The sequence below is a fragment of the Bacillus sp. ISL-46 genome, assembly GCF_018613205.1.
On record NZ_JAGGQR010000049.1, the window covers coordinates 1 to 57,671 of the forward strand.

Consider the following 57,671-nt stretch of genomic DNA (forward strand, 5'->3'; position numbering starts at 1 on the left):
GGATTTGTCGACAGTCTGAACCTTCCTTTTTAGGAAAGTCTTAGAGATTTATTTAATTAATGAATGCTTAAATGCATAAATGACCGCTTGCGTTCTATCTTGGACGTTCAACTTACTCAAAATATTACTGACATGGGTTTTGACGGTTTTGAGGGCAATAAATAACTCATCAGCAATGTCTTGATTGGTTTTGCCTTCTGCCATTAATAATAATATTTCAATTTCACGGGTGGTAAGGTCTTCGTGTGGCATATGTGTATTTTTTTGGCGCATTTTTACCATCATTTTTCCGGTTACTTCCGGTTCAAGGACTGATTGTCCATGGTATGTAGCACGGACTGCATTCGCAATTTCACCCGCTTTAGAGGTCTTCAGCATGTAGCTGGTTGCCCCTGCTTCAAGTGCAGGATAAACTTTTTCATCGTCCAAAAAGCTTGTCACGATAATGACCTTTGCTTCCGGCCACTGTTCAATGATTTGCTTTGTGGCTTCAATCCCGTCCATTTCCTTCATTACTAAATCCATTAGAATGATATCAGGGCGAAGTTCGAGGGCAAGCTCCACACCTTTTTTTCCATCGTCAGCTTCTCCAACTACCTCAATGTCTGGCTGCGCTGATAAATAAGAAGAAACTCCGATTCTAACCATTTCATGATCATCAACAAATACGACTCTAATCATTGGCACCATCTCCATTAATCATCACCGGAACCTTCACTTCCAGCCTTGTTCCTTGATTTTTTACACTAACCACTTTTAACGTGCCGCCTACTTCTACTGCACGCTCATGCATATTTTGCATTCCATAGGAACCTGCTTTCATCTCGTTTACATCAAAACCTATTCCGTCATCAATAATCCTTAAGATGACTAGATCATCCCGTTTTACCATCAGAACTTCGAGTTTATTGGCTTTCGAATGTCTTAACGTATTTGAGATCGACTCTTGGAGTATACGGAAAAGATGATCCTCTACTCCTTTATCTAACGGAAAAACCTCTGTCTTCCATTTAATATTCATCTCAACCTTTTGTGATAATTCGATTAATAGCTCTTCAATTCCTTCTTGAAGTGTTTTATTTTTTAAGGCAACGGGCCGTAAATGTAAAAGCAGGGCACGCATTTCCAACTGTGATTGGTGAATCATTTCTTCGACTAATTTCAATTGTTTCGCTTCGCGGTCATTTTCTACTGGTGATTGCTGTTTAGTTTCGTTGATTGCTGACATCATCATCGAAGCAGCAAATAATTGCTGACTGACAGAATCATGCAGTTCACGGGCCAAACGGTTCCGTTCCTGTTCAATAATTTCTTGGATTCTTCCTTCTAGGTCTTCCACTTTTTCAGTGGCTAATCGCTGCGAAAGCTTCGCTTGTTCGGACATTTGTTTGCCGATTTTCTCAATTCGGTTTGCAATGAGCTGCATTTCTGAGATAGCAGGTTTCTCCTTAACTACTTCTATTTGTTTTCCTTCCTCTAATAGATGCAAGGAGTGTTCAATGGATAGAAACTGCCTTCTCCAAAACACCCCAGAGACGGCACCTAAGAGAATCCCAACGGCAATGCTAAAGGCAGGGATAAAGATTACAAACGGAACATTCATGAAATGTTTACTCCACAATTCCGCCCAACTGCTTAGTGGGAAAACGAAGATAAAAATGGCACTGACAATAATCGCAAGGAAAAAGGAAAAGCCAACACTCCAGAAAATTTTTCGCTGGGTTGTGCTCATATCCGGCTCACCTCTAAATTTCCAACCATGAGCGAGGTGAAAATTTTCACTTTGTGTTCAGCTGTCTCATATCCTGCTGTTTTTAGGTGTAATACTCGATTGAAAAGTTTAGAGTCGTGGTGCTCGAAAACAGTCGTTGAACCCATGATGCATGAATGCTGGACACTAACATCAATATCATAAGGAACAAGGATTTGAATATTCCCAATCAGATTGCGAATAAAGATAACCGTTTCCCCTTTAGGCAGCATCGTAAAGCTCAGATCAATAATGGTATCACCGATCCCTGCCTGGATATTTACATCATTCCATTCGTAGGCACCCGGGGGGGTTTTTTGCTGGCCAAGGACGATATTTTCAAACAAAGGTTCTGACTTTATGACTGTTTCTTCATGGGAGGTTGGTTCGATTCCCGTGATTTCAGGTGAGATTTTCTTAGGTTTCTTTTTGGCATTTAAAAATTGAATAAAAAAGTGCAGTAATATCGCGACTAGTAAAAACTTAAACGTCATCATATTTAAGAGACTAAGGACTAAGAAAATAATCCCGCCGATAAAAAGTATTTTCCCCTTCTTTTTCCCCGCTCGTTTGCGGCCGAGGTAAATCATGCCTCCAGAGATAAAAAGAGAGAAAATTAGCCCACTGTTAAAAAATAGTATTTCCATGACTAAAATGATCGCACCGATAATGACCAGCCAGCCTATATAATCATTTTTAGTATTTTTAAACATGGTCCACCCTCCCTTATAACCATCTGGATAACTCTTTTATAGTTTGTATTATTATTGTTTATGGCCAAAAGGCGCAGAAATCCTACGCCTTTAGTGTCTAGCTCCAGCGCCTAGGGGCGCTTCCGCTTTTTTATTTAGCATATCATGTTTTGTATTTAAATGGACTTGCTTTCTTCCAATTTCATTTCTTTTTCTAGTTGTGCGACACGAGCATCGATTGTATTACGGTAGTATGAGCTATTCACTTGATGCTCTAAGCGGTCAAGATAGTTTTCAATATCTTTAAACTTCGAGTAGGATTTATCTGAATACGTATTAGAATCAAGCACCTGGTTGATTTGGAGGTTCGCTCGTGTTACATTTTCACGGCCCATTAATTCCATCCGTCTTAGGTGCATATCTTTTAGCTTGTGCTTCATTTCTTCATACTTTCTTTCTAATTCTACTAGTTGACTCTTTACTTGTTCAAGTGATGCACTCAAGCGGCTTGCACGGTCTGCATATTGCTGATGCTCTGCTGAAGCAAACTGATAAAGTTCTGATTCGCCTGCTTTAGAAGCAATTTCAGCTTGATACTTTCTTTTTTCAGCTAACTGGGAAGCTTGCTGATATTCTCTTGTAAATTCATCTTTCAGTGTGTATTGACGTTCTAATAGCTTTCTAACTTTCTCTGTTTCTTGCTCACACTGGCGTAGGTATTGATTTAATAAAGCAATTGGATTTTGTTTATCTTTTTGATCAAGTGCCTGGTGTAAATCTGCTGTAATCGTGTTTTTAATTCTTGTGAATAAGTTTGTCATGTTCATTCTCTCCTTTATTTCTTAATAATTTTTCAATTCATTCCACTGTTTTTCAAAATTAACAAATGGGTCATTTTCTTCCTTCACGGTTGTGTGCTTTTTCTCATTCCATTTTTTATAAACAAGGTATAACACATAAGCTGCTGCAACCCCTATAATTGCTGGAGCGTTATGAATCGATGCGATGAGGACAATGAATCCAATGATCCCAAGCCCAATTTTTCCTCCTGTCGATTCAGCTTTTAAGAACTGTTTGAATATGAAGTATAGGAGTGCTAAGCTGACGAGTAACCCCACCATTGGACCAATTGTGGAAAGCAAGATCATCGCTGCAATTCCACCTGATAACAGTAAACCAAATTTTTTCATTTTGTTTTGCTCCTTTCTTTATCTTGATTTCATCTTACCTCTTTTCATTGTTTATCATAATTGCGCTTGAGCTTGATTTTCATATCGGTCCTAAGACGTAGAAAGGGTCAGCCCCTAAGCGAAATGCTTAAGAAACTGACCCTTTTGTCTTACTTAGAAATAAACATCTGTACCCAATAGTGTCTTTGTGAGCCACCCTGTGCGTAGCCAACCCCAATATAGGTAGATCTCGTGCTTAAAATATTTGCCCTGTGACCGGAGCTATTCATCCAAGCTTGAACGACTGAAGCCGGCGTCGTTTGCCCTGCAGCAATGTTTTCAGCAGCTGAACGGTAGGAAATCCCAAAGCTTTTCATCATAGCAAACGGACTGCCATAGGTCGGACTGGTATGACTGAAATAGTTTTTATCTCTCATGTCATTGGCTTTATAACGAGCGACCCTTGAGAGCTCCCAATCAGGTGTTAATGCCTTCAAACCATTTTTTGCACGCTCCTGATTGGTTAACTGGATTACCTGGCTTTCAGTACTTTTTACAGCATCGAAACTCGGGATGGTTACCTTTTGACCAGGATAAATCAAATTTGGATTCGAAAATTGCCGGTTTGCCGAAATAATTTCGGAAATTCCAACTTGATACCTAACTGCGATTTTCCAAAGTGTGTCCCCCGGCTGAACGGTGTAAATTTGCTGGGCAAAAGACACACTTGGAATACAGAATAGTGATAATAAAAACAGAAAACTAAACCAAAAAGATTTTTTCATTTTTTCGCCTCCTCCGAATATATAATTTTGATTTCAGGCTCAAAATATACAGGGAAATGAAAAATAAAATGGAGCTGTCCATTAGGGAGAGACCAAGTGGATTTTGGAGGATTGAAGACGTGGAAGATATATCATGGATGACCTATATCATGTTAATTCTAGCTAGCTACCGTTTAACTCATTTAATTGTCTTTGATAAAATTACTGAATTTATCCGTAAACCTTTTGTTAAGAAAATAAAAGTAGAAACGGCCGATGGAGTGGAAACCAAGGAAGTTCCAACATCGATGTTTGGTTATTTATTGAAATGTTATTGGTGTGCTGGTGTTTGGAGCGCTGTTTTACTTGGGGGAGCCTATTTGCTCTTTCCGCGTATTACCTTTGTGGTTATTTTAATTCTCTCGATTGCCGGCGGTCAGTCGATTATCGAAACCTTTGTCGGCGTCAATATCAAAAAAGTTGACTACTATGCCGCACTTAAGAAAAAAGACTAAAACAAAATAGTATATTTCCCTCTGTGATTCATTGGAAAAATCCTCCCCCCTTATGCATATATTTTTAGTAAAGCTTAAGAAGTTAATACTTAAGCTAGACAAAGGGGGAATACAATGTCTGCTATTTGGTGGGTCACAACGATTGGTTTTGTCTTATTTCTCGGCTGTATTGGAGGAACATTTTTCCATTTCGTCAGAAGCGCCTTAAATACTGAAGACTCTACCCGTATTGATCCATTAAAAATTGATAAAGAGGAATGATTCTTTCTTATTCAGTCAAAGCCAAGTTTAAGGTTTGTCATATGCGTCGGCATCTTGCTAAGTTAATTCAGATTCTGTAGACCACGGGATCGTCATTATTAAACCTCTTAATATATAACGGGAAGAACCATGCATAAAGCAAGGTTCTTTTTTTGCGACTAAGGAAATATTTCCATACCTACATTAATTTTATCACTTTTGGAAAAATTAAATTTGATGTCATTTTTTTAGGCTGGAGGAGTATATATGAGTTCTTCTGAAAAAATCCCAAAATTCCCAAAAACGTATTGGCGTGAAATAGAATTACCTCCTTTTAATTCATTAGAACAAGATCTTTCTGTGGATGTTGCGATTGTTGGTGCCGGGATATCTGGAATTACCGCTGCCTATTTGCTGTCAAAGGAAGGCTTAAAGGTGGCCCTCTTAGAAGCAGGTGGTGTCTTGAATGGGACTACTGGCCACACAACTGCAAAATTAACGGCACAGCATAGCATTATTTATGATGAATTAATAAATCATTTTGGAATAGAAAAAGCAAGGCTTTATTATGAATCACATATGAATGCCATTCGATTTGTCGAAAGCTGCGTGGAGGAAAAAGGAATTGATTGTGATTTCAGTAAGCAAGACGCCTATGTTTATGCAACGACGGATGAGTATGTCGACAAGCTTAAAACGGAATGGGAAGCGTATAAAAGTCTAGAAATCGATGGGGCTTTAAAGGATACGATCCCCTTTAATATTCCTGCAAAAGGCGCTCTCATGATGCGCAATCAAGCGCAATATCATCCGCTTAAATTTCTAAAAGCACTATTAGATGATGCGGTTAAGGCGGGCTGTTCTGTTTATGAGAATACAGTCGCTTCAGACATTGAGGACGATGATACGGAACCAAAAGTTGTTACTAAGTCTGGACAAAGAGTATCATGCAAGCATGTGATTATTGCCTCCCATTTCCCTTTTTATGATAAACCAGGGCTTTACTTTGCGAGAATGTATGCGAGCAGGTCTTACGCAATCGGGATAAAAACAGATAAGGACTACCCTGGTGGCATGTATATCAGCGCCGATAACCCACCTCGATCGATTCGTTATACACCGCTTAATGGGGAAAAGGAAAAGTTATTGATCATCGGTGGTGAAAATCATAAAACGGGGCAAGGAATGGACACGCTGAAGCATTATGAAGCACTCGAAACGTTTGCTGAAGAGGTTTTTGGGATTAAGGAGTACGATTATCGCTGGTCTGCCCAGGATATGGTTACACTAGACAAACTTCCATATATTGGACATTATACTGAAGGCCGTGAGAATGTTTTAGTGGCCACGGGTTATAAAAAATGGGGGATGACAACAGGGATTCTCGCGGGTCACTTGTTGACCGATTATGTTATGGAAAGGGACAACCCATATATGAAGCTCTATTCACCGTCCCGATTCCAAGCTGATCCCGACTTAAAGAGTGTCATCACAACCAATGCAGATGTGGCTAAACATCTAATTAAAGGCAAACTTGAGTATACGGATAAGTCCGCAGATGATTTACAGGTGGGTGAAGGCTCCGTTGTCATGTATAACGGAAAAAGGGCCGGCGGTTATAAGGATGAAAACGGTAAACTATATGTTGTCGACACCACCTGCACCCATCTTGGCTGTGAGTGTGAATGGAATCATGCTGAAAAATCTTGGGATTGCCCGTGCCACGGTTCACGTTATGCTTATTCAGGCGATGTTATTGAGGGCCCCGCTAAAAAAGCACTTAAATTACTTGCAGAAGAGTGATTTTCGTCGTGTTTAACAAGATATCTATAAATGTGATGATTTCCCATAAAAAAATGCGCCTCCCTATTCAAGAAGGAGGCGCATTTTGTTATTTACTATTTGGACGGTTATGTTTTAGTGCTTCTCCAGTTGTAAATTCAACCAGTTCTTCACTATCTCTCATTGGTTTTTTGCGATTATTATTACGCTGAGCATTTTGATTACCAAGCTTCTGTCTTCCCACACTACCATCTCCTTTTTCGAGAAATACATTGATAGTATGAGTGAAAATAATTAGTCTTATTCTTTTTTGAGGACTGGAGCTTTTTCTAAATTTAGTCATTTGCTCATAATACTAGTTCTTTGGATGTAAGTTCGCCATTTCCAAACTTTTCCTGAATCTCGATGATGGCAGCTTCTTCAAGCCACCATACATTATCTCCGTATTTTCTGGTCTCTTTGTCCTTCTTCAGAAATCAGACCTTTGTAAAACACTCTTTTATGCAACGGAACGTTTAACTCACGGCAATACTGTTTCAATTCTCTTTCTTCCCTTTCGGTAACAAGCGAGATTACAATCCCATTTGCACCCATTCTTCCTGTTCTTCCAGCTCTGTGCACATATTGCGATATATCCTTCGGAGAATCAATATTGACCACATGGGTAACCCCTTGGATATCAAGTCCTCTCGCCGCCACATCTGTAGCAATTAGCATGTTCATTTTGCCATCACGGAAAGACTTTAATGCAGCCTGCCTTTCGAGCTTTTTCATGTCGCTATGCAAGATTCCGATCGATAAATCTTTAAAATGTAATTTTTCCTTAAATACTTCAATTTCACCAATATCATTAATAAACGCAAGCGATCTACTATTTTCTAAGCGCGTGATTTTTTCGAGGAGCTTGATTTTATCTCTTGGATCACATGAAAAATAAATATGCTCGACTTCTCCAGACGAAGCAAGTTCATCCTTTTCGATGCGAAGAACTTCCGGGTCCTTCGTCATTTCTTTTGCCAATTTCTCTGTTGCCGGTTTCATTGTAGCAGAAAACAAAACAACTTGGCGGTCACTCATGGTTGATTTCACAATGTTTTGGACTGTATTAAGATGCTCGTGAATAAGTAATTGATCACCCTCATCGAGAACAACCAATTTTACTTCATGCATTTTCACCTTTTTCTGTTTGATCAGTTCAAATAGACGACCAGGTGTTGCAAAAATAACATGCGGGCGTTTCTTTAATTTTTCAAGCTGGCGTTTCATATTGGCTCCGCCGATAATTGAAGTGCCCCTTATTCCGCTGCCTTCCGACCATTTTTGAAATTCTTGATAGACCTGCATCACCAGCTCCTGCGAAGAAGCTAACACAACCGCTTGGAGAGATTGTAAACTTGGGTCCATTTTATCTAACAATGGCAGCAAATATGCTAGCGTTTTTCCAGTACCTGTCGGTGACTCGGCAATTAAATTCTTGCCTTCAAGAATCATTGGAATAGCGGCAACTTGAATGGAAGTCGGTTGTTGAAATCCTGACTTTTCCCAGGCTTCCTGCAAGTATGGTTTTAGGGTATTTAACATATTGAACTCCTTTATATAAAAATCATTTTTCTTATTATTTGTCTTTCCATATCGTATTGATACTAACTGAATAACCTTGGAGTGTCTAGTTGGGAATAGAGGAAAAGTCATGATGCAGTATTAAAGTAGAGGACAATCCACACCATATGATAAACCAAGACGGAGAGATAAAGAACACAGGTGGAAACCAAAAGAGTCCGAATCCACCCTTTTAGTGGTCGCAAGTAGAACAAACCAAGCAACAAGAGGGGCAGAAAGATTTTTATGATGTAAAAATAGGACCAGCTTTTTTCAATTACAAGCTTCATCATTGGATTTCCCTCTTCAACAATACCTGAAACAATTCCAAAATGGGTTAGAACAGCATCCAACAGTCCAGCAACTAGTAAAAAGAAACAGAGTCTCATTATTTCCACCTCAAATGAATTAGTTCAATTAGTCTCCATTATTTCTAATGATATTTATGCTGATACCTAAAGAGTTTTTCTTTTGTTCTTAAAAACGAACGAGAAAGTGATATGAAAGAGCTGCATGAGTCAACAGCCCTAGTTTCTTCAGAAATTACTAATTCACATATTTCCCACTGTCAGGCCGGCCAATTTCAGCAAAATGCTCCACTAAATAATTTAGATTTTCTGCTAGGTCCTCCCCACTCATCGGAAGTCCATGACCAGTCACTGCTACTTGCGGCTTGAGTGCCTCTAACTTTTTTACAGATTCAAAAGCAGCATCCCAGTCAGTTGTATAATATTTTGGGGGACCGCTAATCTCTTGTGTTTGCGTCATTACCTTATAAAGGGATTCTTGTTTTACCGTCACAAATGCATCTCCGGCAATCAGTGTCCGGTCTTGTTCACGGAATAAGGAGATATGTCCCGGCGTATGCCCGGGTGTATGTACCCACTTCCAATTAGGCATATTTGGAACGGTTCCATCTGCAGGAAGCATATGAACATGCGCACTAATATCAATTCCATGGTTGGGGAACATCGGCGACATTTTTGCAACAAGTCCACAATCAACATTAGGGTCACCCGGCGGATAATCTAACTTTCCAGTCAAATAAGGAATTTCCAGCTCATGTGCATAAACCGGAATCTCCCATTCCTCCAACAATTCAGCCACAGATCCAACATGGTCAAAATGTCCATGCGTTAATACGATTGCTTTAGGAAGGACACCCTCACCAAAACGTTCTTCAACCATTTCCATTATTTCATTTGCTGACTTTGGCATGCCCGTGTCAATTAAAACAAAATCCTCCGACTCATTCGGGTTGCCTACAACTACTAGGTTCACGATTTTGTCGGTGTAACAATAAATATCAGGCAAAATTGCCATTCCAACTCCACTGCCGATTGAGGTCACTGGAAGAAAGGTTTCTTCAAATTTACTATCCTGATTGCGCTCCAAAAAAAAATCCCTCCCTTTTTGTTTATTATTTATCTGTAAGGGAAAATTATTACAACCTCTTATCCTTGGTTCTTTAACGTTAATATTATAACGAATTTTCCGTTCTTAATATAGTTTTTATTTTCAAAAAAAAACTGCCCACAAGGAGCAGCCTTTAATCAAATGTTCGCAAAGTCATTTTATACAGATTACGATTAATTTCCTCCGAATGAATAATATTTTCATTGAAGCTTATTTTGATTTTTCCACTACCGGACATGATCTTTACTTTTTCAATCCCATTGGTTCTTTGCATCTCTCTTTTAATCTTCCCGATACATCCTGAGCATGCGACCTCATTCAATGCCAATTCCATGATACTCATTCGAATCAATCACCTCTTGTTTTTTTTATTGTAATGCGAATCGTTCTCATTAACATTGATCTATATCAAGAAAAGCAGAATTGATGTAAATCACTACAAGGATTGATCAAAACAGATACTATCAAGTTAATAGAAATGTGGAGGAGTGACTTAAGAATGTGTTGTAACCATTGCTGCTCTCAGGAATCATCGTGCATTACATCCGTACCTGTTTTTAAAGGAATGAAGGAAGCGGATCGTCAACAGCTGCAAAAGGTAACAAGAAGCAGAAGCTTTGTGAAAGGAGAATTTATTTTTCGAGAAGGAGAACATTCTGAAACATTATTCGTTGTCAATGAAGGACTGATCAAGTTAACAAAAATGTCCCCAGAAGGGAAAGAACAAATTGTTAGATTGCTGTTCCCTGGGGACTTCTTTGGGTTATTTTCATTATTAAAAAATGAAAAACACTATATGAATGCAGAAGCCGTGGGATCTTAAACGGTTATTTGTTATATCGAAAAAAAGGACTTTCTTAAAACAATGGAAAATAACGCGGAGTTGTCTTACCAATTCTTACTGGCCGTAAACGACAGGCTATTTGAAGCAGATGAGTCGGTTGGTTTCCTAAGTTTACTAGAGGTTGAACAACGGCTTGCAAGAGCACTTATTCTCTTTCATGATAAAATGATTGCTAAGAACGGGACCTTTTCCTTGCCAATCACAAAAAAGGATTTAGCTAGTTATATTGGAACAACTCCAGAATCGGTAAGCAGAAAGTTGTTGTCGTTCATGTCGCAAAAGCTGATTAGCATGGTCGGACGCCGCCAAATACAGATTCTAGAGTTGCACCGGCTTAAGCAGATCGCAGGTATTAGTTAATTTCATCTAACTTTATTGCCATTAGTCTAAAATGCATGGGTTCAATTTCGTTGACAATTACATTCATACCTAATGATTGTAAACTGCCAATAAGCGGTTCACCACGATGTGGCAAATGAATTTCAAATAAGGTTCCTACAGGTGCAGCTTTCACAAAATTTATTATTTCTCGTCGCGGATGTTCCCCCTTTGCAATGCGCTCGCGGATATCCATGACTGCTTTTTTATCAACTATTTCAAACATAGTTCTCGCTCCCCTTTGTTAAGAGTTTAAGTTTATGCTTCAGTTTATCACCATTCTTCTTTAATGAAATTGATTTATATCAAGTTTGAGTTTGGAATAAGTACGATAAATACGGCTCAATACACTGTGTATTCCTATTATGTTATTCCTGTTTTGGTCGGTTTATTTTTTATCTTCGGACTGGGGAGTTACTGGCTAGTATTTCGTAGAAAACATACTTAGGACGAAGAGACTTTGGAGGTTTTTCCTTTTAGATTGATGTGTTATTTCTTAAACCAAACAAATCTGATTGTGGCCTTTAACAGAAGAAGCGTGAATCCAGTTGAGATTCACGCTTCTTTTTTATCCATAATGGTGCCTGACACCATTTCATTTCTGACGCAGGACTGCGCGAACTGGACTCCCGTCTCCTTCGACTAATGGGAGCGGCAGGGCAATGAGTTCGTAATCTCCTGGTTCGATTTCATCGAGCATTAGTGACTCTAGGATGTGAATGCCATGTTCATTCAAACTATGATGGGCAGGCAGCTCTTTACTGTCGATTGGATCAACAGATGGAATATCCAAGCCGATAAGCTGAATCCCTTTCCTTCCTAAGAAAGGAGCTAAGTTTGGCTCAATATGTGGGATCTTTTCAGGGAATTGATTGGGATTTTCCCACGCAAGGGTTCTGAACAACACCCGTTTGCACCCATCAAGATCCATCTCTCTTAAATCAGCTGCACCAATGCTTTCCTTTCCAATCATATCAATAACTTTCGCTGGACCGATGTATAGATTAAGGTCCAACTCAATGATTTTTTTTCCCGCGTTATCAAAATGAAACGGAGCATCCACATGTGTTCCCGTGTGGGTACTTAATTCGAGTCTGCCAACATTAACAGAGCCGCTTTCCTCCATTGGCCATGAGACCTCGTATTTAAAGGCGGTATCACCCGGCCAAACTGGCATCCCGTTTATTAGCTTTCTAGAAACATCAAAAATCTTCATTCCAATACACTCCCCTAGACACTATTCTTGACTGTATCACCATTATTTCATTCTTTTTCATTAGAATCCATGAAAAAAAGACAGGTTTGATTCCTGCCTTTATTAATGAAACGATTTCCAAAATTCGCTGTTAGCATTAATGATATTCTTTAGGTCCTCAAAAGGGATGGTAAAGGTAGGAAAACCAGCTGCAAAAGCGGCGATTTCATATGGATTAAAGTAGATATTCAAGCCCGCCTCACTAATAAAAAATGGCTGATCAGCTTGGATTCCATGGTACTCATCAGGAAATAAGTAAGATGAATATTTTTCATTACTTTTTATTTGATCACCAATCAAATCACTGATAACTTTCACATACGGGCTGCCAGACTTAAAGAGGTCTTTTAATTGATAGATCGAGCCTGTTTTTAGGTTAATATGAGTATATTTTTCCACTGGCATACCGTGAGCGGCACAAAACGGGTAGTCATACCCTGTTATCTTAATGACCAGTAAATTTTTCTCGTAAAGGGTAACCTCAAAATCCCCCGTATAATTCGATTCCAATTGTGTGTGTGCCGGCATGGGTTTTACCCCCGCTAGCTCCTTTAAAGCATGATTTACATTTTCATGATGAATTTTCATACCTTCAATCTGCGGGAAATAGACTAAATAATCCTTATTCGGCTTATATTTTTGCTCGACAATTGAGTAGTTATTATTTAGCGGAACAATCGTGGCTTGCTTCCAGAGTAACTCACCATTTCGATTAAAATAGTGCAGGCGCTCGTCAACATCACCTTTGATTAACGTTTTCTCAAAACTAAGCGAGCCGCTGCCCCTTACCATTGGCAGCTGTTCGATTCTCTTTCCAAGTTTGTCAATAAAGTAAGTATGCTGAGCATCGGAGACAGAGGCAAGGCCGTCCTGAAATTTGGTGATTCCATTAAAGATAAATCCTGTAAGGATATGACCACCCGAATCTGCTAAGGCGTAAATAAACCTCCTACAGGGTAGTTTCGGATCCATCTCTTTCCCGATGGCAAAGCGTCCCTCATCTAGATATAAGATTTGGTTATAGTTTGGCTTAATCACATAATGGCCAGTTCGATCAATAACGCCATACTGTTCCCTATTATTATCTGACAAACTAACAATGGCACGCCCGTCTATAAATGAATCTGCAGATGAAAATTTAGGCTCTATGACGATTTTCCCCTGTTCATCGATATATCCAATCTTCCCATCGTTGTTTTCCTTAAATGCAAGCAAACCTTGGCCATAATTACTGACATAAGCATAAGGGTACGATTGTAATGTCTTTCCGGTAAGGTCGATTAATTGAAAACTGCCATCTTTTGTTTTTACAATTGCTTTCCCCTGATCAAAATCACTTGCGGTTTCAAAGGTTATCGGAATAACCACTTTCCCTCGTTTATTCAAATAACCGTATAAATACTGCCCATGCTCATCTATTTCAACAGCACGTACGCGCCCCTCTTTATACTCTCCGACAATAATCGAATAAGGCCGATCCGTGATTTCTTTGCCACTTTCATCAATCACCTTGAATCCTTGAGGGTCGTTGACAACGGCCCGGCCTTCTGAAAAAGGATTAATTGTATCGTATTTGGGCTGCACAATAAAATACCCTTGGGCATTAATAATTCCTGATTTGTCCATTAAACCAACAATAGCTAAACCATTCTCCTGAAAATCCTCGGCATGTTCATAGCTGTTAGGAAGAATCTGTTTCCCTTTCGCATCGATATAGCCCCACTTCTTTCCGCCAATTTCTTTCTTCACCACTGGGAAAAGGTAGACGGCTCTTGTATCTCGAAAAATTGAAAGCACTCGGACCGCCTTTTTCTCTACCTCAGGAGGCATGGGATAATAATATATAAAATGACCAAAGTAATTTTTCAGAACAAATAAATAGGGCTTTCGGTTAAGACGATACACCCCAAATATTTCACATAGGCCATCCCCATCTATATCCATATATTTGAGCATCGCTTGTGAATCTCGATATTCCAATTCTGCTCCAGCTGGGAGGTATGGCACTATCCAAGTTATTAATTCTCTGTTAGATCCAAACATCATAACTCACCCATTTTAGTTTTCTATATTTATATGATGAAATGTGGGCTATGTGTTTAACACTCATACGGGAAAACACCGCTAATTATTTTATGTTTTTGGCTTCTGGGATTAGTTGTTTCCATTCTTCATAGGAGATGATTGAATCCCAGTGACCTGTTATTTTTGCAAAAGTAATAATAACGAAAAACAGCACGAAGAAGGTAACTGGTACAAACCATTTATTCACCTTTTTACGCGCAACCGTCATGTTGAGTGTGTCTTTTACGGGGCATGCCTCTACACAGGACATACATGCTGAACAATTAAGAGAATTTACAGTCTCCACCTTGTGTACCTTTAATCGTTGCGGACAAACCTTTGTACACATTTCGCAGTTTGTACAAGTATCTTCATTCCGCTCAATTTTTGTAATCCTAAAGATACTTCCAAGACCAATTAATGCACCGTACGGACAGAGGAAGCGGCACCAAAAGTTTCTAAAGAATAATGACAAGATGAAGATCACAATAATAAACTTCAAGGCAAAGCCGCCAAGATTGGTGAATAAAAGAAGCATTTTCACATCAGAGACCTTATTATACGGCTCCTCGAGAAAGCTTTTAGCAGTAAAAGCAGGCATTTGAACAACCATTAGGACAAAAAAGAGCATCAATAAGTATTTAATAGGTGCTAAAAGCCAAGTTACCCATCGTGGAATTTCAAAATTTCTTTTAAACATCTTTCTGCCAAACCAGCCAATCATTTCACTAAATGTTCCAACAGGACATATCCAGCTGCAGAACGACTTACGAAGAATAATTCCTGCACCCACAAAAAATGCTAGTAAAACCAGACCCGCAGGATGAATCACATCAAACTCTCCACTCGTCAGCCATACCTTTAAGGCGACCAAGCCGCTGATTGGCAAAAACCCTTCGACCGCAGATGGCCGTTCAACGAAAGGAGTTTTTCCGAGGGTTTCAAAATGCAGATAAAATTGATAAAACTGCAGACCAACATATAGTAAAAACAGCAGAAACAAGCCCTGAACAGTATATCTTGTAATTTGCACAGGCTTACGTTTCAGCTGTTTCTTATACCACGCTTTTGACTTCATAAGGGTTTCCTCCAATCCTGTTACATCAACTATAAAGAACATACAATGCATGGAATGTGATAAAAGTCATTGAGAATATTGAATTCATAAAGAGTTCACATAACCATTCTTTAAAACGTCAATTAAGTTCATTACCATTGAAGAAAACCCCATAAGACAAGGCCAGAGGATGTATCCCCTGGCCTGTTTTTGTTTCTATTTTTCTGAAGCAAATAAAATATTATTCTGTTTCCGTGCTTCTTCTGTGATTCGAAGGACAATTTCGCTCCAACTTTTTAATTGCTGATATTCTTGATCATTTTCGGTTTCAATAATCCTGGCAATATTCTTACATTCATAAACCATATTTTGTTCATCTAGATCGACACTCAAGGTCTCGCTCTCTAATCCACGGTTGTCAACGAAGGTTATTTTTGAAATCGGGGCCGCATCTTCGAGGACAAAGGTTCCCTTTTCACCATGTATTTCACAAGGTAATTCCGAATGAGATATTTTCGAACATAGGATTGTACAAACAAAATCGTCATACGTTAACACAAGTGTTCCACTTCCATCCACACCGCTGCGGAGGAGGACCGGGTGATAGGTTACCTGCTTGGGCTCACCAAACAACCCGACGGCTAAATAGAGTGGATAAACACCTAAATCAACAAGCGCGCCACCAGAATAGGTAGCAGAAAAAATATTTGGTTCCTCCCCTTGTAAAAATAAATCATAACGGGAGGAATATTTCATGTATGGTAACATGGTACTTCGCAACTCCCCGACCATAGGGAGCTTGTCCTTTAATATTTTGAAATTAGGGGTATGCACATTTCGAATTGCTTCAAATAAATAAACCCCATTTTCCGCCGCTGTCTGGTATGCCTTCGCCAACTCTGCACTATTTGAAAATATCGGTTTTTCGCAGATCACGTGTTTCTTATTTTTCAAAAACATTAGTGTCTGGTCAAAATGGACTGAATTTGGCGATGCTATGTATACAGCTTCTATTTCAGAACTTGACGCCATCTCCTCTAGATCTGTATAAAAATTAGGAATGTTATATGTATCTGCAAATTGTTTCGCTTTATCCTCTGTTCTGGAATAGACACTAGTTAATTGCCATTGACCGCTAAGTTGTGCTGCTTGGATAAATGATTCAGTAATCCACCCTGTTCCGACTGTACCAAAGTTAATCATTGTACTTCCCCTTCCTTTATATATCTTCAAGAAACCATTGTAGTCTTTTTCAACCTCACTTGCCAATTCCGAATTTCAAAAAAATGAGCAAACATTCCATTTTATGTGTGTTTTTCACATGAATTGTAGGGAACAATGGAAAAATATCAGTATTTATGTTATTTATAAAGTAGTAGTTAAGAATGAAAGAGGTTGAAAAGGGTGGAAAATCATACATCAAATTTTATTAAAGATATTATGATAAAAGATTTGGAGTCCGGAAAGCACAACAAAATCGTCACTCGGTTCCCGCCAGAGCCAAACGGTTATTTACATATCGGACATGCAAAATCGATTGTAATCAACTTCGGCTTGGCAGATGAATTTAACGGGCTTACCAATTTACGCTTTGACGATACGAATCCGTTAAAAGAAGATATCGAATATGTAAATTCGATCAAAGAAGATGTAAAATGGTTAGGCTTTGAATGGGATAACTTATTATTTGCATCGAATTATTTTGAAGAAATGTTTAGGAGAGCGGTTCTTTTAATTAAAAAAGGATTAGCCTATGTTGATGACCTGTCAGCGGATGAAATTCGTGAATACCGTGGAACACTTACCGCGCCCGGCAAAAATAGCCCCTATCGCGATCGCTCCATAGAAGAAAACCTTGAATTATTTGAAAATATGCGAAATGGTATGTACGACAACGGTCAAAAGGTCCTGCGGGCAAAGATTGATATGTCATCACCAAATATTAATTTACGTGATCCAGTTATTTACCGAATTGCACATGCGACGCACCACAACACGGGTGATAAATGGTGCATTTATCCAATGTACGCATTTGCTCATCCACTCGAAGATGCGATTGAAGGGGTAACTCATTCGATCTGTACGATTGAATTTGAGGACCAACGCCCCCTTTATAATTGGATTGTTGAAAACTGTGAAATGGAAAGCATCCCACAACAAATTGAATTTGGCCGCTTAAATGTAACCAATACTGTGATGAGTAAACGAAAGTTGAAGCAATTGGTTGACGAGGGATTTGTTGATGGCTGGGATGATCCTCGTATGCCGACGATTTCCGGGATGAGAAGAAAAGGATTTACACCAGAATCGATTCGTGCTTTTGTCAGTGAAACTGGCGTTCATAAGGGTTCAGGTGCAGTTGATTCACAAATGCTTGAACATTTTGTCCGTGAAGATTTGAAATTAAAAGCACCTCGTACCATGGGTGTAATCAACCCATTAAAGGTAGTCATCACGAATTATCCAGAAGGACAAATTGAATTGCTTGATGCCGAAGTCAATTCAGAAAATCCTGAGATGGGATCAAGGAAAATTCCATTCTCTCGTGAAATCTATATTGAACAAGACGACTTCATGGAGGAACCACCTAAGAAGTATTTCCGTCTATTCCCTGGCAATGAGGTCCGCCTTAAAAACGCTTATTTCATTAAATGTGAAGAAGTTGTCAAAGATCCAAATGGTAAGGTCGTCGAACTGCGCTGTACCTATGACCCTGAAACAAAAAGTGGTACAGGTTTTACAGGCAGAAAAGTAAAAGGAACCATTCATTGGGTGGAAGCAGCCCATGCAGTTCCTGCTGAATTCCGACTTTATGAGCCGCTTATTTTGGATACAGCTGATGAAGCTGACGGGGCTGAAAAATCCTTCCTTGATAACGTTAATCCACATTCACTTGAGGTGTTACAAGGTTTTGTAGAACCAAACATGAAGGAAAGCAGACCGCAGGAAAAATTCCAATTCTTTAGACACGGTTACTTCAACGTCGATCCCAAAGAAACGACAGTCGATAAGTTAGTATTTAACAGGATTGTTTCCTTAAAAAGTTCTTTTAAAATATAACAGTAAAGAACCAGGCGCAAAACATTGCCTGGTTCTTTTTCTATTCTATAATAGTGATGGGTACTTCTAAGATAATTTTGGTTCCCATCCCAGGGGAAGAACTAATAAATAGTTCTCCTCCGACAGAGCGAGCACGCTCATCCATACTAAACAAACCTACACCCACGGATTGATTTTTAATCTCAAAACCCTTTCCTTTATCCTCAACCATAACCCGGACGATATCATCCAGCTCTCTAACAGTAACTGTTGCTTCGGTAACTTCTGCATATTTTCGGATATTTGTTAGCGCCTCCTGAATAATCCGGTAAATCGTAAGTTCAATGCTGATGTTCAGGCGGCGATTTAGCACGCATTCAAAATAAACATCAATACTATAATGGTCAGAGTAACGTGATAGAAATGAGCGAATGGCTGGTACTAAACCTAGGTCATCTAATACCGACGGCCGCAGCTCCCATGAGATTTCGCGGATTTCTTCGATTAACTGGGTTGCTTCTGTTTGCATCTGCGAAAGAAGCGGATGATCCATTTCAGCAAGGAGTCGATTTATCGTTATTAAATGACTATAAAGATTTTGACCTATGCCATCGTGTAAATTTCGCGACAAACGCTTACGTTCTTCTTCTTGAACATTGATGATGGTTGTCATCATGTTTTGAAGTTCTCGTTCGACTCGCTTTCGCTCAGTGATCTCATAACGAATCGCTAAGTATTGATAAGGCTTTCCTTTTTCATTTAAAAAAGGGACAATCGTGGTATCCATCCAATAATTTGTACCATCTTTTGCCCTGTTACAAATTTCACCTTTCCAGACTTCACCGGAACCAATTGTTTTCCACATTTTTTTAAAAAATTCTTTTGAATGGTACCTGGAATTCACAATTCGATGATCTTGACCCAGCAGTTCTTCTCTGGAATATTTCGAGATATGACAAAATTGATCATTTACATATGTAATCATCCCCCGAGAATCTGTGATGGCAACAATAGAAGATTCATCGAGCGCAAATTTTATATCTACCAATTCTTGCATCGATCTTTTTAATTCTATCTCAAGGTCTGCGAGATTATTTGCAGGCTGGTCCATTTTCTTGTTCATTAACATCCCCCTGCATCTTTCATAGTATCTGCTCCTTTAATATCTGTTCCAAGGCTTGAGCGGATTCTCTTACATACTGCTGATCTTGTTCAGTAAACGTTGAGGCTCTCCTATTACCAATGAGCAAAACTCCTTTTGGTACAGCATTAAAAAATAAAGGGACGGCAAAGGAGGAAACAAGTTTTTCAGCAAGCATAATTGGATAATCTGTTACTTTTCCGATAACTCCATTCGGAAAATCTGTTATCATCATCGGACTGCCGCTTGAGATTATTTTTCCCGCGATCCCTTTACCGAAACGGACGGTTATTCTTTTGTATTTATCATTTAAATTGGCGGATGCATAATGCCACCTAACATCCGGGCCCACTTCATTTTGCAACGCCAAGGCTACAAATTCGCAGCCTACCACAGCCATAAGACTGTCGCAAACCTTGATAACCTCTTGCAGTTCCATAATCTCTTTCATCCCAAGTAACTCTCCTTAAATACCATAACCTAATAAACCTTTCCTAACTGCGTATTCCACTAACTCAGGTCTGGTTTTCATCTGAAGTTTCTCCATCAAGTTACCTTTATGGGTTTCGACCGTTTTTACACTGATTACCAGCTGTTCAGCAATTTCCTTATTGGAATACCCTTTAGCAATAAGTGTTAGAACTTCTTTCTCCCGCTCGGATAAAAGATTATATGTATCATTCCCATCTTGTTTTACGCTGCTCAAATATTCTTCCATCAATCGCTTCTGTGCAGATGGATGTAAATAGGCATCCCCGACTGCAACTGATTCGATTGCTGACATTAGTTCATCATGTGGGGCGCTTTTTAAAATACAGCCTGAAGCTCCCCCTTGAATTGCTCGAAAAAGGTATTCTTCATCATCATGCATCGTGAGGATCAAAATATTTATTTCCGGCTTTAGCTTTTTTAATTCGGTCGTTGCCGACAAGCCGTCTTTTCCATGTGGCATACTTAAATCCATGACTACGACATCCGGTTTTAACTTCAAGGCTTTTTTGATTCCTTCATTGCCTTCTGATGCTTCACCAATTACTTCCATTTCAGGATTTGTGTTCAAAAGCATTTTTAAACCCATGCTAACTACGGCATGATCATCAACCAACAGAATCTTTATCACTCTTAACTCCCCTTTAATCCCTATTTACTAACGGAAGGGCTAGCACTATGGATGTTCCTTCTCCTATTTTAGAAGAAATGGTACACTGTCCGCCAGTCAGAAGCATTCGTTCTTTCATGGCCGCAATACCTGATGAAGGATTAATGAAATCGTTTTCGTCCTGTTGAAACCCTCTGCCGAAATCATAAATGGAAATTTTCAGCTCTTGCTCTGACCAAATAAAATTCATTTTTACATTGGATGTATCTGCATACTTGGCAATATTGGCAAGTGCCTCCTGGCATACACGAAATACCGTGATCCTATTTTTTTCAGATATCCACTTTTCTTCACCCGTTGAATCTAAATCCACTAGGATCCCAAACGTGGATGTATATAACTTAATATAGCTCTTCATGGCTGGTAGTAAACCAAGAGTAGTTAGGGTAGGCGGATGCAATTCAACCGAAAGAAGCCTAATTTCTTGAATGGTCTTTTCAATCAACTGCGACATTTCGCGGACATAACTTTTCATATGCGGCTCTTTTGCACCTGATTCAATAAACTGCAAGCCTGTTAAAATACTATATAGATTTTGTCCAACACCTTCGTGCAGCTCTAAGGCAATCCGTTTTATTTCTTCCTCTTGGGAATGAATAATATAAGAGCTAATCTGCTGTTTTGAATTTAATACATCCATCCCGCACCTCCGGTTATAAAAAAAAGGCAGGTTCTTTTTTAAAAGACCTGTACCTTTTTTACAGTATACGTTAAGCCGCTCTCCGAATCAGAAGCTGACCATTGTCCATCCATCTGACTTACTCGACAAGAAATCGGTACCGCAAGAAAATAAAAATCATCAAAATAAAAGCGGATATGGGTTCCATCAGGACAGAACTGCACCTTTTTTATGGTTTTCTTCACAGCTGGCGCCTGATCTCCACCATCCGCATCTTGAATCGCAATTGTTACCGGCACACCCACAAATATGTTCAAATCATCTAATTTAATGAGTTCCACAGCTGTTACATCCTCTCTTCACAGGATAGATGAACATCTTAAAGCCCTGCAAATACTCCCAAAACTTCTCATCGGCATTTTTCTCGATGAATTGAATCGTTTCTTCTTCAGAACCCCAGTCACTCATTCCTTTTATTTCAGCAATAACCATCTCTGCCCCATCGAGTGTTTTTTCTTCAAGATACCAATTTAGGCGTTTTTTCGAAAAAGTGTTCTTCAATAACTCATCAATTTCATGGCTAAAGCCGCCTGCTTCTGGCCGGACAAAACAAAAATCAATATAGGTTTCACTAGTCATTGATATTCACACCTTTTTTATAAATAAGGAATGCGACTGGAAATAAAATAACGTTAATGACTGCGGCAATTATTGTATTAGTATAGTTTTCATAGAAGTATTGATGAACCATATATTGTGTAAAGATAATGTTTAACATCAACACCGCAAGTAGTAGGGCAACTGGCAAATAGCTACGCTTCATAACGCTTCACCCCCACGGCATAAACCACTCCGTTTTCTACTTTTACATAAATTTCAGGAAGTGGACGTCTCGGTGGACCCGCAATCGGCGCACCTGTTTCGACATCAAATTTCCCATGATGGCAAGGGCAAAGCATTTCTCCCTCATCCTTTTTCCAAAACACAGGGCATCTTAAGTGGGTGCACGCATTTTGGTAGGCTACATATTTATTTTCGGAGAGTCTAATTAAAATAGCACTATCATGTTCACCAGGAAAAGCAAAGTCTACTGCATCTCCGATAGGCAGAGATTTAACATCGGTAATTTTTTGCTTTGGATATTTTTTATCGCCCAATCCTGTTAATTCTTTTGCAGCCAAGGCTCCCCAAGGAAGTGAAGAAACAGCGAAAACACCTGCCGCACCAACTAGTGTTTTCATAAATCCGCGTCGGTCGAGCTTTCTTTCATTATTGCGGTTTATATTATGTGTATAATTATCTTCTTTGAACGGGATTTTATTATTTTTATCTGTCATGCGAATCCCTCCTAAAACAATTTAGTGACGCCCTGCAGAATACCAGGAAGATTCACTTTTACATTTGTTTCGCCTTCTAAATAGGGCATACTTGTTACCCATTTACCATTATCTAAGTTAAATTGCTTTTGTTTCGCTTCAATTTCTTCATCTGACAGCCATTGTAATGTATTAGACGGGCAAACACTTGCACACATTGGCGGGATGCCATCCTTTGTACGGTCGATACAAAGATCGCACTTGTACATTAAATTTTGCTCTGTATCAAACTTCGGTATTCCATACGGGCAAGCAATTGTACAGTTTTGGCAGCCAATGCACTTTTCCACTAGAGCCGAAAGAACGGCTCCTGTTTCATGGATTTGGATCGCCTGCGCTGGACAGCTTCTTGCACAAGCTGGATTCACACAGTGAAGGCACATCAGAGGCATCGTTTGACGGTTAACAAGCGGATTCACATCGTAAACATAGTTACGGTTACGTTCCTCATGCCCTCCGCACTGCGTACAAGCCGCCAAACACGAGCGGCACCCTATACAGTTTTCAAGTTCGAGATATAGCCTCTTTTTCATTTACTGCACCTTCTTCATTTCTAGTTTTTCAATCTGAGCGGCACACGCTTTGAATTCCGGCATCCGTGACATAGGATCAAGCGCTGCAATCGTTAATAGATTAATAGATTTATCGTGACCAAAATGGTAGGGAACAAATACGGTATCTTTTCGAATGGCTTCAGTGATTTTCACTTTATATTCCGCTTCACCTCTACGAGTAAAGAGGCGAACAAATTCTTCGTGTTCAATGTTATATTTAGCAGCTGTTTCTGGATGTACTTCTACATACGGCTCTGGGCACATATCGCGCAAAAATTGGATCCGGCGGGTTTGGTTTCCAGATAGATAATGGTAGACGACACGTCCTGTGGTTAAGCGTAATGGATATACTTCATCAGGCTCTTCAGCCGGTGGACGATAGGGCAGGGCACAGATTTTTGCCTTTCCATCTGGATGATAGAACTTTTTATCTAAGAACATGTGGGGTGTTCCTGGATCATTTTCATCTTTACATGGCCAAAAGACACCATCTTGCTTTTCGATTTTATCCCATGTGATACCATAGTAGTCGGCATAGCCGCCTTTAGAAGCTAAACGGAATTCATCCCCAACATCGCTTGCTGTTTTTAAATGTGAGAAGTATTTTCCTCTGCCTAGACGCTCACATAATTCCACTTGGATTTGCCAATCTGGTTTCGATTCTCCCAGCGGTTCTTGTGCCTTGTTAATTTTAATACAACGTCCTTCAAGGTTGGTTACTGTTCCTTCGTCTTCAGACCAAGTTGTGGTTGGAAGAATGACATCCGCAAACTCAGCTGATTCCGATAAGTAAAAGTCTGCACACACCATAAAGTCCAGATTTTTCATTTGTTCACGTACATAATTTAGATTTGGAGCCGATACGGCTGGATTGGAGCAAAGCAGGTACAAACCTCTAATTGTTTTTTGCTCCATTAATTCGAACATTTCATAAGCAGAAACACCTGGTTCCGGCATTTCTTCAGGAGTAATCCCCCACACTTTACAAACTTCCTCAACATGTTTTGGGTTCGTAAGCTTACGATAGCCTGGAAGTAAATCTGATTTCTGACCGTGTTCACGGCCGCCTTGACCGTTCCCTTGACCAGTAAATGTAGCAACTCCTGCTTTAGGGCGGCCAATTTTCCCTGTGACTAAGGCCATGTTTGTGTATGCTGATACGTTATCAACACCTTTATGCTGTTGCTCAATTCCACGGGCAAACATGACAATGGCATTTGGTGCTTTACCGTAGATTTCTGCTGCACGTATGATTTTTTCTGGTGCAACCCCAGTAAGCTCACTCGTATATTCAGGTGTAAATTCTTTTACCAATTCTTTTGTTTCTTCAAAGCCATTTGTATTGTTATTTACGAATTCTTCGTCCGCATAGCCATTTTGAATAAGTAAGTTTAGAATTCCATTGGCAAGGGCTAAGTCTGTTCCAGGTCTTAAATCTAAGTGAACATCTGCTCTCCTGGCAATGGGTGTCTCACGCGGGTCTGCTACAATTAAGTAGCCTCCTCTTTCCTGGACTGCCCACACTCGGAACATCGAAGTTGGGTGACATTCTGCTGTATTGCTTCCTGCAATAAACAAGCAATCCGTTTCATGAAGATCTGTCCAGGGCAGGGTTGATCCTCGGTCGACTCCAAAGGATCTCAGAAAGCCACCTGCGGCACTTGCCATACAGAATCGGCCGTTGTAATCAATGTAACGAGTCTGTAAGCCGACACGGGCAAACTTTCCTGATAAATAACATTTTTCGTTTGTCATCGATACACCGCTATAGACACTAAGCGAATCCATACCATAATTTTTTTGAAGCTCTTGAAAATTTTTCACGATTAAATCATAGGCTTCATCCCAGGTTGCCTCACGAAAGCCATCTTTTGTTCCCTTTAGTGATGCATCATCACGAATTAGTGGTTTTAAAATACGATCATCATGGTTGGTTTGCTGGTAAGCAGTAACCCCTTTGGGACACATTTTTCCGACCGTTACTGGCCAGTCATATCGAGGCTCCACCCCAATTATTTTATTTGTTTTTGTATTTACCCGTAAATTCATCCCGCATTGCATCCCGCAATAACTGCAATGAGTTTTTACAAACGTTTCATTCGGATGACGAACATTTTCGACTTCTTTAAAAAATTTATCTCTTGGGTTCCGAAAATTATCCTTTTGCATTCTGGTTTGCCTCCTTGACCTTTACTTGATGAGTTGCGAAGCCTGAGAATCTTGAAATTCTATATTTTCTACGACATGGCAGACATAGTTCAGCTAGATTAAAGCCATCTTGCATATTGAAGTCGATCTCGTTAGCGCCTAATACTTGAATAACATCACGAGATTGTTCCACTGATACAAAATGATCGCTGCACACTTTACATATCTTCATTTGCTGCTCAGCATAATGTTCACGGTAATTTCTTGCGAATACACTCATTGGACGGAATGGAATATGCGCTAACTTCCCAAACGGTAGATAAATTAACGTGACGATTACGGAAAATTGGTGAATCAGTGACATTTGCGGCTGCATCCAGCCATGCATGACAATGTTTTGAAAGGTTAGTAAAAGCCCGGTTACAGATATAAATAACAATAGATAAAGAGGTAAAAAATCATACATGAATTTTTGTTCTGCTCTCGCCTGCATGTTACCTAAGCGACGGTAAAGCGCCATGCACACACCTGCAGTCACCATGATAGCTGCAATATTCAGTGCATTATAGGAGAACCATGCAATAATTCCTTCGGCTTTAACCTGCATGACGTTCATTCCAAATAACACGATCGTATAGTAGCCATTGTCTTCCATCGTAAAATACATCCAGCTGAATACGAGCGGAAAGGTCACCAAGCACGCAAGGACACAGCCCCAACCGATTAAAATATGCTGTACCCATCGGTAAATCCCGCGATTTCGGATAAAATCGTAAATGGCTAAATGATTAACAGCCGTTTTCGGAGTACTTTTTCGAAATAAAAGATTTAAGCCTTTTTTAATAAAAATCTTGGTCGGTGGTCTCTCGCCCCAAGCAATAAAGCGGTAGAAAAATCCGCCGATAAAGACGATTGTTCCGACCATATATCCATAAAGATTCAAGTCAACGTGCGTGAACATTCTTGTGCCAATAAACATTAAAATGGCCAGTCCGGCAATAGTTAAAAACATTGATTTAGCAAAATGTGAAGCAAAGGCATCATTGACCGAGCTTCCTGTTTTTTTATTTGTAGCAATATTTGATTGCATCCTCTAGTCCCTCCTAAAAAAAAATAACACCACCGTTTTTCTTACTCTTATTGTAAGAAAAACGGTGGTGTTATAAATATCAGGGAGTTCCCCTATCATGGAAGGGAAAAACCCTTAGAAATATTATTTTAGACAAATGTTTGTCACATCTAGTATTAAGATCTATCTTTGAGTGTACTTTTTTCGCCAGGAATATAGAAGAAGTAATAAACCAATTAGTATTTGCAAGGTAAAAAGTATTGCATCCCAGAATGGAAGCGAGGACGGTCCTTGAGAAAAACCAGGAAGAATTCTTTTCCATGCAAATAATAATTGGGGGACATAAAAAAATGTATATATGCTAACTGTCAGTATGACTCCGACAAAATAAAAGATTGAATATAAAAAAACTACCTTTTTTTCTCCCTCAAAAACAACCTCTTGTATTGATGGTGAGTTGAGAAATGAAAGCTTCTTCCTTATCGCTTGCTGAGCATTTTCCATTAAGTTATAGCAGCCCGATACATTTTCAATCACGTAATATAAATCGGTTTTCATATAAATGAAGCCTTGGTAAACCATTCGAATAAATGTATCCAAGACTACTACATTCATAACACCCAGGAAAATCTCTGACCCATTTGTAAAAATTAGATGGCTAATTAATGCGCATGAAAGAATAAGTGTATCAAAGCAAAGGCCCGCCAGAAATAAAACATTCCGCTTATTAGAAGGTAGTTTCCAAACCGATAACATATCAGTCTCAAGGACAACAAGTATTAATCGATGCCCGACCTCCAGCTTAGTCGGAAGATTTTGAGCCCTCATCGCTAATATGTGGCCAAACTCATGAATAAAGACAAGGATAATCGTAATTCCCATCCAAGTCGGGATATTCAAAATCATTAAATCAAAAACAAACAAATCCTTATAGTGCGGAAATAAACTTGGATGGGATAGAAGGATAAACACATTAACTAGCAATAAAGTGAAATAAACAAGGTATGCAGCCCTATTAAAGAAAAACTCCCCGATCTTTGGTGAAATCCATAAAAGGCCTAGGTCTTTCTTTTTCTTTTCCTTCAATTCAACTTTTACACCATCAACTTCACCTATCAAGCCCATAATTAGTAATTGTTCGGCAAAATCGAGCATATCTACTTCATCATTAGGATATTTATCTTTAAGCACCCGTTCAATTTCCTCTATCGACCCACCATTGTTGATTAAATGGATTGCATCAATACAAACCCTCGGCATCTCATAAAACTCGCCTAATGCAATATCTTCAACGATATAATGTTTTTTATCCTTGCGAATATTGACTGGGACCAACAAAAGACGTGAATGAAGTGTTAGGTTCATATTAACACCCTTTATCTCATATATTATCATTAAGAAAGGATGCTTAGCTTTTCGCTAGCATCCTTTTTTTAACCTTTCCAACCAGGAACAAATTGACACCACCAGCAAGTTGTTTTTACCTTTTTCAGCTTTCGGATTTTCATAAATCCACCTCCTTAGGAAATTCCCATTCTTTTAACCACGGATATTTTTCATGAAATTTAATCCATGCTGGATATACCTTTTTGAATTCTTCCACTAACATAGGATCAAATTGGGAACCTTTTCCGTCAATGATGCGTTGATAGGCTATTTCAACTGGCATTGCTGCTCGATAAGATCGAGAAGATGTCATTGCATCAAAAGCATCTGCAACTGCAGCCACTCTAGCAAGGAAGGGGATTTCTTCTTCTTTTAATTGATCAGGATACCCTTTACCATCCCAACGTTCATGATGCGAACGAATGACAGAAAGACTACCTTTAATCCCCTCGACATTATCAACTGCTTCAGCACCAACAACTGGATGTGATTTTATTATCTCAAATTCATCGTTTGTCAACTTCCCTGGTTTCATTAGAATTCGGTCAGGGATATGAACTTTTCCTATATCATGTAATAAACATGCATAATAAAAAGATTTTTGCTCATCTTTGGAAAGCTTACCTATTTCCTTTGCTAACAACAAAGCATAACTGGCTACTCTTTCACTATGTCCCTTAGTATAAGGATCCTTTAACTCCAGAGTAGCAATAACACCTTTTACAATTCCTTCTAATTGTTTGTCGTATGAAGTACTTATCGCTTTTACGTATCCCTGAAAACGAACTAATAAAAAAAATGCCATGATAGACAGTACAGCTATTAAAATAATTGGGATTATTACATAAGAAGTCTTTAATATAATACCAACGAATAAATATCTTGCCGTAACACCTAAACTTACTAGCCAAAAATATCTTCTACTAAGGAAAAGAGGTAGTGATAAAAGTAAAAACACTTCTATTAAATTCCCACTTTTGTAAGACGCTCCCCTTCCATAGAAGGATAAGATATCCACAATAAAAGTAACCAATAGATAGCTTATAAAAAATACGTATTTTATTGAAGCTTGCTTATTCCGCTTATTTAAATAATATGCTATTGGAATTAATATTATTAAAAGGATATAGGTTAAATAAAAAAATTTACTAGGCGGGCCCACTTCTTCATGTTCAATGAAGGCTGGGAAAAGATAGTAATAAAAAAAATCATAACCTACAAGAATTATATAAAAAAATAAAAGAAACCATTTAACAGTTCTTATTTCTTCATTAGGTAACATAAACTCCTCCATGTATCTATCCCATTGTACTTTCCATAAAATCCTCATAGAAATGCTAATATAAAATATTTTTACTTTTTTCAATCTATAATAGAAAATTACAAAATCTATTAATGTTCAGTATTCCTCTACATTATATATCATTGATAATACCCTTGAAACACTTTATTTTGATGAATTTTGTATAATTGTAGAACTATTTATCTATTTGTAGTATCGGTAAAGTTACAATTACTCGTGTTCCTTTATCAATAATACTTTTTATTTTCATCGCACCCCTGTGATCCTTAATTAATTGATTTGTAACCATTAAGCCTAAGCCTGTTCCATCCGTTTTCGTTGTAAAAAATGGTTCTCCAAGATTTAGGATATTCTCATCAGCAATTCCACACCCCTCATCTTGAATTGAAACGGACAGTTTGTGTTTTTCTAATACTTTAACACGTATTTCTATCCTACCGCCCTCAGGCATTGCTTCGATCGCATTTTTTATCAAATTAATAAATACTTGTTTTAATTGTTTATCATCACAATCAAGAGGTGGTAAGGGGCCAGCCATTATTGTTTCAACAATTACTCCTTGTCTTTCGGCTTGTTGTTGCGTAATGGATAATGTATAAGCAATTATTTCTTCGATACTTGCCTTTTCAAATTTGATTACTCTTGGTTTGCCAATGTACATCAAATCATTAACAATGGAATTAATCCGATCGATTTCCTGAATCATAATTGGATAATAATCGTTTGTGTTTGGGTACCGTTCCTGCTGCACTTGTGTAAAGCCCTTTAATGATGAAAGGGGATTACGTATTTCATGGCCGATTGCCGCAGCCATTTGACCAATAACAGCCAGCTTTTCTTTTTGTCGTAGTTCTTCGTAAACGGTTGTCAAGGTTTGAATATAGGAATTAAAGCGTATCACTAAAATATAGGCTATCACTGATAAGATGACATAGATAACTGTTGGAATTAATACGTTTAAATCTTGTAAAATTATTCCTAACAATAATTCCTTCCCTATCATCCCCAACGAAACAACCCAGAAGTATTTTTTATTTACAAAAATAGGACTAAATAGAACAAATAATACTTCCACGATATTTCCTGCAGCATAAGAAGCTGTCGTTCCTAAAATTTCTAAAAGGGTGTCCAAAATATCAATACCAATATAGCTAATGATGTAGATATATTTAACAATGTAAGGATTTCCCTTTTTAATAAAGTAAATAGCAATCGGCAACAAAGCAAGGATTAATATATATAACCAAATTCCCAGACCAACTCTCTCTGTATCAAATTGACTTTCCTGGTCATTTAAGTAAGGTCTAATATAATTATAGAAAATATCAAACGAATAAAACATAAAGTAAAATAACCATAAAAACAGTGTTATTGCCTTTCTCTCTTCAAATAAAAGCTTCGGATTGTTGACGCCTTCTTTCATGCTAGTTTCTCCTCAATCTGATCATCTTGTATTAAATTAGATAAAAAACCTGCTCCTATTTTATCATCTTTCTTATGTTTAAATTACATTATTTTTGTAAAAGCGATGAATTTCGACATTTTTCGATAAAACCAAACAAAAAAAAGGACTTACCTAGAGTAAGCCCCTTCTTTGTTTGATCCAATTAGCTAACTTTATTTAACTGATCCACTGTTTTATTCAAGGTTGAATGTTTACGTCCATACCCGAAATAAACGAATAGTCCGATCACAAGCCAAACTCCGAAGCTAATCCAAGTTGTTTTTGGTAACTGAATAATTAAATACCCGCAGAACACAAAAGCAAGAATTGGAATATAAGGTACAAATGGAACCCGGAAGCCTGTTTTAGGTGCTTGTTTATTTTTTCGAAGATATAAAATCCCCACTGAAACCGTCATAAAGGCAAAGAGAGTTCCGATATTTGTTAGTTCTGCAAGTTTGTTTAATGGAACTAAACCTGCAAAAATCGATACTAGCAAACAAATAATCCATGAATTCACCATTGGTGTCTGCTTGTTCTTATCTACTTTTGAAAATACTTTTGGCAATAGGCCATCACGGCTAATCGCATAAAATAAACGAGATTGTCCATAAAGTAAAACCAATAATACTGTTGTGATACCTGCAATCGCACCAAGCGAAATAAAACCAGCTACCCAATCCTGATGGATATAATTAAGAGCAAATGCAACTGGGTTTTTCACGCCTAACTCTTGGTAAGGAACGATTCCAGTAAGAATGGCAGAGACAATAATATATAACACCGTACATACTAGTAAAGATGCGATAATACCAATTGGCATATTCTTTTGAGGATTTTTCACTTCTTCAGCTGCAGTTGATACGGCATCAAAGCCAATATAAGCAAAGAACACAGTTGCAGCTCCAGCTGTAATACCTGAAAATCCAAACGGCATAAATGGCGTCCAGTTTGAGGGCTTTACATACCAAGCGCCCACACCGATAAATAACAAAACAACGACTAACTTTATAATTACCATAATCGTGTTAAATCGAGCAGATTTCTTAACACCTTGTGTTAATAGCAACGTGATGATTACTATGATAAGAATTGCCGGAACATCGATAAATGTGCCGTTTGCTGGATCATATGCACTTGTGATTGCTTTAGGAAAATGAATACCAAAGCCAGCTAGAAGCCCTTGTAAATACCCTGACCAACCACTAGCAACAGCAGATGATGCGAACCCATATTCAAGGATTAAATCCCAGCCCAAAATCCAAGCAATTATTTCACCAAAGGTAGCGTAGCTATACGTATACGCACTCCCTGAAACCGGTACAGTGGATGCAAATTCCGCATAACATAGGGCAGCAAATACGCACGCTAATCCAGATAAAACAAAAGATAAAATAAGTGCAGGTCCTGCATGTTCTGCTGCTGCAACACCAGTTAATACAAATATTCCAGTACCTATAATAGCTCCAATTCCAAGCATGGATAAATCAAAGGCACCTAAATCTTTCTTTAAAATTACATCTTTTTGCCCAGCTTCTTGTATAAGATCCTTTATTGATTTTTTTCTAAATAAATTCATTGGTTTACCTCCACGAAATGATGGCGGAATGTTCTGAAAAAACAGTTCGCTAAAAATGTATATCGAAATAATATAATCATTTTAGGGAAAAAGCAATATTTTTTGAAAAATAAAACTATTTGAAGATTATTCCATGGAAATTCAAGTGATGGAAATGCTCCACCTTAATCTTTTATTAATTAGTATTAAGCTTTTCTCAAGGGTTAATACTTTCCTAATATAATTAATATAATTTCCATTTTTAATGAATATTTATTTCCTATATAACAAAAAAAACAGATTCCTCGAAGAAATTGCCTTCCGAAGTAATCTGTTTCGTTTTTTTAAGCTACATTTCTTTCAAGCTTAATCCGCGGTGAATTCCACATAGTGATCCATTTTCTAATAGCAGTCACCATAATAATCATACAAAGCGCTAACATAATGATGGATAAAACCCCATTTAAGACACTATAGCCTGCTGCTTCGGAATTTAGATAAACATTTTTCACCATCCAGTAGCCCGCATAGTTTACAGTTACAAAGAGATAAGCGAGCGGTACCAAGCATGTAAGCATATATCGACGTTTATCAGCAATGCTTAGTATTACTGTTGCACCGATAATTAGACCGATGGAAGCCATTAGTTGATTGGAAACACCAAACAGCGCCCAGACGGAGCCAATATCACCCGAGAAGAGTAGGTAACCCCACATAAAACATGCTAATGCACTAGCAAAAATAGAACCAGGAAGCCAATCTGTTTTCTTCAATGGCTTATAGAATTCACCGAAAAAGTCTTGGATTAAATAGCGAGCAACACGTGTTCCAGAATCAATGGCTGTTAAAATAAATACAGCTTCGAACATAATAACAAACTGGAAGAAGTAAGATGATAATTTCGCAAACCATGGAATGGCTGTGAAGACATAGGTCATACCTACTGCTAATGTCACCGCACCACCGGTTCTACCTTCAAGATTAATGCCAATTTCATTGGCAAGTTTCGGTAGCTCCTGCACTTGCATGCCAAGTGTTTTAAAGACTTCAGGTGTTGAGTTAATCGCAAAATAGTCTGCAGGCTGAAGGGCTGTTGCCGCAATCAATGCCATGATTCCAACCACACATTCTACAAGCATGGCGCCAAAACCAACCACTTTTATATCAGACCAACGATCAAGCATTTTAGGAGTCGTACCTGAACCTACGAAAGCATGGAAACCGGAGATCGCTCCACAGGCAATCGTAATTGAGATAAATGGCCATACAGGACCACCTAATACCGGTCCACCACCAGATGTGAATTTTGTGAAAGCAGGCATCTCAATTGCAGGATTGATAATGAATACTCCGATGATAAGTGCAATAAATACGCCAATTTTCATAAAGCTGCTCAAGTAATCACGTGGTGCAAGTAAAAGCCATACTGGCAACGCTGCTGCAAAGAAAGCGTAAATTGGTAGTATAATAGCTAATGTTTTTGTATCTAATGTCAGCCAATCACCTAATACCGTATTTTGAATGGACGGACCAACAAACACTCCGACCATAACGAGAATAAAACCTATAGTCGATGTTAATTTTAAATTGCCGGTTTTCTTATAAGCGATTCCAACAAGCATCGCGATTGGAATCGTAATTCCCACTGAAAAGGTTCCCCATGGATTGTGTTCAAGTGCATGAAGAACAACCATTGAAAGACCTGCCATTGTGATGGTAATAATGAACAACATGGCAAGTCCCGTACAAAAACCAGCAACAGGTCCTAGTTCATCTTTCGCTACTTCTGATAAGGACTTTCCTTTTTTTCTCATCGATGCAAATAGTACCACCGCATCATGAACTGCCCCACCAATAACAGCCCCAATTAACAGCCAGAGCAGACCTGGCAAGTAACCAAATTGTGCTGCAAGGATTGGACCCACAAGCGGGCCTGCTGCAGCGATTGCTGCAAAGTGGTGACCGAATGTAACCCATTTATTTGTTGGTACATAGTCCTTTCCATCGTTAAATTCATGTGCCGGTGTCTGCTTTGAATCATCTAATTTTAAAACCTTTGCTGCCATGAATGTTCCATATAAACGATAAGCAATCATTAAAATACAGATCGAACCAATTACAATTGAAACCGCATTCATATTATTCTAACCTCCTATATTCATACTTCACTTGTCTCTATCTTAGCGGAAGAAAACGCCAACATTGGGTTTTCAAGCTAAAATGCAAGGATTAGACGATGAATAACAAGAATAATAGAATGAAATGCAAAAAACAGCTTCTTAAAAACCAAGAAGCTGTTTTAGCTCTTTTGTATAGGTTCTGCTTACTGGAACCTTTTCTCCATCCTTCATAATTAAGTTGTAGGTAGAATTAAACCAAGGCTCTATCTCAACAATGGCATCGACATTAACTAAATAAGCGCGGTGGACACGAATGATCGACGAATGATGCAGCTTCCTTTCGAAAGTGATTAGCGTATCACTGACAGAGTACTTTGAGTTCCCTGTCGCAATGACTGTTTTCCCTTCATTTGTACCGATATAGAGTATGTCACTTATGTTTACGATAACAATTTTTTCATCGATTGTTATCGCAAGCTTTTCAGACCTCTCGTTAACAAAATTATTTTTCTGAATTGAAAAAGGAATAGCTTGTTTTTTATATTCGATAAGTTTATAAAGCTTCTCAATTGTTTGTAAGACTCTTTTTTCGTCAAAAGGTTTTAAGATGTAATCAACGGCATTTAATTCAAAAGCCTTAAGGGCATATTCATCAAACGCTGTCGCAAATACAATTAATGGAGGATGATCAAGTTTATTAACAAGAGCTGCAATTTCGATTCCACTTTCATCAGCGAGCTGGATATCTAAAAAAACAACATCAAGTTCTAGCCTGCTTATTTTTTCAAATGAGCTTTCCACACTATCAGATTCCCCCACTATTTCAATCTGTTTGCTTCGTTTAAGAAGATAGGTCAGCTCATCTCTGGCTAACGGCTCATCATCCACAATAAAAGCCTTTAACAACATCCTCACCCCACTTTTGTTGTGTTAACGGTAGTGTAATCGATACTTTCGTTCCTTTATTAAGGCTACTTTCAATTTGAAAAGAAGCATTTTGACCATAAATTTCTTCAATCCTTTTTTTGATATTCCAGAGCGCTGTTCCTGTCCCTCCAGATGAATCCACTGTTTGGTTTCCCAGTGTTCCAAGCAGCTCCGCTGAGATACCCTTTCCATCATCTTCAGTTAAAAGGACCATTTTCTCCCCTTCCTGGAAGGCACAGACTTTTACGGTTCCATGTTTCGCCTTTGGAAAAGCATAACGAATTGCATTTTCAACAAGCGGCTGCAATGTAAAAGGCGGAACTAGTACCCTTTCTAGCGGTGGTGAAATATCCAATTCCACATGATAACGGTTTGGAAAGCGTGCTTGCTCAATGGTTAGGTAAGCCTCAATATGTTCGAGTTCTTTTTCAAGCGGTATTAACATTTGCCTTGCTCCCTGTAGATTACTTCGGAAGAAGGTACTTAGTTTGATTAATAGACTCCTAGCTTTATCGGCATCTGTTCGAATAAGACTTGAAATCGTGTTAATAGCATTGAATAAGAAATGTGGATGGACTTGGGCTTGCAAAGCCTTAATCTCCGCATCTTTTAATAATCTTCTTTGCATTTCCAGCTCCGCCATTTCTAATTGGACCGAAAATAAGTTGCTTAAACCTTCTGCCAACTCTTGTTCAACCCTGTCTAGTTTACTAGTATCAGTGAAATACAGCTTCAGTGTCCCCACTGTTTTTGCATGGACCTGTAAAGGTAATACAATGGCTGCTTTCAGAGGGCAGTTTGGGTTAAAACATTGAATTTCATGAACCGATTTTGCAATTGTGATCTTCCCTTGTTCCAGCACCTTTTTCGTTAATTCCGTCGCCATGTTTCCTGACGGAATATGATGGTCTGAACCTGTACCTACATGGGCAAGAACATGGGATTGATCTGTAATCGAAATGGCATCCGCATTGGTCCAATGGAGAATAATCTCCGCTGCTTTTGTACAAGATTCCACATTTAAACCTTGGCGAAAAAAAGGGAGAGTCTGGTTGGCGATGTATAAGGCTTTATGTGTTTGAAGTGCTCTCATCCGCTCTTGTTCTTGCAGAATTTCCTGAATTATCAATACAAAAAGAAGTGTCCCAAACCCATTAATCGCAATCATCGGGAAAGCAATTACCTCTACAAGATGCAGAGCCTCATTAAATGGTCTGGCTTGTAAAAGAATAATCCCCATCTGGGCACATTCCATTAATATCCCCATGACAACAGCCTTCCAAGGCGAATTCCCCTCTTGAATCTTAAAGCGCTTACTTAAGATTCCTGTGACAACTCCAGCCATAATCGTTGACAGGGCACAAGCAGAAGCTGTAAAACCACCTAGGGTCAATCGGTGTATACCGGCAATTAAACCGACCCCAATTCCAACAATGGGTCCGCCAAGTAAACCACCTATCGTTACACCCATAATTCTAGTATTAGCGATCGCACTTTCACTGTCCATATTTGTCAACCAGTCCTGGGAGGTAATTGTTCCATGTCCAATCTCTACACCAGTATAATTGCTGATGACCCCGAAAGCCCCGAAAATTGCAATCATAGCTACCTTAGCTCTAATGCCATGTTCATTATGAATTATTTGACGGAATGATTTCATCCTCGAGAGAAGAAACGCTACAATGATAAGAATACCTACACGTTCAAGCATGAGAGGCAATAATTCGAGCATGGTATCTCACCTTTCGTCTTTACTTTTCCCTACTACTATATCAAAAAAATAACTAACCATCCTAACAATCGGTTAGCCTTGATTATTAAAAATTTACCAATGCTGTTTTTTGGCTGCCAGGAAGGACCATTCTTACCTCCGTCCCAACTCCCGGCTTGCTCTTGTAAAAGACTTTTCCGTTCATTGTTTCAATAATTCTTAAGGAAACGGATGTACCTAGCCCTGTTCCCTTATCTTTAGTTGTATAAAACAAGGTTCCAATCCGTGCTAATTGCTCTGGTGTCATTCCCTTACCAGTATCCATAATTAATATAGACGCTTTATTATTATCGGATTTGTTATGTATTGTTACTTTCCCACCATCAGGGGTTGCTTCAATTGCATTTTTAATTAGGTTAACCAGCGCCTGTTTTAATTGGTTTCGATCAGTGACGAGTGTGAACCCGGTTGAGTCAAGTTCGCTTTCAAGCCGCACTCCTTGTTTGGCAGCCAGTGGCTCCAAAAGCATGACAACTTCTGCTAAGACTTCTTTTAACGGAAACTCTTCTACTTTTTCAAATTTCGGCTTTGCAAAATTTAAATAGTCATTAATAATCGACTCTGCCCTACCTAATTCGCTCAAAACAAGTGAAAGATATTGATAATTTTTCCCCTTTTCTTCCTGCTGCATTAATTGAAGGAATCCCTTCACCACTGTTAATGGATTTCGAACCTCATGAGCAATGGATGCCGCAATTTCCCCTAGCGTATTTAGCTTTTCAGCCCGCTGAATCTCTTTCTTCATTCGACTTCGTTCGATAATCCCCTCAACAAGCTTTGCCTCCAGGGCAATTGCCACTGTTTGAATGAGGGCAACAAGGAGGAGGTCAGGAATATTAAAATCTAGTTTTAAGAAATTCCCCTCAAAATAGCGAAACGTGATAAGCGAAATATAACAAAGGAGCAGGGACCATCCACATAATAAAGTTGTGAGAACTAACCTTTTATTTGGGGAATAACCAAAAAACCTTTTGTTTAAGAGGAACGGGACAAGAGCCGTTAAAAGAGTATTTACTAGGCCAAAAATAACCGTTTCGCCCCCCATTAAGATGCGTGCGCCAAGTAGGGTCGTTACAACCATCCCTCCCGCAACTGGACCTGCGTAAAGAAAGGCTAGTATAAGAGGAACATAGCGGAGGTCCCAATCAAATCCATAGTTCGAATACGAAAAAATCATACAAGTAAGTGCAGCAATGCTTTGAAGCAAACCACATAAGATTGGATAATTAATTTTGCGCTTATTTTCAATTAGTATGCTTAAAAGTAGGACAGGTGCTAATGAAATTAATACATTCAAAAGAAGTTTTTCTGCAAGCATCGTTATTCCTCCAGGACAATACATCTATATCCCTAAAAATACGACAAAAATCGTCTTTTTCCTTTAAAAAATCACAGGTTTTTTCTTTTTTAGTGTACATTCCTTCCGTACCCTATTTGTAAAATAGCACACGTTATTGTGTGCTATTCACATCTATCGAGTTTTCCCCGTGAAACTCCCATAATAAACATAACATTTTCGGTCTTCGTCAATTTCCCTTGAATCAAGGGCGAATTCTAGGAACCTTCCGTCTTTCTGAATGTAAATAATATCGGAGTGAAGGACAACCAAAACTTCTTCATGATTCCAAACATCTTTTTTCTCGATCAGGACGGACCTGTTTCTCTGAAGCTCTCTAACTTCAAAACCAATATGGGAATACTGTTCTTCAGTTATGTCGTCATAGGATGACTTTTCCTTTTTCACGTAAAGGACAGCCGTCCCGTCTGGATCTTTGGCTGTGGCCGTTACCACATACGTTTCGGATTCTTTGACGAAGTATTCACATGTCATTCTTGCTACTGCCTCACTAACTGTTAAATCTAAATAGCTCCAAAGGGCAGGAAACCTTTGATATTTATCATCCAATCGATATTCCAACCTCAAATTTCATCCCTCTTTCATTTTTTCTTTCATTTTACCATTGTTTTCCTTAGGTTTACTTTTATAATTAAAATATAAATTCAATAAGGAGCGTGAAACGGTGAAGAAAACCCAATGGTTAGTGACTGGTGTTATCACTTCCCTCATAGCCGGAACACTTTCTGCCTGTTCAGACGACCGCCCCCCAAAGCCCGATGACAGCAGGTGCCGAGACTGGGACTGGGATGATGACCAAGGGGTATGGCAATGTGATGATACCCACTCGTCTCATTATGGTCATTTTTTTTACGGGGGAAGCTATTATGGAAATAAATCATCACTCTTGAAATCCTCCTCTTACAAGTCATACAAATCCTCTTCAAGCTTTAAAGGAGGATTCGGCAGTGGTTCAAAGGGTGGATTTGGAGGTTAGAAATGTCGAATTATTCAACGAATCGAAAGGTGTTTTATTCGCAATTCCCAACCTTTTGGTCAGATTTATACGAGAGCGAATATAGTCTTTACCAAGTTTATTCGATAACGGAACATACATCCTGCCTTTTAAAAGAAGCAACAGAACGCATGGGTCACATTTTTTTCAAAACCGCCCGCCTGTTACGGAGTCTTACTGATGAACAACTCCTTGAACTTGGGTATCCACCTGTAAGTCTTCCATTTTTAAGGTTGAAAAACTTCTCCCCTGAAACCATTATCGCTCGGTTCGATTTTGTGTTGACCGCGGATGGATTCAAATTAATTGAATTCAATAGTGATACACCGACTTTTATTGTGGAATGTTTTCATATGAACGGAATGGTTTGTTCTGAGTTTGGTTACTTGGATCCAAATGAAGGAGGGGAACTCCTGCTTTCTTCCGGTATTACACGCGCAGTAATCGAAGCATCAAAAGGAAAAAGGAAGGCTAACATTGTGTTCACAGCCCACTCTGATCATATCGAAGACTGGAATACCATTAAATATTTAAGCAAGTTATGTCAGGTTCAAAATCGGATCGTTCCATTGTCCACTCTTCGGATTATAGACGGTACTCTTGTCGACGATGAGGGTATACCTATTGATGTGTTGTACCGCCAAACCTATCCTCTTGAACATTTGGTTGACGATCAGGATCCTATAACAGGTGACCCGGTTGGAATCGAATTATTGCAACTAGTCAAAGAAGGCCAACTCTCTATTTTAAATCCTGTCTCAGCCTTTTTGTTGCAGCCGAAATCCATTCAATGTTTAATTTGGGGATTAGCAGAACAGGGAGCATTTTATACAAAAGAAGAGCAAGGGTGGATTATGAAATATATGCTGCCTACCTATCTTGAAGCAGATGCATTTAAGGGACAGCTTGACTATGTTCAAAAACCATCCTTCGGCAGAGAAGGAGATACGGTGACAATTTGGGATCAACACTCCAATATTACCGCTCAAAATTCCTTTCAAACCTATAAAGAGGAAGTTTCGGTCTTTCAACAGTACGTCCCTCTCCCTACTGTTTCATTGGAAACAGAAAAGGGAATCGAGGTACTTTCATTAGTATTCGGATCTTTTCTCATTGCCGGAAAGGCCGGAGGTATCGGCATTCGGGCAGGTGGAAAAATCACTGGCAACGATTCTTATTTCTTACCAGTGGGTATAAAAAACAAGGGGGAATGGAAATGACGAATTTCTTATTATATTTAGCAGTTTCACTTGGTCTTTTATTCGTAGGACTGTTTCTTATGGAAGTAACAACAAAGGTCAAAGAGTTTTCCTTAATGGCAAAAGGAAATAAGGCAGCAAGCTATGTCCTTGGGGGAAGGCTTCTAGGTCTTGCCATTGTTTTGTATTCTACTGCTGCCAATTCTATTTCTCTTACGGATATGGCCATATGGGGTGCAATCGGAATTGTGGCTCAAATTGTGGTTTTTTACCTGGCTGAATGGCTTACACCTCGTTTTAACGTCAGTCAAAGCATCGAGGAAGATAACCAGGCAGTCGGCCTTTTTCTAATGCTGCTGTCGGTTTCCATCGGTATCGTCATTGCTGGGTGTTTAACATATTAAAAAAAGCGCAAGCGCCTTGCACAGGGGCTTATGACCCCGAGCCCCTAGGCGCTGGAGCTAGATTGAAAAAAACGCATCTCGAGATGCGTTTTTTTATAATGATTTATATGTATTTTTATCGCATATCACAAACAATCGAGCCTCTTTCGATAGAGGTTCATTCCACTTTTTCAATATATTTAGATCACTCCGGTCCGCAATGAGCTGGGCCCCTTTTTTCTTTAAGTGCTCGTAAGCATCTCCGTATGTTTTCCAGTCGGATTTAACTTCAACTTCCCATAAATCACTGCCCCCGTCTCCATCCTTTCGGCTTAATAACTGAGTAAAAAGATGACTTGCCCCTTTTGTCTGCGCCGATTTTGCCATCAGGTTGGACACCGATTCATGAGAAAGGATAAATTCATCAATTTTGACATGTTTAAAATTGCCGACATGCTTTTCATTTAGAATTTCTGCAATCGTATAAATATTTTTTTCCGTACCTTCATCATAGCGCTCGATGGAGGAAGCGGTTAATAGCGTTTTACCATCTGCTAAATCTGGGTTGTCGATCCCATCTGGGGCAAAGAGCAAGACTGCTTTTGATCTTTCAATTTTTGCTCTTTTCAATGTTTCTTCATCTGTGGGGCTCCCCTGGATATATAAAAACCGCTCATGTTCATATGGTGTCTTCTCTAATTCATCAATTAGTACGATTTCTGTTTTTTCATCTCCAATAAACAGCTCTTTTATCGTGTTTTTGCTTTTGGCAGTCCAGCCGATAATAACGTAATGATTTTCTCCTTTAAAAGACATTCTTCCTTCCTCCTTCATCCGTTTGTAGCGTGACACAGCATCGACGATCATCCCTATAACCGTACCAAAAAGCCCGATGCCAGCAGTATAGACGATTACCATCGCCCAAACTCTCCCCAACATTGTCGTCGGATACACATCTCCGTAGCCAACCGTGGTCATCGTGGTAAGAATCCACCAAATAGCGTGGAAAGTATTTCCAAATGTTTCAGGCTCTAGTATTCTCATAACCTCAGCGTTTATAAAAATATAAAATGTCGTAAATAACAGCACCGTACGATACCGATACTTAGCTGCTGTAAGAAACAACCTTCGAAAAAGTATCATGGATAAACCTCCATTCTCTCACTCCCGTTATAAGAGTTTATAGAATAATATTTCTGCTATATCTTTGGTTATTCCTCTAAAGAAAATAGTTTTATTATTATTGTTGACAAATAGGCACCAGTCCTGTAATATTAATATTTGTGCTTCACATTTAATTGTAACTTGTAAAAGATAAGATAACGCAAAGTAAGAATTTTTCTGGCATTCTGCTTATGTTTTAAAATTAAAACTTATTCACACTGGATCGGCTTCGGAGCCGTTAGGATGTAAGAGAGGTAGGGCTTACGTCGTTTAGGTATAAAACCTACAGGTGGAAAAATAACCGCGGCAAACTTGTTTTTATAAACAATGATTATTATATAAGTTTTTACCTTGCGATTGCTAACAAGAAGTACAACCAATCACAAGTTACGATACGTATTCATTAAATGAATAAAACTAAGAAGGCAGAGGGATATTTCATTCCTCTGCCTTCGCCCATTTTAGAACATATTTACTAATTTTACTTCCAAAAAGTCCAAAACAAAAGGCCTGAATCGGTATCAGGCCTTTTTCATTTTATTTTTCGATAACAATCGCTTGTTTACCCATCTGCTCCCAAGCTTTAATAAAACTGGCGCGATTTAATTTCTGATTCTTTTCACCGTAAGGATTGTTAATATAAATATAATTTTCATCGTATCCTGTAATCGCTACACTATGTTCACTAAAGGTAATTTTGATTTGTCCTTGCGGGGTGTTCCACGTTTGAAAAACAGAAACTGGAGCAAAGCTGGACGTGGTAATGACCCAAACAGGAAGTCCTTGACCTACTTTTTCTAATACATCATCAAACGAATGATTTGTTAAATTAACTGCTTTATCACCGACATATTTTTGGGCGAGTTCTAATACGGGACCGTTATAAACTCCTAGTCCTGGTCCATGTGCCATATCGCCGACAAATCCGGCATTCGGATTACCCTTTTTACCGTTACTATAGTTTAACGGAACTGTTTTAATCTTTTCTGCTAACTCATTTTTAGTCACTTTTACACCGTGATAATTAAGAATCATCGCAAGGCTTGTTACCTCACAGCCGTTGTAAAGTATGGGTTGATCCATTTGATTTATTAATGGTACATCTAGGATGATACTATCTGGAATACTCGGTGCCTCTTTTGCGAGAAGTGCCACTATCCGGGTTTTTAATGGAGCGGCTTCGGTGACTTGTATCGCTTCTTGACGATCAAACTTTACAGCTAAAATCGTTTTAGCACTAATAAATAGTAGTAAGACAACTAGAATTGCAATTAGTATTTTTTTCATATATGAATATACCATTCCTTGTAATAGACTTTGCTGAATGACAATTGGTAATAGTAATATACTACTATATTACCTTACTAAAAAACAATAAAGGAAAGAATTTTCCAATTAATGATAATCTTTAAAGCTTAAGTTTTCCTTAAAAAATTCCCTTTAGTGGTTTGCACTAAAGGGAATAGGTTAAATTCGTACCTTATTATGGTTAATTTTTCGAATTACTTGATTGATTACTTCTGAAAAAACTAAGCCAAAGGCGATGGATCCTGCCAGCATGAGGACTTTTGCCGCCAATGCTATCGCTGAATTATAATCGTTCTCAACAAAATTCCGCATCGCATCATAGGCCAGACCTCCAGGCACAAGCGGAATAATTCCAGCTACACTAAAAATAATCACTGGCGTTTTATAGAACTTTGCTAATTGTTGACTGATGACAGCAATAAAAATGGTCGCAGCTAATGTTGCTAAAATGGCGTTATTTGAGTAGTCTTCTAGCAGGAAATAAATTAACCAGCCACCCATTCCTATCAGTCCGCACTTCACTAAGGATTCTTTCGGTGCATTAAATAGAATTCCAAAGGCACCTGTTGCAATTAAGCTTGTTAGTGCCTGAGCAAGAACAGCCACAATAAATACACCTCACTTCACATAAAAGATAATACGACCGCAATCCCTGTCCCAATCGCAAAGGCGGTTAGAAAAGCTTCCGCACCCTTTGATAACCCCGATACTAAGTGTCCCGCCATTAAATCTCTAATCGCATTGGTCACTAAGAGTCCAGGAACTAATGTCATCACCGAGCCAATAATAATTTTATCTAATTGCTGACCGACTCCAATTTTCACAAATAAAAATGAAAGCAATCCAATTACGAACGATGCTAAAAACTCCGAGAAAAACTTGATTGGGACAAAGCGATGAAAATATACAAAGCTTAGATAACCCATTCCGCCTGAAATCATCGCTGGAATAAAATCATTCCAGCCTCCCTCAAACATAATCATAAAACAACCGCTGGCGAGTGACGCAGCGGCCACTTGGAACCTAAAGGGAAACGTTAAATTAAGGGAGTCGATTTCCTTTAGATCTTCCATAGCTTCTTTTAGATTGACTTCTCCACCTGTAATTTTCCTTGAAATGCTATTCACCATAGAGACTTTTTTCAAGTCTGTTGACCGCTCCGATATTCTAATAAGCTTGGTCTTCGTTGGCTCTGTTCCTTCTGCTGAAAAAATAATTCCGGTTGGAGTTACGTAGCTATGAGTACTTTCTATGCCAAAGGCCGCGGCAATACGCATCATCGTATCTTCTACCCGATAGGTCTCCCCGCCGCTTTGAAGCATGATTTTCCCCGCTAATAAGCAGACCTCCATAACTTCATATGTTTGTTCCACTTGTTTTTCCATTTATTTCACCACACACAATTCTCCATTTTTACTTAGTTTAAATTAAAACAAACGTTTAATCAAAGTTGACTTGTAGTTTGCATGATTTCCTTTTAACGGAATAGGAAAAAATCCAATATTTTATAAATATGATAAATGTTATCAATTATTTCTATACAACATATGTAAACTTGTTATATAATATTATATAATGATCTATTGTATCGAAAGGAATTTTGTCGATGAAATTAAACAATTCAATTTCAACACCTTTATATGACCAATTAAAACAAATACTGAAGGAGTCCATTGATCAAGGAGTTTATAAATCAGGGGAAAGACTTCCGAATGAAACGGAATTATGTGAGTTATATGGCGTTAGCCGAATAACCGTAAGACGGGCGATTCAGGATTTAGCAGATGAGGGTTTTTTAGAGCGAAAGCAAGGGAAGGGAACTTTTGTAACGCGAACCAAAATTGCCCGAGAATTGGTTTCTATAGATGGATTCTCAGATTTTAGTAAACAAATTGGCAAAAATCCTTCTAAGCGTATTCTTGCCTGTGAAGAAATGAAAGCTACTCCGGAAATTGCCGAAGCACTTCAAATTGCCATTGATTCACCTGTCTTAAAGTTGGTCCGGATCATGTCAATCGATCAACAGCCTTTTACACTAGATATCGCCCATTACTCGTTAGAACGCTTTCCCGATTTGACTGCACGATTCACAGAACATGCATCAACCTATGAAGTTTTGAAAAATATTTACCACATCAATATCAATTCTGGAAAAAGCAAAAAAATAATTACAGTTACTCCTGCTTCAAAATTTGAAGCGGAACATTTGGACTGCGAAATTGGTGAAACACTTTTTAATATTGATAAAACCGTTTACGATGAAACAGGTGTTCCAATTCATATTTCAAATTTCAAAACACAAACCCAATTGATTGCCCTTACCATAACAACTTAAAAATAAAAGGAATGAATGGGTATCCCTTTCATTCCTTTTTATCTTAGAAAGTTAATTGTTTACCATAACCAAATGCACCATTCACTTCACATGTTCTTGCTGCAATTTTTGCCGCAGCCTTCAATGATTCTTCAAGGGTAACCCCATTAAAGTGGTTGGTTAAAAAACCAGCAATGAAAGAATCCCCTGCACCTAAAGTATCAATCACATTTGCTTCTTCAATTCCCTGTTCGTATCGTTTGTTATCATGAGACATAATTACGCCCTTTGAACCTCTAGTGATAATGATAAACGGTGTTCCAAAACCATGTATCTTAAGGAAGATCTCTTCTAGTTCAATTTCTGTAAAATCACTTCCTGAAATAAACGCATACTGGATATGAGGGCAAACCTTTTCTAATAGTTCAGATGTAAAATGATTAGAGAAATCATAGGAAACGGGTAATTGTTGTTTAAGCAATGGCAATTCTTCCTCTAAATGACTATATATACTGGTATGTATCACATCAAACGTTTTAATGTATTCATAGTCATCTACTGATAGATTTAGCTTTAGTTTAGCCTGAACACCGCCTTTATTTGATTTAATAAAGATTCGGTCCCCTTCCACATTTAGATCAACATAAGCCTTTCCACTTTCCCCAACCGCTCTTCGAACGTGACTAGTATCTATTAAGTTCTTGTTTAAAGAATCTAAGATATGATCCCCTTCAACATCCGTTCCAACAATACCTATAAATGCCGCGGACTCCGCTCCACTTTGTTTAGCTAAAACAGCAACATTTAAAGCATTTCCACCTGGAAACATTTCATTACGATCCTGGTAGATGTCAACAACATTATCGCCTATTCCAATAATATTCATATTTCCCCACTCCTTCTTATCCTTTTACACTTCCTGATGATAAACCTCTAATAAAATACTTCTGCATGAACATAAATAAGAGAATAATCGGCAGAGCTGAAATCATTAAGCCTGCCATCAGAACTCCCCAATTGGTTTGAAGGGCATCCCGAAATTGCATCAATCCGGCAGGAATGGTTTTTAATGCATCAGAATCAACAAAGATTAACGCAAACATAAACTCATTCCAAGTATAATAAGCAGTTAACACAACACCAGTTAGTAAAATCGGTTTATTTAACGGAACAAAGATTTTTGTAAAAATGGTCCACGTATTACAGCCGTCCAAAAAGGCAGACTCCTCTAATTCCTTCGGTACCTCTAGAAAAGCAGCTCTGATCAGTAGGATGGTGATTGGAATTCGATAAGCAACATAGGGAAAGATCATTGCAAAATACGTATCATGAATTCCTAATAATTGAATGAGCTTGTATAGCGGGACTAAACTAACTTGTGGGGAGAGCATCATTCCTCCCATACAGAAAACTAATAGGATGTTCTTCCCTTTAAATTCAAACCTAGATAAACTGTAGGCTCCGAGTGCACTTATTAATACTGTTAGGAAGCAGGTAGTCGCTGTAACAATTAAACTATTAACAAAATATCCAGAAATCCCTGTGTTCCATGCCTCAGTATAATTGGAAAACAGCCATTCTTTTGGTAAAGCCCAGCTGCTGGAGAAAATCTCTGGAGTGGACTTAAATGAGTTAATTACCATCCAAAAAAGCGGATAAGCAATCACTACAAAATACAAGATCAGGATTGTAAAAATTGGCAGACTTTTAACAACATTCTTTTGCTTCCTATTTTTCTTTGTGATTGGGATCGAATGATGGTAGTCCATTACTTTGCTTGTCTCCACTCTAAACATCCTTTCCTGTTTTAAATAGCTTCAGCTGAACCAAGGAAACAATTAAGGTAATGATTAAAATCACAGTGGCAACTGCCGAAGCATAACCCATTTGGTCTTTACCGAAAGCTGAATGGTAGAGTAACGTTCCTAAAACTTCACTGGAATTACCAGGTCCGCCGCCTGTCAAAATATACGGTTCATTAAAGACGGTAAATGCACCGGTTAAGGTAATAAGTGTCGTAACGAAGAACATCTCTTTTACTTGTGGAACGGTGATTGAAAAGAATTTACGAATTTTCCCTGCCCCATCAATCTCTGCTGCCTCATACAATTCTTGGGGGATATTTTGAATCGCGACAATAAATAACATCATAATGTAACCAATACTTTGCCACTGTGACACAGCAATAACAGCGAAGATAGCGGTTTCAGATTCTCCCAGCCAAGCCCTAGTTAAATTTTCAAGTCCTAACATATTTAATAGCCCATTTAAAATTCCGATATCCGGGTTATAAACAAATGTAAACAGTAAAGCGATGACAGTCATCGAGATGACAACTGGAAGGAAAAATACGGTACGGAACAATCCACTAATGAATCGTGTTAGCGGATCTTCAAGTATAGCCGCTAGAATAAGTCCGCCAAATACCTGAAAAATAATCGAGATCACTGCATACCAGAGATTATTTTTTAAAGCTATATAAAAAACTTCATCTTTAAAAAGATTAAGAAAATTTTCAAAGCCAACAAATGTTTTTTCTACTGAAAAAGCAGAGAAATCATAGAAACTATAAAAAAAGTTTTCAACAATTGGATAGTAAACAAAAAGGGCCATAAAGATTAAGCAAGGTGCAATATATAGGTATGGTAACCACTTGTTTGTATTTTGCATAATAACTCCCCTTTTTTTAACAGGCGTATCTTTGGAAAAAAGGTGGTCAACTTGCAACCACCTTTTCTGGGTTCCTATTTTTTTGCAGACGCCTTAACTTCTTTTGCTGCTGCTCTGACATCCTTCATTACATCTTCTGGACTTTTCTTGCCGTCCAACATTAGCTGTGTTCCATTTAAATAAGCATCAACTATTTTAATATCAACAGCTGTATCAAACCATAAGTACGTTTGTTCAGCATTAACAATTAAATTGATGGCATCCTGTTGAAGCTTGGATGCATTTTCATCGGTTGTTGTTCCTTTAACCGCACTGTACTCACTTACTTCTTTTAACTGCTCTGTACCTTTTTCCTTCGAAGTTAAGAATTTGACAAATTCCATTGCTTCCTTCGGATGTTTTGTTTTCGAAGAAATCATGATTCCTTCAGGTGCTGCTGTGATGGAGTTGGCATTTCCTTCTCCACCTTCCACACCTGGTACATTAAACACACCTAAATCCTCTTTTAAAGATGGTTCAATAAGCCCGATTTCTGCAAGCTGGAAGAAGCCGATCGCTGCTTTTCCACTGTTAAATAACTCACGTGAATATTCATGGTCTACAGAGTTAACTCCTTTATTAAAGTACGGCTTCAGTTCCATGAATTTCTCTAATGCTTTAACATAACCTGGATGCGAGTAATCACCTTCAGGATTTTTGGGATCATAATCTTTATCAAGAACATCCTGTGGCACCATCAATTGATTCAATGTTCCAATATAATGGGAAATCGTCCATGGTGCTTTACTTCCAAATGTAATTGGAGTAAGTCCTGCGGCCTTTACCTTTTTAGAGACGTCAATTAGTTGGGACCAAGTGGTCGGAACTTCAAGATTTAAATCTTTGAAAATTTTCTTATTGTAAAAGAATGCCTTCCCGTCAGTCGACCACGGAATACCGTAAATTTTACTATCTAATGTGAAGGCGTTAAACTGGGAAGCAATGATTTGGTCCGACCAAGCCTTATCCTCTGCAACATACTTCGATAGATCTAGCGATTGTCCCTGACGTGCAAAGTTATAAGCAAATTCTCCGCTCCAAGAAAAGAAAACATCTGGAGGGGTGCTTGAACCTAAGACAACTCGAATCTTTTCTTTATATGAGTCGTTCAAGACGGCTTCCGTTTTAATTTTAATATTGGGATGGGCCTTCTCAAACTCTTTTACTGCCTTTTCAAAATATTGCTTTTTAGGTTGATTCGGCCAGCGGTGGAAGAATTTAAGTTCAACCACATCTTTTCCATTCGTTGAACTAGAACTCTTAGAACAGCCAGCAAAAAACGATAGAAAAAGGATAGAAATAATACTTAAAATTAATAACTTCTTCATTAAGCTTCCCCTCCAGAAAGGAATACATATCTATGATTATTGCAGTATATTGGTTATTTCATCTTGGTTTAGTATTCAACTGTCCACATATATCTTCTTTTTGATAGCGGATGATTTCGTGCTTCTGCTAACTGATCCGCATATTTTCTTAATACGTAATTTAAAACTAATGGGGCAATGTATCCTTGTACTTCCTCTGCAACCCCAGTGAAATCGAAGTCTTTTGCATCAAGGACAACCAACTTCTTGCCATAACGCTTAGAGAATTCTAATGCTCTTTCTTCTAAATGTCTTGTTTCGTCCAAGCCTAGCAGGATAATAAAAGGTGTTTCTTCATCAATAATTTCAAATGGTCCGTGGAAGTATTCTCCGGCGTGAATGGCGTGTGAGTGAACCCATTGCATTTCCATGAGGATACAAATTGCATAAGAGTAGGCAACACCATAATTTGCTCCGCTTGCCATTGTATAAATAATTTTTTCATCTTTATACTGTTGTCCAAAAGCCTCTGCCTTTGTTTGGTAGAGTGCAGCAGCTTTTTCGTAAACATTTTGTAAGTTCTCAAGACTTTCTTCTACTAAACTAGCTTTTTCGTTATTTTCAACAACTTTTAGTACACCAAACACTAGTTGATATAGTACTGAATAATTGGTTGTGAAAGCGCTTGCTTTTTTGCCCCATTGATACTTCAATACAACATCAGAAGCTTGTGCCAATGGTGATCCTTCCTCATTGGTTAAAGAAACCGCCAATGCCCCTTTTGCTCTAGCAAATTTTGCTGCCTCCACTGTTTCAGGTGTTGTTCCTGAGTGCGAGCACAAAATAACCAGGGAATTACTTCCAAGTTTTGCATGATTGCGATGGATAAATTCATTTGCACTAAAAAGATGGGCATCAAGAACTTTTGCTTCGCGGTCAATTACATACTTGCTTGGATACATAATGGCAGAAGATCCTCCACATGCTACAAAGAAAACATTGGAAATATTTCTTTTTTCTACCTCTGCTAATGCTTGTTGCACTTGATTTTTCACGTCAATTACTAATTCAGTCGTCATTTTGTTGCCTCCCTGATAAAATATTTTAGTGAATGAACACTAGTAAACTCTTTAAACAACATACAACTTTATATAACGTTATATGTTGTTATATATAAATTACTATACTTTTAAACTCTAGTCAATTGAATTTTCAGAAAAATGAAACGACATTTCTCGACAAAAAGCAAAATAGCCAGGGTTCTTCCCTGGCTTCTTTTTCTCGTTACTCCCCTATATTGTTTTCAAACCACTCTTGGAGCTCTTTCAATGAGTTAAACGTAAAAATCTCCTCGCCATTTTGCCCATTGTCAAACCCAGTGTTACCTCTTAAGGTAATTTGTCCTTCATCCTCAGAAATTAAGATAGCATAGGGATGATTAACATTTATATACCTTGAATCTAAATCGGTATCTACCCAATTCTTACTTCTCAGAAATGCTTCATAATGTTCCATTAAGATCCCTCCTATCTCTAAATATTGTTCCTCAAAACTTACTTATATTTGTAGATTTTACTCTGGTTTTTCAAAAAAAATAAACCTATCCGCAAAATGGATAGGTTGATCATAGTTCAATTATTTTTGTTTATAATACGTAATTGCTAATGCAAAGGCCAAGACGGTTCCTTTAACAATATCCATCGCATAATATGGGACGGACATCATCACGAGTCCGTTTTGGAGAATCCCGATCAGGACGGCTCCAACAAATGTTCCAAACGCGTTGGCCTTTCCAGCCCCAAGTACTGAAAATCCAATATAGGCAGCGGCAACTGAATCCATTAAATAGGGAGCACCCGAGTTAATTTCTGATGTCAAAACCCTTGAAGCGAGCACAATCCCGCCAATGGAGGCAAACAGAGCCGAAAGCAAATACGCTGCCACTTTATATTTATTAACTGGGATACCTGATAGTCTCGCCGCTTCTTTGTTACCACCGATCACATACATATATCGACCATGCTTTGTATAGTTCAAAAAGATATGCACGAGGATCACAGTCGCAGCCATAATGATAATAATCCACGGCACTTCTCCGATTTTTGCAAAAAAAGGACTGATCAGACCCGATGCCATCGAGCCATCAGGCATAACCATGTTTTGTGAAACAGTGGCCCCTTTTGTATACGTCAATGCTGTCCCTTGAATAATAAACATCGTAGCGAGTGTCATCAGCATATCTGGAATTCTTAATTTCACAATCATGAATGAGTTTATTGCTCCTACTACTAAGGAAGCACAAATCGCAGAAATGACCGCTACCAATGTGTTTTGTGAAAACCAAACAAACATCGAAATGACAATGGCGTTTGATAAGGAAGCGACCGATCCCACCGATAAATCAAAACCATCGACAGACAATGAAATCGTAATACCGATAGCGATAATCGTTACAATGGAGATCGAACGTAAGATATTGATGATATTACTGCCCTGAATAAAAGTAGGATTAGCCACTGAAAAAATAATAATAAGTGCAAGAATCGTAATAATCGTCCCATATTTATATAAAAATCGAAATAACTCAAAGACTCTTTTTGCCGGGGCTACTTGATTCTTTGCTTCAATATTTGCCTCCATTTTACCTGCCCCCTGTTGAATAAAATAATAGTTCTTCTTCGTTCGTTTCTCTCGTTTCAATTTCCTTTACGGACCTACCGTCGTATAAAACATAGACCCGATCAGTAATCCCAATAATCTCCGAAAGCTCTGAAGAAGCATAAATAATTGCTTTACCCCGGTTCGCTAGTTCTGCGATTAACTCAAAGATATCCTTCTTTGCGCCAACATCGACGCCTTTGGTTGGTTCGTCAAAAATATATACATCTGCTTCAGCTACGAGCCACTTTCCGATTGCGACCTTTTGCTGATTCCCTCCGGAAAGATTCTGTACCTTGGTTTCTTCGGAAGGTGTCTTAATTCCGAGGCGACGGATCAACTGCTTTGCCGTTTCTTTTTCTTTTTTTCGATCTAAAAAGCTTAATCTCTTTGAAAATTCACCTAAATTAGCAGCTGTTAAATTGGTTTCTACTGATTCAAGAACTAGGATTCCTTCCTTTCTCCGTTCTTCTGGAACTAGAGCAATTCCCTTTTTAACCGCATGATAGGGACTCTTTAATTTTAAATTATTGCCATGAAGAAAGATGTCTCCCCCCGTTAATTTCTCAGAGCCAAATAACGCCTTACACAATTCTGTTTTTCCAGCACCGACAAGACCGGCAATTCCAATGATTTCCCCTGCTTTAACATGAATATGTAAATCTTTAATTTTCTCTCTATCTGAAAGTCCTTTTACTTCAAGGATCGTTTTTCCAATAGACGTATTCTTCTCTGGGAACTGTTCCTCTAATTTTTGACCCAGCATATGCTCCACCACTTTGTTGATAGTCGTATCAGTAACTCGCTCTTTTGCAACAAATTCACCGTTTCTCATCACAGTAACTTCATCACAGACTTCAAAAATTTCTGGCAAGCGATGGGAAATAAAGATAACACCTACATTTTGCTTTTTTAAATCACGGACAATCCGGAATAGTTCCGTCGTTTCAGTATGACTCAATGGTGCTGTCGGCTCGTCTAAAATAAGAAACTTACATTGATTTGAAACAGCCCTAGCGATTAAGATCATTTGTTTTTCCGCTAACGTTAACTCACTTACAAGCTTCTTCGTCGGAAGCATAATGTTCATACTTGCTAGTATTTCATCCGCCTTTTGATGAAGGTCCTTCCATTTCATCCATTGCTTTTTCCCCATGTTATGGACTGTATCAAGGAGCATAATATTTTCGGCGACAGTTAAATATGGAATGAGAGCCGTATCTACTTCTTGATAAACGATTTGTATTCCTGTGTCCTGGGCATTTTTCGGAGAACGAATCTTCAGTTTTTTCCCATCTAACCTTATTTCACCGGTATAGTGGTCATAAGCACCCGCGAGAACCTTCATTAACGTTGATTTCCCTGCCCCATTTGCCCCAATCAAAGCTTGGATTTCTCCCGTTTCCATCGAAAAGTCGACCTGATTCAATGCCTTCACACCAGGAAACTCTATTGAGATGTTTTTCATCTCCAAAGTTGATCTCATCAAAATCATCCCCCGTAAGCAAACACTCTCTTCATCTATTGAAAAAGAGAGTGTCTAGTTATATGCTGACTATTCTTTATAATGCTTCTTTAACGTCTTTATCCACTCTTCCTCAAATGCAGTCGATTGACCCCAGCCTGGGATAATTTTTGCCAGATTAACCATGTTTACAGGCTCTTTTGCTTTGAGAAGATTTTCTTGTGAAACAAGTGAAGCATCTAAATCAAAGGTCTGTGGTGTTTCTTCACCTGCAAGCTTTTTCGCGAGTATTCTCATATCAACAGCGCCGATAAGTTTCGGATCGACAGCTGCTGTGTATTTCCAAGCGCTGCCTTTTCTTTGAATTTCTTGCAGATCCGCATTGGAAACATCGATTCCATAAATCTTCACTTCTTCACGTCCCGCTTCTTTCAAAGCTCGTGCTGCACCGATTGCAAATGCATCCCAAGTAGCAAATATGGCATCCAGTTTGCCTTTTGGATATTTATTTAACATGGCTGCAACTGCGTTTTGTGTTTGTACACTTGTATCTGCCGCAGCCACACCAAAGCGTTCCACTTCTTTAATTTCAGGATTTTTTGAAAGGACTTCTTGATAAACCTTATTACGTCTAACCATTGCAGGGAAACCGTCGACCCATAGGTAGGCAATATTTGCTTTACCCTTTGTATTCTTTACGAGTTGATCAAGGGCTAAAGTTGCTAAGGCTTCATCATCCTGTGAAGTAAGCGTTACTCCATCAAGCTTCGCAATATTTGGATTGGAGTCAAATGTAACTACACTTTTTCCTTTTTCAACTATCTTTTTTACATCATTAACAGTCGCATCATCGTCACCATGAGAAATGATAAATCCATCATAATCCTGGTCTAATGCCTGATTAATAGCATCATGGAACTTAGCTGTGTCACCATTTGCGGTAAACACGTCCACTTGAAAACCTAGGGCTTCTCCCTCTTCTTTTGCACCTGCTAAGAATTGGGCAGTATGATCATCACCGCCAATTTTACGGATAACCTTGATTTTTAACGGATCACCACTTGTAAACTTTTCAGATACACCTTCAAGTGAAACCTTTTTATGAGCGCTTTCTTGTTTTTTTTCTCCCTCAGAAGCACAGCCTGTGAGTAAGAGTGTTGCTGCTAATGCTGATACGAGTGTACATTTAAAGATATTTCTTTTCATGATTAAAGCTCCCCCTTTTAGATTCTTATCAATACTCCATTACTCCGATTGGAAAGGTTTGTTTTTATATAAAAATAAAAAACCCCTCCAGAAAAGAGAGGTTTCATCACAAATTAAGGGACTACTCCTCTCTTATCTTTCAAAACAATAAATTGTTTTGCAGGATTTAGCACCAATTCCAAACGGAACGGTTGCTGGGCGTCATCGGGCCAGTCCCTCTGCCACTCTTGATAAGAGAACGTATTATTCATTTAAAGTAATAAATTAGATTTTAGTCTCCTATTAACAAGTTGTCAATAGTGTTTTGAATATTTCTAATATAGTTATTATTCCCAATCTGTCAAGCCCTTTGAATATAAGTAATTGTATTTCCCAATTTTATATAAAGGGGATATCTCTTTAAAATTGTCAGAAATTTCGGTATGATAATATTTAGAGAACCGAAATACACTCTAGAAAGAAGTGTTATTTATAGTGATTCAACAGGAACGAGCAAAACGTAATTTAATCATCATGTGGTTTGCGAATTTCTTTGTCGCCGGAAGTATGACGATGGTTATGCCGTTCATCTCGTTGTACATTGAGACATTTGGAGATTTCTCGGAAAAATATGTCCAACATTGGTCAGGGTTCACGTTTGGGATTACGTTTGTTTCTGCCTTCCTCTTTTCCCCGATTTGGGGTAAAATTGGCGACCGCTATGGAAGAAAAAAAATCCTCATCATTTCCGGATTAGGGATGGGCATATCCATTTTTCTCATGAGCTTTGTCCATTCCGTTTGGCAGTTATTACTCCTCAGGTTTTTTATGGGATTCTTTTCAGGTTTTATCCCGATGTCACAAGCCTTTATCTCTACGCAAACGCCAAAGGAGATTGCGGGACGCGTACTTGGAACATTGCAAACAGGCAGTATTACAGGTTCTTTATTAGGACCTATGTTAGGTGGAATACTTGCAGATTCGCTTGGCTACTCCACTACCTTTAAGTGGACATCGATTTCCATTTTCATCTCTGCTCTTCTCGTCATCACCACAAAGGAATTTATGATTGAAGCGATAAAAGGAACTAAAGCCCACTATTCAAGCCGAGAAGTGGCTAAACATATTATCCGCAATCCGGTACTATTAACTGTTTTACTCATCTCTGCCCTTGTCCAGATCGCCCATTTCAGCATCCAGCCAATTTTGTCTCTATTCGTTAGCGACTTGCATGGACCAACCAATGTTGCCTTTTATTCCGGGATTGCCTTTTCTGCAGCTGGACTTGGAAATTTACTGATGTCACGAAATTGGGGGAAAATTGCTGATAAGTACGGCTATATTAAAATTCTTATTATTCTTCTTTTCTTAGCAGGAATTGTCTACCTGCCAGGTGCAGCTGTTTCGAACTTTTGGCAGCTGGTTATCATCCGTATTGCTCTGGGTGTCACGATTGGCGGGATAATTCCTGTTCGGGTGGCATACATTCGTCAGGAAGCACCGATTACAATGCAAGGCGAAGTTCTTGGCTACAATACGAGTTTAAGGTTTCTTGGAAATATTATCGGTCCAATGTTGGGCGGATTTATATCTGGTTACTTTGGATTCTCTGCTGTGTTTATCTGCACCAGTGCGTTATTGATACTAAGTGGGATCATATTGTATGTTTCCATGCAACGCCATCCAAAACTGGTGAAACATACGGTTTAAAATCCTAACGATCTGCAAAGCAAAAGGCCCTTCTGTTGGACCTTTTGTTTTGTTTATATTTTTATTTGATTATGTTGTTTGATGAAGTCTAAATCTTGATAATAGCTATTTTTCACTAAAATATTTGGACCAAGACATTTGACCTCAGGGCAATGACAACTTAATTCCTTTGCAATGGATGAATTCTGCCAGGTTTCATAAGCATTTAAAAGATTTGTAGTTTGAATGTTTCCTAGTGGCGGTGTATCGCCGAAGTCAGTCACAATTATATCTCCATTAAAAATATTAACATTCAGTCGTGAACGGCCATCAGGATCGTTCCTGACTGTTACATTATTACTTTTATATAAACGCTGTAAGAGAGCTAAATCCTCCTGTTCACTGCTGCATGCATAAAATGGGAGTGTACCAAATAACATCCACACCTTTTCATCTCTTATATCCAGTAAATGATGAATCGCTTCACGAATTTCATGTAGTGATAAGGTTTCAAGATTGCTAGCGAAGTCACTAGGATACATTGGATGAACTTCATGACGTTGACAAAGCATTTCATCGACGATTTGACGGTGAATCTTTTCCAGATGCGGAAGTGTACGTTTGTTTATCATTGTTTCGGCGGAAACCGTCACCCCTGCTTTAACCAACTCACGACTATTGTCTATCATTCTTTTAAAATATTTTTCCCGTTGTTCATATTCTGGCTTACGGTCCATTCTTGCAAAGCCGCCCTCGACAAAATCATCGACCGTCCCCCAGTTATGAGAAATATGTAAAAC

The 57,671-nt window shown here is 38.6% G+C and carries 61 protein-coding genes, 1 pseudogene and 1 riboswitch (1 of these 63 running past the window's edge); of the genes and pseudogenes, 11 read left to right on the forward strand and 51 right to left on the reverse strand.

Annotated features, from left to right (window positions below; all coding sequences use genetic code 11):
* Window positions 1-48: 48 nt before the first annotated feature.
* The 6 genes from J7E67_RS22640 to safA all read right to left on the reverse strand — a co-directional run bounded on the left by J7E67_RS22640 (window position 49) and on the right by safA (window position 4,396).
* A complete protein-coding gene (locus J7E67_RS22640) occupies window positions 49-681 on the reverse strand; it encodes a response regulator transcription factor (protein WP_088085790.1) in 633 nt (210 codons plus the stop codon).
* Window positions 674-1,732 (reverse strand): sensor histidine kinase, encoded by a 1,059-nt coding sequence (locus J7E67_RS22645; protein WP_214715319.1) that lies wholly within the window; start codon window positions 1,730-1,732, stop codon window positions 674-676. The genes J7E67_RS22640 and J7E67_RS22645 overlap by 8 nt, the downstream gene beginning before the upstream one ends.
* The gene (gene liaF, locus J7E67_RS22650; protein WP_214732883.1) at window positions 1,729-2,463 is read right to left on the reverse strand and encodes a cell wall-active antibiotics response protein LiaF; all 735 of its coding nucleotides are present in this window, start codon (window positions 2,461-2,463) and stop codon (window positions 1,729-1,731) included. Before liaF ends, J7E67_RS22645 begins: the two co-directional genes overlap by 4 nt.
* 155 nt (window positions 2,464-2,618) lie before the next feature.
* Window positions 2,619-3,263 carry a PspA/IM30 family protein gene (locus J7E67_RS22655; protein WP_088085787.1) on the reverse strand — a complete coding sequence of 215 codons (645 nt, stop codon included), beginning with the start codon at window positions 3,261-3,263 and terminating at the stop codon, window positions 2,619-2,621.
* 21 nt (window positions 3,264-3,284) lie between these two features.
* Window positions 3,285-3,632: a lmo0954 family membrane protein gene (locus tag J7E67_RS22660; RefSeq protein ID WP_214715317.1), complete on the reverse strand. Its 348-nt coding sequence runs from the start codon at window positions 3,630-3,632 to the stop codon at window positions 3,285-3,287.
* Between the two features lie 149 nt (window positions 3,633-3,781).
* Window positions 3,782-4,396: a SafA/ExsA family spore coat assembly protein gene (safA, locus tag J7E67_RS22665; protein ID WP_214715316.1), complete on the reverse strand. Its 615-nt coding sequence runs from the start codon at window positions 4,394-4,396 to the stop codon at window positions 3,782-3,784.
* A gap of 119 nt (window positions 4,397-4,515) precedes the next feature.
* Between safA and J7E67_RS22670 the strand changes: the two genes are divergently transcribed.
* From J7E67_RS22670 to J7E67_RS22680, 3 genes are all read left to right on the forward strand, one after another.
* Complete coding sequence (locus J7E67_RS22670) at window positions 4,516-4,890, forward strand: DUF1360 domain-containing protein (RefSeq protein WP_214715315.1); 375 nt, start codon at window positions 4,516-4,518, stop codon at window positions 4,888-4,890.
* 114 nt (window positions 4,891-5,004) lie between these two features.
* A complete protein-coding gene (locus tag J7E67_RS22675) occupies window positions 5,005-5,151 on the forward strand; it encodes a hypothetical protein (RefSeq protein WP_214715314.1) in 147 nt (48 codons plus the stop codon).
* A 246-nt stretch (window positions 5,152-5,397) separates the two neighbouring features.
* On the forward strand, window positions 5,398-6,933 hold the full coding sequence (locus J7E67_RS22680) for an FAD-dependent oxidoreductase (protein WP_214715313.1): 1,536 nt from the start codon (window positions 5,398-5,400) through the stop codon (window positions 6,931-6,933).
* Window positions 6,934-7,021: 88 nt separating this feature from the next.
* Here J7E67_RS22680 and J7E67_RS31905 read toward each other — a convergent pair whose 3' ends face one another.
* The 5 genes from J7E67_RS31905 to J7E67_RS22700 form a co-directional block, all read right to left on the reverse strand.
* Window positions 7,022-7,156: a hypothetical protein gene (locus J7E67_RS31905; protein ID WP_282599650.1), complete on the reverse strand. Its 135-nt coding sequence runs from the start codon at window positions 7,154-7,156 to the stop codon at window positions 7,022-7,024.
* 191 nt (window positions 7,157-7,347) lie between these two features.
* On the reverse strand, window positions 7,348-8,493 hold the full coding sequence (locus J7E67_RS22685; RefSeq protein ID WP_214715312.1) for a DEAD/DEAH box helicase: 1,146 nt from the start codon (window positions 8,491-8,493) through the stop codon (window positions 7,348-7,350).
* Between the two features lie 107 nt (window positions 8,494-8,600).
* Window positions 8,601-8,900, reverse strand: a complete 300-nt coding sequence (locus tag J7E67_RS22690; protein WP_214715310.1) for a DUF5658 family protein — start codon at window positions 8,898-8,900, stop codon at window positions 8,601-8,603.
* Window positions 8,901-9,057: 157 nt separating this feature from the next.
* Window positions 9,058-9,906: an MBL fold metallo-hydrolase gene (locus tag J7E67_RS22695; RefSeq protein ID WP_251026931.1), complete on the reverse strand. Its 849-nt coding sequence runs from the start codon at window positions 9,904-9,906 to the stop codon at window positions 9,058-9,060.
* A gap of 154 nt (window positions 9,907-10,060) precedes the next feature.
* Complete coding sequence (locus J7E67_RS22700) at window positions 10,061-10,270, reverse strand: heavy-metal-associated domain-containing protein (protein WP_088085779.1); 210 nt, start codon at window positions 10,268-10,270, stop codon at window positions 10,061-10,063.
* 156 nt (window positions 10,271-10,426) lie between these two features.
* On the opposite strand from J7E67_RS22700, the gene J7E67_RS31465 reads away from it, so the two are divergent.
* A complete protein-coding gene (locus tag J7E67_RS31465) occupies window positions 10,427-10,750 on the forward strand; it encodes a Crp/Fnr family transcriptional regulator (RefSeq protein WP_251026932.1) in 324 nt (107 codons plus the stop codon).
* 42 nt (window positions 10,751-10,792) lie between these two features.
* The gene (locus tag J7E67_RS31470) at window positions 10,793-11,131 is read left to right on the forward strand and encodes a Crp/Fnr family transcriptional regulator (RefSeq protein WP_251026933.1); all 339 of its coding nucleotides are present in this window, start codon (window positions 10,793-10,795) and stop codon (window positions 11,129-11,131) included.
* On the opposite strand, the gene J7E67_RS22710 is transcribed toward J7E67_RS31470, so the two are convergent.
* The 5 genes from J7E67_RS22710 to J7E67_RS22730 form a co-directional block, all read right to left on the reverse strand.
* Window positions 11,124-11,375 (reverse strand): amino acid decarboxylase, encoded by a 252-nt coding sequence (locus J7E67_RS22710; RefSeq protein ID WP_214715309.1) that lies wholly within the window; start codon window positions 11,373-11,375, stop codon window positions 11,124-11,126. The genes J7E67_RS31470 and J7E67_RS22710 overlap by 8 nt on opposite strands.
* A gap of 369 nt (window positions 11,376-11,744) precedes the next feature.
* Window positions 11,745-12,365: an arylformamidase gene (gene kynB / locus J7E67_RS22715; RefSeq protein ID WP_214715308.1), complete on the reverse strand. Its 621-nt coding sequence runs from the start codon at window positions 12,363-12,365 to the stop codon at window positions 11,745-11,747.
* A gap of 102 nt (window positions 12,366-12,467) precedes the next feature.
* Window positions 12,468-14,447, reverse strand: coding sequence for a WG repeat-containing protein (locus tag J7E67_RS22720; RefSeq protein WP_251026934.1), 1,980 nt, complete (start codon window positions 14,445-14,447; stop codon window positions 12,468-12,470).
* A gap of 85 nt (window positions 14,448-14,532) precedes the next feature.
* Entirely contained in the window at window positions 14,533-15,546 is a 1,014-nt protein-coding gene (locus J7E67_RS22725) for a 4Fe-4S binding protein (RefSeq protein WP_214732884.1), read from the reverse strand.
* A gap of 195 nt (window positions 15,547-15,741) precedes the next feature.
* Window positions 15,742-16,725 (reverse strand): Gfo/Idh/MocA family protein, encoded by a 984-nt coding sequence (locus J7E67_RS22730; RefSeq protein WP_214715383.1) that lies wholly within the window; start codon window positions 16,723-16,725, stop codon window positions 15,742-15,744.
* Window positions 16,726-16,929: 204 nt separating this feature from the next.
* Here J7E67_RS22730 and J7E67_RS22735 point away from each other — a divergent pair, with 204 nt between their 5' ends.
* Complete coding sequence (locus J7E67_RS22735) at window positions 16,930-18,585, forward strand: glutamine--tRNA ligase/YqeY domain fusion protein (RefSeq protein WP_214715306.1); 1,656 nt, start codon at window positions 16,930-16,932, stop codon at window positions 18,583-18,585.
* Between the two features lie 40 nt (window positions 18,586-18,625).
* Here the strand turns inward: J7E67_RS22735 and J7E67_RS22740 are convergent, their stop codons facing one another.
* From J7E67_RS22740 to J7E67_RS22840, 21 genes and pseudogenes are all read right to left on the reverse strand, one after another.
* A complete protein-coding gene (locus tag J7E67_RS22740; protein ID WP_214715382.1) occupies window positions 18,626-19,675 on the reverse strand; it encodes a PAS domain-containing sensor histidine kinase in 1,050 nt (349 codons plus the stop codon).
* Window positions 19,676-19,706: 31 nt separating this feature from the next.
* Window positions 19,707-20,156, reverse strand: coding sequence for a GAF domain-containing protein (locus tag J7E67_RS22745; RefSeq protein ID WP_214715305.1), 450 nt, complete (start codon window positions 20,154-20,156; stop codon window positions 19,707-19,709).
* Between the two features lie 15 nt (window positions 20,157-20,171).
* Window positions 20,172-20,825 carry a response regulator gene (locus J7E67_RS22750; RefSeq protein ID WP_308161468.1) on the reverse strand — a complete coding sequence of 218 codons (654 nt, stop codon included), beginning with the start codon at window positions 20,823-20,825 and terminating at the stop codon, window positions 20,172-20,174.
* 13 nt (window positions 20,826-20,838) lie between these two features.
* Window positions 20,839-21,504 carry a sensor histidine kinase gene (locus tag J7E67_RS22755; protein ID WP_214715303.1) on the reverse strand — a complete coding sequence of 222 codons (666 nt, stop codon included), beginning with the start codon at window positions 21,502-21,504 and terminating at the stop codon, window positions 20,839-20,841.
* Window positions 21,505-21,542: 38 nt separating this feature from the next.
* Window positions 21,543-21,824, reverse strand: coding sequence for a hypothetical protein (locus J7E67_RS22760; RefSeq protein WP_214715301.1), 282 nt, complete (start codon window positions 21,822-21,824; stop codon window positions 21,543-21,545).
* Window positions 21,811-22,122 (reverse strand): hypothetical protein, encoded by a 312-nt coding sequence (locus J7E67_RS22765; protein WP_214715299.1) that lies wholly within the window; start codon window positions 22,120-22,122, stop codon window positions 21,811-21,813. The genes J7E67_RS22760 and J7E67_RS22765 overlap by 14 nt, the downstream gene beginning before the upstream one ends.
* The gene (locus J7E67_RS22770; protein WP_214715297.1) at window positions 22,115-22,306 is read right to left on the reverse strand and encodes a hypothetical protein; all 192 of its coding nucleotides are present in this window, start codon (window positions 22,304-22,306) and stop codon (window positions 22,115-22,117) included. Before J7E67_RS22770 ends, J7E67_RS22765 begins: the two co-directional genes overlap by 8 nt.
* Window positions 22,296-22,820 (reverse strand): QcrA and Rieske domain-containing protein, encoded by a 525-nt coding sequence (locus J7E67_RS22775; RefSeq protein WP_168242184.1) that lies wholly within the window; start codon window positions 22,818-22,820, stop codon window positions 22,296-22,298. Before J7E67_RS22775 ends, J7E67_RS22770 begins: the two co-directional genes overlap by 11 nt.
* A gap of 11 nt (window positions 22,821-22,831) precedes the next feature.
* Window positions 22,832-23,392, reverse strand: a complete 561-nt coding sequence (locus J7E67_RS22780; RefSeq protein ID WP_075687583.1) for a 4Fe-4S dicluster domain-containing protein — start codon at window positions 23,390-23,392, stop codon at window positions 22,832-22,834.
* On the reverse strand, window positions 23,393-25,582 hold the full coding sequence (locus tag J7E67_RS22785; RefSeq protein ID WP_214732885.1) for a molybdopterin oxidoreductase family protein: 2,190 nt from the start codon (window positions 25,580-25,582) through the stop codon (window positions 23,393-23,395). It abuts the gene before it with no gap.
* Window positions 25,569-26,651 carry a hypothetical protein gene (locus J7E67_RS22790; RefSeq protein ID WP_214715293.1) on the reverse strand — a complete coding sequence of 361 codons (1,083 nt, stop codon included), beginning with the start codon at window positions 26,649-26,651 and terminating at the stop codon, window positions 25,569-25,571. The genes J7E67_RS22785 and J7E67_RS22790 overlap by 14 nt, the downstream gene beginning before the upstream one ends.
* A 13-nt stretch (window positions 26,652-26,664) precedes the next feature.
* Window positions 26,665-26,712, reverse strand: a pseudogene (locus tag J7E67_RS32365) (hypothetical protein); the annotation flags it as partial.
* 101 nt (window positions 26,713-26,813) lie between these two features.
* Window positions 26,814-27,995, reverse strand: coding sequence for a hypothetical protein (locus J7E67_RS22800; RefSeq protein ID WP_214732886.1), 1,182 nt, complete (start codon window positions 27,993-27,995; stop codon window positions 26,814-26,816).
* 139 nt (window positions 27,996-28,134) lie between these two features.
* Window positions 28,135-29,298, reverse strand: a complete 1,164-nt coding sequence (locus J7E67_RS22805) for an HD-GYP domain-containing protein (RefSeq protein WP_214715289.1) — start codon at window positions 29,296-29,298, stop codon at window positions 28,135-28,137.
* A 196-nt stretch (window positions 29,299-29,494) separates the two neighbouring features.
* The gene (locus J7E67_RS22810; protein ID WP_214715288.1) at window positions 29,495-30,742 is read right to left on the reverse strand and encodes an ATP-binding protein; all 1,248 of its coding nucleotides are present in this window, start codon (window positions 30,740-30,742) and stop codon (window positions 29,495-29,497) included.
* A gap of 184 nt (window positions 30,743-30,926) precedes the next feature.
* A complete protein-coding gene (bcaP, locus tag J7E67_RS22815) occupies window positions 30,927-32,342 on the reverse strand; it encodes a branched-chain amino acid transporter BcaP (RefSeq protein ID WP_214715287.1) in 1,416 nt (471 codons plus the stop codon).
* A 323-nt stretch (window positions 32,343-32,665) separates the two neighbouring features.
* Complete coding sequence (gene cstA, locus J7E67_RS22820) at window positions 32,666-34,459, reverse strand: carbon starvation CstA family protein (RefSeq protein ID WP_214715286.1); 1,794 nt, start codon at window positions 34,457-34,459, stop codon at window positions 32,666-32,668.
* 141 nt (window positions 34,460-34,600) lie between these two features.
* Window positions 34,601-35,347: a LytR/AlgR family response regulator transcription factor gene (locus J7E67_RS22825; RefSeq protein WP_214715381.1), complete on the reverse strand. Its 747-nt coding sequence runs from the start codon at window positions 35,345-35,347 to the stop codon at window positions 34,601-34,603.
* Window positions 35,322-37,100, reverse strand: a complete 1,779-nt coding sequence (locus J7E67_RS22830; protein ID WP_214715285.1) for a sensor histidine kinase — start codon at window positions 37,098-37,100, stop codon at window positions 35,322-35,324. The genes J7E67_RS22825 and J7E67_RS22830 overlap by 26 nt, the downstream gene beginning before the upstream one ends.
* A gap of 85 nt (window positions 37,101-37,185) precedes the next feature.
* Window positions 37,186-38,457: an ATP-binding protein gene (locus J7E67_RS22835; protein WP_214715284.1), complete on the reverse strand. Its 1,272-nt coding sequence runs from the start codon at window positions 38,455-38,457 to the stop codon at window positions 37,186-37,188.
* A 153-nt stretch (window positions 38,458-38,610) separates the two neighbouring features.
* Window positions 38,611-39,063 carry a hypothetical protein gene (locus J7E67_RS22840; RefSeq protein WP_214715283.1) on the reverse strand — a complete coding sequence of 151 codons (453 nt, stop codon included), beginning with the start codon at window positions 39,061-39,063 and terminating at the stop codon, window positions 38,611-38,613.
* Window positions 39,064-39,160: 97 nt separating this feature from the next.
* Between J7E67_RS22840 and J7E67_RS22845 the strand changes: the two genes are divergently transcribed.
* The 3 genes from J7E67_RS22845 to J7E67_RS22855 are packed head-to-tail and all read left to right on the forward strand — an operon-like array spanning window position 39,161 to window position 41,093.
* Window positions 39,161-39,472, forward strand: a complete 312-nt coding sequence (locus tag J7E67_RS22845) for a hypothetical protein (RefSeq protein ID WP_214715281.1) — start codon at window positions 39,161-39,163, stop codon at window positions 39,470-39,472.
* Window positions 39,473-39,474: 2 nt separating this feature from the next.
* The gene (locus J7E67_RS22850; RefSeq protein ID WP_214732887.1) at window positions 39,475-40,710 is read left to right on the forward strand and encodes a glutathionylspermidine synthase family protein; all 1,236 of its coding nucleotides are present in this window, start codon (window positions 39,475-39,477) and stop codon (window positions 40,708-40,710) included.
* Window positions 40,707-41,093 carry a DUF350 domain-containing protein gene (locus J7E67_RS22855; protein WP_088085752.1) on the forward strand — a complete coding sequence of 129 codons (387 nt, stop codon included), beginning with the start codon at window positions 40,707-40,709 and terminating at the stop codon, window positions 41,091-41,093. The genes J7E67_RS22850 and J7E67_RS22855 overlap by 4 nt, the downstream gene beginning before the upstream one ends.
* Window positions 41,094-41,186: 93 nt before the next feature.
* On the opposite strand, the gene J7E67_RS22860 is transcribed toward J7E67_RS22855, so the two are convergent.
* The 4 genes from J7E67_RS22860 to J7E67_RS22875 form a co-directional block, all read right to left on the reverse strand.
* Window positions 41,187-42,215, reverse strand: a complete 1,029-nt coding sequence (locus tag J7E67_RS22860) for a potassium channel family protein (RefSeq protein ID WP_214715277.1) — start codon at window positions 42,213-42,215, stop codon at window positions 41,187-41,189.
* A gap of 558 nt (window positions 42,216-42,773) precedes the next feature.
* Window positions 42,774-43,523, reverse strand: coding sequence for a C39 family peptidase (locus tag J7E67_RS22865; RefSeq protein ID WP_088085750.1), 750 nt, complete (start codon window positions 43,521-43,523; stop codon window positions 42,774-42,776).
* Between the two features lie 180 nt (window positions 43,524-43,703).
* A complete protein-coding gene (locus tag J7E67_RS22870; protein WP_168242171.1) occupies window positions 43,704-44,150 on the reverse strand; it encodes a threonine/serine exporter family protein in 447 nt (148 codons plus the stop codon).
* Window positions 44,151-44,167: 17 nt separating this feature from the next.
* On the reverse strand, window positions 44,168-44,929 hold the full coding sequence (locus tag J7E67_RS22875; RefSeq protein WP_214715275.1) for a threonine/serine exporter family protein: 762 nt from the start codon (window positions 44,927-44,929) through the stop codon (window positions 44,168-44,170).
* Window positions 44,930-45,150: 221 nt separating this feature from the next.
* Between J7E67_RS22875 and J7E67_RS22880 the strand changes: the two genes are divergently transcribed.
* Window positions 45,151-45,879 (forward strand): UTRA domain-containing protein, encoded by a 729-nt coding sequence (locus tag J7E67_RS22880; RefSeq protein ID WP_214732888.1) that lies wholly within the window; start codon window positions 45,151-45,153, stop codon window positions 45,877-45,879.
* 43 nt (window positions 45,880-45,922) lie between these two features.
* On the opposite strand, the gene J7E67_RS22885 is transcribed toward J7E67_RS22880, so the two are convergent.
* From J7E67_RS22885 to J7E67_RS22925, 9 genes are all read right to left on the reverse strand, one after another.
* Window positions 45,923-46,744: a PfkB family carbohydrate kinase gene (locus J7E67_RS22885; protein ID WP_214715273.1), complete on the reverse strand. Its 822-nt coding sequence runs from the start codon at window positions 46,742-46,744 to the stop codon at window positions 45,923-45,925.
* Window positions 46,745-46,760: 16 nt separating this feature from the next.
* Window positions 46,761-47,654, reverse strand: a complete 894-nt coding sequence (locus J7E67_RS22890) for a carbohydrate ABC transporter permease (protein ID WP_374102976.1) — start codon at window positions 47,652-47,654, stop codon at window positions 46,761-46,763.
* The gene (locus J7E67_RS22895; protein WP_214715272.1) at window positions 47,647-48,528 is read right to left on the reverse strand and encodes a carbohydrate ABC transporter permease; all 882 of its coding nucleotides are present in this window, start codon (window positions 48,526-48,528) and stop codon (window positions 47,647-47,649) included. The genes J7E67_RS22890 and J7E67_RS22895 overlap by 8 nt, the downstream gene beginning before the upstream one ends.
* A gap of 74 nt (window positions 48,529-48,602) precedes the next feature.
* Window positions 48,603-49,895, reverse strand: coding sequence for an ABC transporter substrate-binding protein (locus J7E67_RS22900; RefSeq protein WP_214715271.1), 1,293 nt, complete (start codon window positions 49,893-49,895; stop codon window positions 48,603-48,605).
* A gap of 68 nt (window positions 49,896-49,963) precedes the next feature.
* Window positions 49,964-50,953 carry an SIS domain-containing protein gene (locus tag J7E67_RS22905; protein ID WP_214732889.1) on the reverse strand — a complete coding sequence of 330 codons (990 nt, stop codon included), beginning with the start codon at window positions 50,951-50,953 and terminating at the stop codon, window positions 49,964-49,966.
* A gap of 205 nt (window positions 50,954-51,158) precedes the next feature.
* On the reverse strand, window positions 51,159-51,389 hold the full coding sequence (locus tag J7E67_RS22910) for a hypothetical protein (RefSeq protein ID WP_088085742.1): 231 nt from the start codon (window positions 51,387-51,389) through the stop codon (window positions 51,159-51,161).
* A gap of 120 nt (window positions 51,390-51,509) precedes the next feature.
* The gene (locus J7E67_RS22915; RefSeq protein ID WP_214715269.1) at window positions 51,510-52,514 is read right to left on the reverse strand and encodes an ABC transporter permease; all 1,005 of its coding nucleotides are present in this window, start codon (window positions 52,512-52,514) and stop codon (window positions 51,510-51,512) included.
* Window position 52,515: 1 nt separating this feature from the next.
* Window positions 52,516-54,018: a sugar ABC transporter ATP-binding protein gene (locus tag J7E67_RS22920; RefSeq protein ID WP_374102975.1), complete on the reverse strand. Its 1,503-nt coding sequence runs from the start codon at window positions 54,016-54,018 to the stop codon at window positions 52,516-52,518.
* Window positions 54,019-54,087: 69 nt separating this feature from the next.
* The gene (locus tag J7E67_RS22925) at window positions 54,088-55,203 is read right to left on the reverse strand and encodes a sugar ABC transporter substrate-binding protein (RefSeq protein WP_214715267.1); all 1,116 of its coding nucleotides are present in this window, start codon (window positions 55,201-55,203) and stop codon (window positions 54,088-54,090) included.
* Between the two features lie 129 nt (window positions 55,204-55,332).
* A riboswitch (SAM riboswitch) is annotated at window positions 55,333-55,440 on the reverse strand.
* 276 nt (window positions 55,441-55,716) lie between these two features.
* Here J7E67_RS22925 and J7E67_RS22930 point away from each other — a divergent pair.
* Window positions 55,717-56,892, forward strand: coding sequence for an MFS transporter (locus J7E67_RS22930; protein ID WP_214732898.1), 1,176 nt, complete (start codon window positions 55,717-55,719; stop codon window positions 56,890-56,892).
* A 53-nt stretch (window positions 56,893-56,945) separates the two neighbouring features.
* On the opposite strand, the gene yfkAB is transcribed toward J7E67_RS22930, so the two are convergent.
* A protein-coding gene (yfkAB, locus tag J7E67_RS22935; RefSeq protein ID WP_214715266.1) for a radical SAM/CxCxxxxC motif protein YfkAB crosses the window boundary here: on the reverse strand, window positions 56,946-57,671 show its 3' portion. The gene runs 393 nt beyond the window's last position; the window shows 726 of its 1,119 coding nt (coding positions 394-1,119); its start codon lies beyond the right edge, outside the window; it ends in the stop codon at window positions 56,946-56,948.

Bases quoted from the DNA above. Each gene is read 5' to 3' on its own strand.
- J7E67_RS22645 (WP_214715319.1), bottom strand. From the start codon at position 1,732: ATGAGCACAACCCAGCGAAAAATTTTCTGGAGTGTTGGCTTTTCCTTT.
- J7E67_RS22785 (WP_214732885.1), bottom strand. From the start codon at position 25,582: ATGCAAAAGGATAATTTTCGGAACCCAAGAGATAAATTTTTTAAAGAA.
- J7E67_RS22850 (WP_214732887.1), top strand. From the start codon at position 39,475: ATGTCGAATTATTCAACGAATCGAAAGGTGTTTTATTCGCAATTCCCA.
- J7E67_RS22890 (WP_374102976.1), bottom strand. From the start codon at position 47,654: ATGTTTAGAGTGGAGACAAGCAAAGTAATGGACTACCATCATTCGATC.
- J7E67_RS22690 (WP_214715310.1), bottom strand. From the start codon at position 8,900: ATGAGACTCTGTTTCTTTTTACTAGTTGCTGGACTGTTGGATGCTGTT.
- J7E67_RS22770 (WP_214715297.1), bottom strand. From the start codon at position 22,306: ATGAAGCGTAGCTATTTGCCAGTTGCCCTACTACTTGCGGTGTTGATG.
- J7E67_RS22745 (WP_214715305.1), bottom strand. From the start codon at position 20,156: ATGAAAGAGATTATGGAACTGCAAGAGGTTATCAAGGTTTGCGACAGT.
- J7E67_RS22685 (WP_214715312.1), bottom strand. From the start codon at position 8,493: ATGTTAAATACCCTAAAACCATACTTGCAGGAAGCCTGGGAAAAGTCA.
- J7E67_RS22790 (WP_214715293.1), bottom strand. From the start codon at position 26,651: ATGCAATCAAATATTGCTACAAATAAAAAAACAGGAAGCTCGGTCAAT.
- J7E67_RS22720 (WP_251026934.1), bottom strand. From the start codon at position 14,447: ATGTTTGGATCTAACAGAGAATTAATAACTTGGATAGTGCCATACCTC.
- J7E67_RS31465 (WP_251026932.1), top strand. From the start codon at position 10,427: ATGTGTTGTAACCATTGCTGCTCTCAGGAATCATCGTGCATTACATCC.
- J7E67_RS22880 (WP_214732888.1), top strand. From the start codon at position 45,151: ATGAAATTAAACAATTCAATTTCAACACCTTTATATGACCAATTAAAA.
- J7E67_RS22700 (WP_088085779.1), bottom strand. From the start codon at position 10,270: ATGAGTATCATGGAATTGGCATTGAATGAGGTCGCATGCTCAGGATGT.
- J7E67_RS22925 (WP_214715267.1), bottom strand. From the start codon at position 55,203: ATGAAAAGAAATATCTTTAAATGTACACTCGTATCAGCATTAGCAGCA.
- J7E67_RS22920 (WP_374102975.1), bottom strand. From the start codon at position 54,018: ATGAGATCAACTTTGGAGATGAAAAACATCTCAATAGAGTTTCCTGGT.
- safA (WP_214715316.1), bottom strand. From the start codon at position 4,396: ATGAAAAAATCTTTTTGGTTTAGTTTTCTGTTTTTATTATCACTATTC.
- J7E67_RS22860 (WP_214715277.1), bottom strand. From the start codon at position 42,215: ATGATACTTTTTCGAAGGTTGTTTCTTACAGCAGCTAAGTATCGGTAT.
- J7E67_RS22885 (WP_214715273.1), bottom strand. From the start codon at position 46,744: ATGAATATTATTGGAATAGGCGATAATGTTGTTGACATCTACCAGGAT.
- J7E67_RS22905 (WP_214732889.1), bottom strand. From the start codon at position 50,953: ATGACGACTGAATTAGTAATTGACGTGAAAAATCAAGTGCAACAAGCA.
- J7E67_RS22675 (WP_214715314.1), top strand. From the start codon at position 5,005: ATGTCTGCTATTTGGTGGGTCACAACGATTGGTTTTGTCTTATTTCTC.
- cstA (WP_214715286.1), bottom strand. From the start codon at position 34,459: ATGAATGCGGTTTCAATTGTAATTGGTTCGATCTGTATTTTAATGATT.
- J7E67_RS22910 (WP_088085742.1), bottom strand. From the start codon at position 51,389: ATGGAACATTATGAAGCATTTCTGAGAAGTAAGAATTGGGTAGATACC.
- J7E67_RS22830 (WP_214715285.1), bottom strand. From the start codon at position 37,100: ATGCTCGAATTATTGCCTCTCATGCTTGAACGTGTAGGTATTCTTATC.
- J7E67_RS22865 (WP_088085750.1), bottom strand. From the start codon at position 43,523: ATGAAAAAAATACTAATTGCAATTCTAGTTGTCTTACTACTATTTATT.
- J7E67_RS22755 (WP_214715303.1), bottom strand. From the start codon at position 21,504: ATGGATGTATTAAATTCAAAACAGCAGATTAGCTCTTATATTATTCAT.
- J7E67_RS22660 (WP_214715317.1), bottom strand. From the start codon at position 3,632: ATGAAAAAATTTGGTTTACTGTTATCAGGTGGAATTGCAGCGATGATC.
- J7E67_RS22725 (WP_214732884.1), bottom strand. From the start codon at position 15,546: ATGAAGTCAAAAGCGTGGTATAAGAAACAGCTGAAACGTAAGCCTGTG.
- J7E67_RS22800 (WP_214732886.1), bottom strand. From the start codon at position 27,995: ATGAACCTAACACTTCATTCACGTCTTTTGTTGGTCCCAGTCAATATT.
- J7E67_RS22930 (WP_214732898.1), top strand. From the start codon at position 55,717: ATGTGGTTTGCGAATTTCTTTGTCGCCGGAAGTATGACGATGGTTATG.
- J7E67_RS22835 (WP_214715284.1), bottom strand. From the start codon at position 38,457: ATGCTTGCAGAAAAACTTCTTTTGAATGTATTAATTTCATTAGCACCT.
- J7E67_RS22780 (WP_075687583.1), bottom strand. From the start codon at position 23,392: ATGAAAAAGAGGCTATATCTCGAACTTGAAAACTGTATAGGGTGCCGC.
- J7E67_RS22915 (WP_214715269.1), bottom strand. From the start codon at position 52,514: ATGGAGGCAAATATTGAAGCAAAGAATCAAGTAGCCCCGGCAAAAAGA.
- J7E67_RS22765 (WP_214715299.1), bottom strand. From the start codon at position 22,122: ATGACTAGTGAAACCTATATTGATTTTTGTTTTGTCCGGCCAGAAGCA.
- J7E67_RS22680 (WP_214715313.1), top strand. From the start codon at position 5,398: ATGAGTTCTTCTGAAAAAATCCCAAAATTCCCAAAAACGTATTGGCGT.
- J7E67_RS22640 (WP_088085790.1), bottom strand. From the start codon at position 681: ATGATTAGAGTCGTATTTGTTGATGATCATGAAATGGTTAGAATCGGA.
- J7E67_RS22775 (WP_168242184.1), bottom strand. From the start codon at position 22,820: ATGACAGATAAAAATAATAAAATCCCGTTCAAAGAAGATAATTATACA.
- J7E67_RS22895 (WP_214715272.1), bottom strand. From the start codon at position 48,528: ATGCAAAATACAAACAAGTGGTTACCATACCTATATATTGCACCTTGC.
- liaF (WP_214732883.1), bottom strand. From the start codon at position 2,463: ATGTTTAAAAATACTAAAAATGATTATATAGGCTGGCTGGTCATTATC.
- kynB (WP_214715308.1), bottom strand. From the start codon at position 12,365: ATGAAGATTTTTGATGTTTCTAGAAAGCTAATAAACGGGATGCCAGTT.
- J7E67_RS22855 (WP_088085752.1), top strand. From the start codon at position 40,707: ATGACGAATTTCTTATTATATTTAGCAGTTTCACTTGGTCTTTTATTC.
- J7E67_RS22875 (WP_214715275.1), bottom strand. From the start codon at position 44,929: ATGGAAAAACAAGTGGAACAAACATATGAAGTTATGGAGGTCTGCTTA.
- J7E67_RS22900 (WP_214715271.1), bottom strand. From the start codon at position 49,895: ATGAAGAAGTTATTAATTTTAAGTATTATTTCTATCCTTTTTCTATCG.
- bcaP (WP_214715287.1), bottom strand. From the start codon at position 32,342: ATGAATTTATTTAGAAAAAAATCAATAAAGGATCTTATACAAGAAGCT.
- J7E67_RS22655 (WP_088085787.1), bottom strand. From the start codon at position 3,263: ATGACAAACTTATTCACAAGAATTAAAAACACGATTACAGCAGATTTA.
- J7E67_RS31470 (WP_251026933.1), top strand. From the start codon at position 10,793: ATGGAAAATAACGCGGAGTTGTCTTACCAATTCTTACTGGCCGTAAAC.
- J7E67_RS22810 (WP_214715288.1), bottom strand. From the start codon at position 30,742: ATGAAAGAAGGCGTCAACAATCCGAAGCTTTTATTTGAAGAGAGAAAG.
- J7E67_RS22740 (WP_214715382.1), bottom strand. From the start codon at position 19,675: ATGGACCAGCCTGCAAATAATCTCGCAGACCTTGAGATAGAATTAAAA.
- J7E67_RS22710 (WP_214715309.1), bottom strand. From the start codon at position 11,375: ATGTTTGAAATAGTTGATAAAAAAGCAGTCATGGATATCCGCGAGCGC.
- J7E67_RS22805 (WP_214715289.1), bottom strand. From the start codon at position 29,298: ATGTTACCTAATGAAGAAATAAGAACTGTTAAATGGTTTCTTTTATTT.